This window comes from Variovorax sp. 01N429, assembly GCF_056399425.1.
In genome coordinates this window covers 562903-607491 of record NZ_JBFTRG010000002.1, presented here as the reverse complement: position 1 = coordinate 607491, position 44589 = coordinate 562903, and the positions used below count along the sequence as shown (strand labels likewise).

The 44589-nt window shown below is 64.2% G+C and carries 41 protein-coding genes (1 of these 41 only partly in view); 14 read left to right on the top strand and 27 right to left on the bottom strand.

Going from position 1 to position 44589, the window contains the following annotated elements; translation table 11 throughout:
* The 6 genes from AC1DSF_RS06080 to AC1DSF_RS06055 form a co-directional block, all read right to left on the bottom strand.
* Positions 1–569, bottom strand: a 569-nt coding sequence (locus AC1DSF_RS06080) for a UxaA family hydrolase (protein ID WP_478182455.1), incomplete at its 3' end; no start/stop codon positions are given.
* A gap of 13 nt (positions 570–582) precedes the next feature.
* Complete coding sequence (locus AC1DSF_RS06075; protein WP_478123952.1) at positions 583–1593, bottom strand: lactonase family protein; 1011 nt, start codon at positions 1591–1593, stop codon at positions 583–585.
* Positions 1594–1617: 24 nt separating this feature from the next.
* Positions 1618–2970 carry a TRAP transporter large permease gene (locus AC1DSF_RS06070; RefSeq protein ID WP_478123951.1) on the bottom strand — a complete coding sequence of 451 codons (1353 nt, stop codon included), beginning with the start codon at positions 2968–2970 and terminating at the stop codon, positions 1618–1620.
* Positions 2961–3455, bottom strand: a complete 495-nt coding sequence (locus AC1DSF_RS06065) for a TRAP transporter small permease (RefSeq protein ID WP_478123950.1) — start codon at positions 3453–3455, stop codon at positions 2961–2963. The genes AC1DSF_RS06070 and AC1DSF_RS06065 overlap by 10 nt, the downstream gene beginning before the upstream one ends.
* Positions 3456–3465: 10 nt before the next feature.
* A complete protein-coding gene (locus AC1DSF_RS06060) occupies positions 3466–4452 on the bottom strand; it encodes a TRAP transporter substrate-binding protein (RefSeq protein WP_478123949.1) in 987 nt (328 codons plus the stop codon).
* A gap of 51 nt (positions 4453–4503) precedes the next feature.
* Complete coding sequence (locus AC1DSF_RS06055; protein ID WP_478182454.1) at positions 4504–5337, bottom strand: NAD-dependent epimerase/dehydratase family protein; 834 nt, start codon at positions 5335–5337, stop codon at positions 4504–4506.
* A gap of 166 nt (positions 5338–5503) precedes the next feature.
* Here AC1DSF_RS06055 and AC1DSF_RS06050 point away from each other — a divergent pair, with 166 nt between their 5' ends.
* On the top strand, positions 5504–6355 hold the full coding sequence (locus AC1DSF_RS06050; RefSeq protein WP_478123947.1) for a FadR/GntR family transcriptional regulator: 852 nt from the start codon (positions 5504–5506) through the stop codon (positions 6353–6355).
* Positions 6356–6457: 102 nt separating this feature from the next.
* On the opposite strand, the gene AC1DSF_RS06045 is transcribed toward AC1DSF_RS06050, so the two are convergent.
* Entirely contained in the window at positions 6458–8695 is a 2238-nt protein-coding gene (locus AC1DSF_RS06045; RefSeq protein WP_478123946.1) for a glycoside hydrolase family 28 protein, read from the bottom strand.
* Positions 8696–8799: 104 nt separating this feature from the next.
* Positions 8800–10860: a glycoside hydrolase family 28 protein gene (locus tag AC1DSF_RS06040; RefSeq protein WP_478182453.1), complete on the bottom strand. Its 2061-nt coding sequence runs from the start codon at positions 10858–10860 to the stop codon at positions 8800–8802.
* 454 nt (positions 10861–11314) lie between these two features.
* Between AC1DSF_RS06040 and AC1DSF_RS06035 the strand changes: the two genes are divergently transcribed.
* Genes AC1DSF_RS06035 through AC1DSF_RS06025 form a run of 3 tightly spaced genes read left to right on the top strand, consistent with a single transcriptional unit; the run spans position 11315 to position 14714 of the window.
* Positions 11315–12286, top strand: a complete 972-nt coding sequence (locus AC1DSF_RS06035) for a Bug family tripartite tricarboxylate transporter substrate binding protein (RefSeq protein WP_478123944.1) — start codon at positions 11315–11317, stop codon at positions 12284–12286.
* Between the two features lie 32 nt (positions 12287–12318).
* Positions 12319–13230, top strand: coding sequence for a 5-dehydro-4-deoxyglucarate dehydratase (gene kdgD, locus AC1DSF_RS06030; RefSeq protein WP_478123943.1), 912 nt, complete (start codon positions 12319–12321; stop codon positions 13228–13230).
* A gap of 47 nt (positions 13231–13277) precedes the next feature.
* Positions 13278–14714, top strand: a complete 1437-nt coding sequence (locus tag AC1DSF_RS06025; RefSeq protein WP_478182452.1) for an aldehyde dehydrogenase family protein — start codon at positions 13278–13280, stop codon at positions 14712–14714.
* On the opposite strand, the gene mog is transcribed toward AC1DSF_RS06025, so the two are convergent.
* Together mog and yjgA are read right to left on the bottom strand one after the other, a co-directional pair.
* Entirely contained in the window at positions 14699–15322 is a 624-nt protein-coding gene (gene mog, locus AC1DSF_RS06020; RefSeq protein ID WP_478123941.1) for a molybdopterin adenylyltransferase, read from the bottom strand. The genes AC1DSF_RS06025 and mog overlap by 16 nt on opposite strands.
* Entirely contained in the window at positions 15319–15975 is a 657-nt protein-coding gene (gene yjgA, locus AC1DSF_RS06015) for a ribosome biogenesis factor YjgA (protein ID WP_478123940.1), read from the bottom strand. Before yjgA ends, mog begins: the two co-directional genes overlap by 4 nt.
* 58 nt (positions 15976–16033) lie before the next feature.
* On the opposite strand from yjgA, the gene pmbA reads away from it, so the two are divergent.
* Genes pmbA through AC1DSF_RS05995 form a run of 4 tightly spaced genes read left to right on the top strand, consistent with a single transcriptional unit; the run spans position 16034 to position 19361 of the window.
* Positions 16034–17404 (top strand): metalloprotease PmbA, encoded by a 1371-nt coding sequence (gene pmbA, locus AC1DSF_RS06010; RefSeq protein WP_478182451.1) that lies wholly within the window; start codon positions 16034–16036, stop codon positions 17402–17404.
* A 26-nt stretch (positions 17405–17430) separates the two neighbouring features.
* Positions 17431–18156 carry an energy-coupling factor ABC transporter ATP-binding protein gene (locus AC1DSF_RS06005; RefSeq protein ID WP_478124001.1) on the top strand — a complete coding sequence of 242 codons (726 nt, stop codon included), beginning with the start codon at positions 17431–17433 and terminating at the stop codon, positions 18154–18156.
* Positions 18149–18742 carry a CbiQ family ECF transporter T component gene (locus AC1DSF_RS06000; protein ID WP_478123938.1) on the top strand — a complete coding sequence of 198 codons (594 nt, stop codon included), beginning with the start codon at positions 18149–18151 and terminating at the stop codon, positions 18740–18742. The genes AC1DSF_RS06005 and AC1DSF_RS06000 overlap by 8 nt, the downstream gene beginning before the upstream one ends.
* A 25-nt stretch (positions 18743–18767) precedes the next feature.
* Positions 18768–19361 (top strand): biotin transporter BioY, encoded by a 594-nt coding sequence (locus tag AC1DSF_RS05995; protein WP_478123937.1) that lies wholly within the window; start codon positions 18768–18770, stop codon positions 19359–19361.
* A gap of 11 nt (positions 19362–19372) precedes the next feature.
* Here the strand turns inward: AC1DSF_RS05995 and AC1DSF_RS05990 are convergent, their stop codons facing one another.
* From AC1DSF_RS05990 to nirB, 10 genes are all read right to left on the bottom strand, one after another.
* A complete protein-coding gene (locus AC1DSF_RS05990; RefSeq protein ID WP_478123936.1) occupies positions 19373–19822 on the bottom strand; it encodes a DUF6314 family protein in 450 nt (149 codons plus the stop codon).
* A complete protein-coding gene (locus tag AC1DSF_RS05985; protein ID WP_478123935.1) occupies positions 19819–20283 on the bottom strand; it encodes an NUDIX domain-containing protein in 465 nt (154 codons plus the stop codon). Before AC1DSF_RS05985 ends, AC1DSF_RS05990 begins: the two co-directional genes overlap by 4 nt.
* Positions 20284–20285: 2 nt before the next feature.
* Positions 20286–20735, bottom strand: coding sequence for a GatB/YqeY domain-containing protein (locus AC1DSF_RS05980; protein ID WP_478123934.1), 450 nt, complete (start codon positions 20733–20735; stop codon positions 20286–20288).
* Positions 20736–20844: 109 nt separating this feature from the next.
* On the bottom strand, positions 20845–21057 hold the full coding sequence (rpsU, locus tag AC1DSF_RS05975) for a 30S ribosomal protein S21 (protein ID WP_007833691.1): 213 nt from the start codon (positions 21055–21057) through the stop codon (positions 20845–20847).
* Between the two features lie 100 nt (positions 21058–21157).
* Positions 21158–22396, bottom strand: coding sequence for a BaiN/RdsA family NAD(P)/FAD-dependent oxidoreductase (locus AC1DSF_RS05970; RefSeq protein WP_478123933.1), 1239 nt, complete (start codon positions 22394–22396; stop codon positions 21158–21160).
* A 37-nt stretch (positions 22397–22433) separates the two neighbouring features.
* Positions 22434–23222 carry a uroporphyrinogen-III C-methyltransferase gene (cobA, locus tag AC1DSF_RS05965; RefSeq protein WP_478123932.1) on the bottom strand — a complete coding sequence of 263 codons (789 nt, stop codon included), beginning with the start codon at positions 23220–23222 and terminating at the stop codon, positions 22434–22436.
* Positions 23219–24172: a DNA-binding protein YbiB gene (gene ybiB / locus AC1DSF_RS05960; protein ID WP_478123931.1), complete on the bottom strand. Its 954-nt coding sequence runs from the start codon at positions 24170–24172 to the stop codon at positions 23219–23221. The genes cobA and ybiB overlap by 4 nt, the downstream gene beginning before the upstream one ends.
* Positions 24173–24267: 95 nt before the next feature.
* Positions 24268–27066, bottom strand: coding sequence for a nitrate reductase (locus AC1DSF_RS05955; protein WP_478123930.1), 2799 nt, complete (start codon positions 27064–27066; stop codon positions 24268–24270).
* 23 nt (positions 27067–27089) lie between these two features.
* Positions 27090–27470 (bottom strand): nitrite reductase small subunit NirD, encoded by a 381-nt coding sequence (gene nirD / locus AC1DSF_RS05950; RefSeq protein WP_478123929.1) that lies wholly within the window; start codon positions 27468–27470, stop codon positions 27090–27092.
* Between the two features lie 13 nt (positions 27471–27483).
* Complete coding sequence (gene nirB / locus AC1DSF_RS05945; protein WP_478123928.1) at positions 27484–29949, bottom strand: nitrite reductase large subunit NirB; 2466 nt, start codon at positions 29947–29949, stop codon at positions 27484–27486.
* Positions 29950–30013: 64 nt separating this feature from the next.
* Between nirB and AC1DSF_RS05940 the strand changes: the two genes are divergently transcribed.
* On the top strand, positions 30014–31726 hold the full coding sequence (locus tag AC1DSF_RS05940; RefSeq protein WP_478124000.1) for a bifunctional protein-serine/threonine kinase/phosphatase: 1713 nt from the start codon (positions 30014–30016) through the stop codon (positions 31724–31726).
* Between the two features lie 122 nt (positions 31727–31848).
* Here AC1DSF_RS05940 and AC1DSF_RS05935 read toward each other — a convergent pair whose 3' ends face one another.
* Positions 31849–33126: an MFS transporter gene (locus tag AC1DSF_RS05935; RefSeq protein WP_478123927.1), complete on the bottom strand. Its 1278-nt coding sequence runs from the start codon at positions 33124–33126 to the stop codon at positions 31849–31851.
* 254 nt (positions 33127–33380) lie between these two features.
* On the opposite strand from AC1DSF_RS05935, the gene AC1DSF_RS05930 reads away from it, so the two are divergent.
* Entirely contained in the window at positions 33381–34634 is a 1254-nt protein-coding gene (locus AC1DSF_RS05930; RefSeq protein WP_478123926.1) for an ANTAR domain-containing response regulator, read from the top strand.
* Positions 34635–34666: 32 nt separating this feature from the next.
* Here the strand turns inward: AC1DSF_RS05930 and AC1DSF_RS05925 are convergent, their stop codons facing one another.
* The 4 genes from AC1DSF_RS05925 to AC1DSF_RS05910 all read right to left on the bottom strand — a co-directional run bounded on the left by AC1DSF_RS05925 (position 34667) and on the right by AC1DSF_RS05910 (position 39252).
* Positions 34667–35476, bottom strand: coding sequence for an ABC transporter ATP-binding protein (locus AC1DSF_RS05925; RefSeq protein WP_478123925.1), 810 nt, complete (start codon positions 35474–35476; stop codon positions 34667–34669).
* Entirely contained in the window at positions 35473–36384 is a 912-nt protein-coding gene (gene ntrB, locus AC1DSF_RS05920) for a nitrate ABC transporter permease (protein ID WP_478123924.1), read from the bottom strand. Before ntrB ends, AC1DSF_RS05925 begins: the two co-directional genes overlap by 4 nt.
* 10 nt (positions 36385–36394) lie before the next feature.
* The gene (locus AC1DSF_RS05915) at positions 36395–37639 is read right to left on the bottom strand and encodes a CmpA/NrtA family ABC transporter substrate-binding protein (RefSeq protein WP_478123923.1); all 1245 of its coding nucleotides are present in this window, start codon (positions 37637–37639) and stop codon (positions 36395–36397) included.
* Between the two features lie 344 nt (positions 37640–37983).
* A complete protein-coding gene (locus AC1DSF_RS05910; RefSeq protein ID WP_478123922.1) occupies positions 37984–39252 on the bottom strand; it encodes a nitrate- and nitrite sensing domain-containing protein in 1269 nt (422 codons plus the stop codon).
* A 66-nt stretch (positions 39253–39318) separates the two neighbouring features.
* On the opposite strand from AC1DSF_RS05910, the gene tsaD reads away from it, so the two are divergent.
* Positions 39319–40368: a tRNA (adenosine(37)-N6)-threonylcarbamoyltransferase complex transferase subunit TsaD gene (gene tsaD, locus AC1DSF_RS05905; RefSeq protein ID WP_478123921.1), complete on the top strand. Its 1050-nt coding sequence runs from the start codon at positions 39319–39321 to the stop codon at positions 40366–40368.
* Here the strand turns inward: tsaD and AC1DSF_RS05900 are convergent.
* Both AC1DSF_RS05900 and AC1DSF_RS05895 read right to left on the bottom strand, forming a co-directional pair.
* The gene (locus tag AC1DSF_RS05900) at positions 40316–41053 is read right to left on the bottom strand and encodes an alpha/beta hydrolase (RefSeq protein ID WP_478123920.1); all 738 of its coding nucleotides are present in this window, start codon (positions 41051–41053) and stop codon (positions 40316–40318) included. The genes tsaD and AC1DSF_RS05900 overlap by 53 nt on opposite strands.
* A gap of 265 nt (positions 41054–41318) precedes the next feature.
* Positions 41319–41690, bottom strand: a complete 372-nt coding sequence (locus AC1DSF_RS05895) for an Hsp20/alpha crystallin family protein (protein ID WP_478123919.1) — start codon at positions 41688–41690, stop codon at positions 41319–41321.
* Between the two features lie 123 nt (positions 41691–41813).
* On the opposite strand from AC1DSF_RS05895, the gene AC1DSF_RS05890 reads away from it, so the two are divergent.
* The 3 genes from AC1DSF_RS05890 to rpsO form a co-directional block, all read left to right on the top strand.
* Positions 41814–43094, top strand: a complete 1281-nt coding sequence (locus AC1DSF_RS05890; RefSeq protein WP_478123918.1) for a branched-chain amino acid ABC transporter substrate-binding protein — start codon at positions 41814–41816, stop codon at positions 43092–43094.
* Positions 43091–44278 (top strand): pyridoxal phosphate-dependent aminotransferase, encoded by a 1188-nt coding sequence (locus AC1DSF_RS05885; protein WP_478123999.1) that lies wholly within the window; start codon positions 43091–43093, stop codon positions 44276–44278. Before AC1DSF_RS05890 ends, AC1DSF_RS05885 begins: the two co-directional genes overlap by 4 nt.
* Before the next feature lie 183 nt (positions 44279–44461).
* Positions 44462–44589, top strand: the start of a protein-coding gene (rpsO, locus tag AC1DSF_RS05880; RefSeq protein ID WP_056579564.1) for a 30S ribosomal protein S15. Its footprint extends 139 nt past the window's final position; the window shows 128 of its 267 coding nt (coding positions 1–128); its start codon is at positions 44462–44464; its stop codon lies beyond the right edge, outside the window.

The window sequence follows — 44589 nt, the reverse complement described above, 5'->3', positions numbered from 1 at the left end:
GTGCGGATCGGCACGACGGCGTCCGGCGCATCGATGGCCACACCGCAGCCGTAGGTGTGCTCCAGCGCCACCACGTCATCGACGTTGGGGTATTTCGGCAGCAGCTCAGCCTTGATGCGCTGCACCGCGAAGTCGGTCACGCCCGCCACGCACTGCACGGTCTGCGTGATCGCCAGGATGTTGCGGGTGCCGACGGAGCCGTCCGGATTGCGATAGCCCTCGAAGGTGTAGCCCTCCAGCGGAGGCATCTCGGGCGGCTTGACCGTCGCGATGGGCAGGCCTGTGAGTTCTCGCGCGGCTGGCATCCTGAGCAGCCGCTCGTGCACCCAGCTGCCTGCGGGGATGTCCTTGAGCGCATAGCCGATGGTGACGTTGTAGCGGCGCACTTCGCCGCCTTCGGGGATGTCCACCAGGGCGACCTTGTGCGCCTGGGGGACCTTGTCGATCAGCGTCAGGCCCGAGGGAAACACGGTGCCGGCGGGCAGGCCGCCGTCGTTGGCCACGATCGCGACGTTGTCACGATCGTGCATGGTGATGTAGAGCGGTGAACGGTCGAGCGTGGATGACATGGAGGTACTTCGATCAACTGTCGAGCATGATGCTCTCGATCCAGTTGGGACCCTGGCCGGCGGGGCATTCGGCGAGGGCTTGCAACGAGCCGGTCTGCGTGTCGATTTCGTACAGGCGCAGCCGATGCGAACGCTGGCCGGCCGCGATCAGGAAGCGTCCATCGGGCGTGATGTTGAAGCCGCGCGGCTGCGATTCGGTGGGCACATGGCCGATGAGCGCGAGCGCACCGCTCGCCGCGTCGACACGGAAGCCGGCAATCGTGTCCGAACGCCGTTCGCTGCTGTAGAGAAAGCGACCGTCCGGCGTGAGGTGCAGGTCGGAAGCCCATGGCTCGCCGCTAAACACGGGCGGCAACGTGCTGATGGTCTGCAGCGGGCGCAGTGTGCCGGCAGCTGGATCGAACGCCAGCACGTCGATGGCCGCATCGAGCTCGTTGAGCAGGTAGACGAAGCGCGAATCCTTGCTGAAGACGAAGTGCCGGGGGCTCGCGGACGCATGCGGTTGCAGCGTCGGCGGTGTGTTGGGCGTCAGCTCTCCAGTCTCCGAATTGAAGCGGAGCTGGACCACGACACCGGCGCCCAGCGTGCTGGCGAACACAAACTGGTTCGACGGATCGGCCTGGATCGCGTGCGCATTCGGGCCGGTCGGCAGCACCTGCTGCGTCGCCCGTACGACGCCGTTCGCGTCGATGGGGTTGACCGCGATCTGATTGCCGCCGTAAGAGGCGCTGAACAGGTAGCGGCCTTCGCGATCGGTCGCGATGTACGCCATGCTGTGCGGCAGCGCCGCGGCGCCGAGCGCGGCGAGTTCGCCCGTCTTGGGATCGATAGCGAAGCTCAGTGCCTCTCGCGGCTCCGAGCGCCGCGCCGCATACAGGCGACGGCGATCGGGGCTCAATGCGAGCGGCATCACTTCGCCGCCGACCGGTACGGTCTGCACCGGAACCAGCGCCGGTTGGCCCGGATCCAGGTGCAGCACGCTGATGTCGCCGCTTTCGGCATTGGAAACGTAGACGCAGAACATCGTCAGGACACCATCCAAGCGAGGTCAGAAGACCGGATGGCCGTTGATGATCGACGGCAGCCAGGTCGAGAACGAGGGCACATACGTGACCAGCGTGATCGCAATGAAGATCGCCAGGTAGTAGGGCCACGCAGTCTTGGTGGCCTCTCCGATGGAGATCTTGCCGATCGCGCAGCCAATGAACTGCACGGTGCCCACCGGCGGATGCACGAGCCCCAGCGCGCAGTTGAGCAGCAGCATCATCCCGAACTGCACCGGACCGACACCCATCTGGATGGCCAGCGGCAGGAACAACGGCGTCGTGATCAGGATGTGCGCCGCCATGTCCAGAAAGACGCCCAGGAAGATCTGGATGATGTTGATGTACAGCAGCATCAGCCACGGCGTCGTGGTCGCGGCCAGCAGGGCGGTTTCGATCGTGTCGGGAATTTCCAGGTACGCCATCTGATAGCGCAGCATGTTCGACACGCCGATGAGCAGCAGGATCACGCCTGTCGTCTTCGACGCCTTGGCCAGCGACTTGAGCAGCTTCTGCCTGGTCATCGTTCGATAGACGATGACGGTCAGGATCAGCGAGTAGGTCACCGCGATAGCCGCCGCTTCGGTCGCCGTCGTGATGCCCTCCATCACGCAGAACAAGATGATCGCGATCACCATCAGTCCGGGAATGGCGGCGATGAAGGTGCGCAACACCGTGCCCCAGCCGGGAAAGCGCTCGACCATCGTGGTGCCGTCCGCGCGCCTTGGGTAGCCGTACTTGGCGGCTTGCCAATAGGCTGCGACCAGCATGCAGACCATGATCCAGAAGACCGGGATCAGGCCGGCGAACATCAGGTCGCCGATCGACACGCCCTTGATGACGTGACCGGCGATCTCGCCCACTGCCGCTTGCGCTGCGAAGGCATAGATGATCATGTTGTGCGAAGTCGGCATCAGCGCGCCCGAGAGCGATGCGTGCGTGGTGACGTTGACCGCGTAAGCGGCGCTATAGCCTTCCTTTTTCATGATCGGGATCAGCACCCCGCCCATGGCCGAAGTGTCGGCCACCGGCGAGCCCGAGACGCCGCCGAACATCGTGGAGGCCACCACGTTGGCAAGGCCGAGACCGCCCTTCCAATGCCCGACCAGGCTGCGCGCGAAGGCGACGATCTTGTCCGCGATGCCCCCGTGCAGCATCAGTTCGCCCGAGAAGATGAAAAAGGGAATGGCAAGGAACGAGAACACGTTCATGCCCGAGACCATCATCTGGATCGCAGTCTCGAAGGGCAGCCCTTCATAGGCAAAGGTCAGGAGACAACTCAGCCCGATCGCGAAAGCGACCGGCATTCCGAGAACCAGGAAGACCAGGAAACTGATGGACAGCAGTGTCAATGCCATGATGGAACGACCTCGTGGCCGGAAAATTGGGAAACGAGGTGCTCGATGGAAAACAGCGTGATCAGCACGCCTGCGGCGAGAACCGGCAGATAGCGAATGGCTTCGGAAAGACCGAGCGTCGGAATGGTGGTGTCACGCGTGGACACCGCCATCTCGACGCCGCCGAAGAACAGGGCCACCGAAAACGCGATGGTGAGCAGGTACACGATGAACTTGCACCAGAACTGCCCCTTGGGCGGCAGCGCCTTCACCAGTGAATCGAGGCCGATGTGTCCGGCGTCCCGCACTCCGGCGGAAGCGCCGAACATGGCGACCGACACCACCAGCAAGAGCGCTACCTGTTCTACATAAGCGGGTGCGTCGTTGAAGGCGTAGCGAAGCACCACGCCATAGACGACCACGCTCAGCAGGCCCACCAGGCAGATGCACGCGAAGTACATCGCCCAGCGCGACAGCTTCGCGTTGAGTTGGGTTAGCAAGGTCATCGCGCCGATGTCATTGGGTGTCGACGATTTCCTGCACCAGCGCCTTCAACTCGGGCGTGGTCGCGAACTTGTTCCACACCGGCTTCTCGACTTCGACAAAAGCCTTGCGGTCGATGTCGGCTGCGGGAACGATCTTGGCGCCGCCCTTGATGACGGCTGCCTTCGCGTCCTTTTCACGCGGCTCCCAGAGCTTCACGTAGTAGGGGATGGAGTCCTTGGCGGCCTTGCGGATCTGCGCTTGTTCTTCCTTGGGCAGGGTGTCCCAGATTTTCTTGGAGAACACCAGCACTTCGGGCGTCATGACGTGCATGGTTTCCGAATACACGGGAGCGGCTTCGTAGTGCTTGGCTTCTTCGTACGACGGGTAGTTGTTCTCGGCGGCATCCACCAGCCCGGTCTTGAGGCCGGTGTAGACCTCGGCGATCGGCATCGGTGTCGGCGACGCGCCGGCGGCACTCACCAGGCTCACCATCAGGTCGGAAGGCTGCACGCGGATCTTCAGGCCCTTCATGTCGGCCACGTTCTTGATCGGCTTCTTGGCATAGACCGAGCGCGCACCGCTTTCGTAGAAGGCCAGGCCGACGAACCCGGCCTTGTCGAAGGCCGCGAGGATCTTGTCGCCGGTCGGGCCGTACATCACCTTGCGGAAATGGTCGATGTCGCGGAAGAGGAAGGGCAGCGACGGAATGACCGACTCCGGCACGATACCGTGGAACGAGGCGCTGCTGACGCGCACCATGTCGAGCGCGCCGATCTTCACCTGTTCGACCGTGTCCTTCTCGGAGCCCAGCGAGCTGTCGGCAAAGATCTTGATCTTGTCCTTGCCGCCGGTTGCGGCCGACAACTGCTCGCTCATGTAGTTGACCGCCTTGTTGGTCGGGAAATCCTTCGCGTGGACTTCCGCGGAACGGAAGTCGCGTGCCTGCGCATGCATGGCGGCGAGCGAAAGAACGGCGGTGGCCATGACGCTGAGAAGCTTGCGGTTTGGAGTCTTCATGTCTCTTCCTCTGTTGTCGAAATTAAGGTCTTGAAAAAGGCGAACGGGAAATCAAAAGGGGCCTTGGGCGGTGAATGCGCCGCCCTGGTAGATGGCGTTCGGATTGGTGGGCGCGACGGGAGGCTGAGCCTCGACCTTGGCGCGGAACACCTCGGAGCTGTCCTTCGGCACAAAGCCCAGCTTTGCCGCTGCAACGCTGTTGTCCCACCACACATCGCGGTTGGCCGACACGCCATAGACGACGAGATGCCCGACGTCCGGCGTGAATAGCGACCGCTCGATGAGGTCGGTGAGGTCGGCATAGCTGAGCCAGGTGCTCATCATTCGGCGATTGGCCGGCTCCGGGAAGGACGATCCGATGCGGATGCTCACGGTCTCAATGCCCCAGCGATCGAAGTAGAACTGCGCTACGTCTTCTCCGAAGGATTTCGAGAGGCCGTAGTAGCCGTCGGGCCGGCGCATTGCGTGTGTATCGAGGTGCTCGGTCTGCTTGTAGAAGCCGATGACGTGATTCGAACTGGCGAAGATGACGCGCTTCACGCCGTGCTTCCGTGCCGCTTCGTAGATGTGAAAGACGCCCTTGATGTTGGCTTCGAGGACTTCCTCGAACGGGCGCTCGACCGAAACCCCACCCAGATGGACGATGGCATCGCAGCCGGCCACCAGTGCATCGACCGCGGACTTGTCGGCGAGGTTGCAAGGCACCGTCTCCTCGAAGCTTCCTTGCGCCGGCGCGAGCGTGGCGACGTCGGACAGGCGCAGGACGTCGGCGTACGGACGAAGGCGCTCGCGCAGTACTTTGCCCAGGCCGCCCGCAGCGCCGGTCAGCAGCAGGCGACCGAGTTTGTTGGAAGGCCTGGATTCAGGTCCGGTATTCGTTTGCATGGAAATCGTCCTCAGCGGCTTTGCGTGATTTGAAAAAACGGGAATTTGCGCGAGGTGAACGCCGCCGATGCGATTAGCGCAGGCAGTCGAATTGCGCAATGATCATGGGTTTGAGGAGATGTAACTTATATGTTGTCGTACAACGCTGTCGGATTATGATCGTGCCATGCAACCGTTGACTCCGGGTAATCCCTTGGTTCAGGCTTCGCCTGTCACATCGGTCGGCGGCGCGGCCAGCGCCTTGCCCGGCGATGCCTTCGTAGGTCGGCCACGACAGAGAGCACGTGGTCTGGCGCATACGCTCGTGGAAGACCTCACCGTGAAGATTCGCGACGGCGCGCTGCGTCCGGGCGACAAGCTTCCGACCGAGTCCGAAATCATGCAGGCCTTCGGCGTCAGCCGCACCGTGGTTCGCGAGGCGCTGTCGAAGTTGCAGGCTGCCGGGCTGGTGGAGACCCACCACGGTGTCGGTACCTTCGTGTTGCAGCCGCGGGCGGGCGGGGTGTTTCGTCTCGAGCCTGGCGACGTTGCCACATCGGTCGATGTGCTCGCGGTGCTCGAATTCCGCATCAGCCTCGAGACGGAATCCGCAGGCTTGGCAGCGACGCGGCGCACCGACGAGCAACTGCTCGCCATGCGCGAGGCGCTCGACGAGTTTCAGACCAACATGGCGCAGGCGGGCAATACCGTGCCGGCAGACTTCCGCTTCCATCTGCAGATTGCGCAGGCCACAGGCAATCCGTACTTCGCGGACATCATGGCCCACCTGGGCACCGCGATCATTCCGCGCACGCGCATCAGTGCGATCCGCAAGCACGAGCAGGGTGGCGAATACCTGAGCCGCGTGAATCGGGAGCATGAAGAGATCTACGCGGCCATTGCACGGCAGGACCCCGACTCCGCGCGCGCCGCCATGCGCATTCACCTGACCAACAGCCGCGAACGACTGCGCATCGCTCAAGAGGCAGCCAAGAGCGGTTCCGAAAGCGCGCAGGCGCAGAGTCCGGCGCCGCGCTGAGCTCCGGCGCGGGGGCAATTCCCGCAAGTTGTATGACAACACGATGCAAATGGCCGACCGGCGCGCCGGTCGGCCATTGTCATGAGCCGTTCACCTTCGCCTTCAAGGAGCCCAGTGCGTTCCGAACGGGTTCGATGCGCCGATGGCGGGGAAGTCCACGAAAGCCTGGCTGCAGTCGAGGATCTGATCCGGCTTGACCTTTTCAGTGGCTTCGCCGTTGAGCACGATGCGGTTGGCCGTCGACGCAAAGATCGGCAGGTTGACGCCGTCGAGCGTCAGGTTGGCGTCCGAAGCAATCACCGAGATTTGAGTCGGGTTGTCGGCGACCACATCCTTCAGCGACATGACGAGCGGATAGCCGGGCAGGTAGCCCGTCGGGTAGGCAGCCGTCGGAGTGAAGTAGCCGCCCGTGTTTGCCGCAAAACCTTGCAGCTTGACGTTGCCTTCGCCGAGGATGCGCACATTGCTCAACTGGATGTCGTGGAAGTTCGGCACCTTGGGGCCACCGCTCGGAAGAGCCTTGGTGCTGTAGTAGGGCGTGAACAGCAAGGCGTTCTGCGCATTCTGGATGCAGATGTTCTTGTACGAGATGTTGCTCACCTCGCCGCCGCGTGCGTAGTCCGACTTGATGCGCAGCCCTTCTTCGGAATTCACGAAAGAGTTGTCGTAGACCTGCACGTTGGTGACGCCCGCGTTGGTTTCGCTGCCGATCGAAATGCCATGGCCCCAGTAGATGTGGTTGTGCGCGATCATGATGCCGTAGGCGCGATCGCTGCGCTTGCCGCGGTTGCCGTCGATGCCGAAGCCCACGGCGTTGGGGTTGTTGCTGCCCTTCAATGCGATGTCGTCGTCGCCGGTGCTGACGTAGTTGTAGGCAAAGACGAAGTTCTTCAGATAGCCGTCGAAGGACATCTTGCTGGCGGACGTGGTCTTGCTGCCGGTCGTCATGGCGCTCGACTTGGCGCTCGACGACGAGCCCGGATCGAAAGCATCGGTGTTCTTCACGTTGTCCGCGTTGAAGGTCTGGCCCGTGTACAGCGGGTTGCCGTTGCCCGCCGGGTTGGCAAAGGCCGCCAGCGTCGGCGTCTGCACCTTCACGCCCCAGATCGTCAGGCCGTCGACCCCGCTCGGCACGACGTGGAAGTTGGCGCTGTTGTTAAGGCTCACCTTGTACAGCGTCAGGTTCTTCGCGTAGTTGAACACCATCATCCGGAAGTTCGATTGCGAGCCGGAGCCCGTGGTGCCGTTCTGAACCATGTTGCCGAGATAGGCCAGGTCCCACCAGGTCATGTTGCGGGTCGACGACTTCGAGTCGACAAAGGTGCCGCCGTTGTCGCAAGGCGTGCCGTCGGGCGCCTGGGTGCCTGCAGCAAAGGCAACGTAGGTGTTGGAGCAACTCAGGTCCACCTTGGTCAATGGGTAGCGCGCATTGGTGGTGACGATCTCCGCATAAGCGCGGCTGTCGATGCTGCCTTCGCCGACGACGGCCGAATTGACGGTGTAGTCGCCGCCGATCAGCGGCAGGCAATTGCCGGAACTGCCTGCCTTGGTGGCGCTGACTGCCGTATTCGCGCAATAGGTGGTGGGCAAGCCGGTCGTCGCGTTCTTCGGCATGTAGGCCATGACGTCACGCGTGGCGTACAGGGTCGCGCCCTTGTCGATCCACAACGTCACTCCCGACGGCAATGTCAGCGGACCTGAGATGAAGCCGTTGCCCGGGCCGCTCTTGTTGGCCACCAGGCGCACTGCGAACTGCGGCGCCTTGTACTGTGGCTTCGCCAGCTCTTCGCCGGATGCGCCTGCGATATTGATGTTGGGCAACGCCGCCTCCTTCTGGCTGGCCGTCGCCGCCGCGTCTGCGCTTGCAATGGCGGCGCCGACCGCGCTGTCGACAGCGGCGCCGCAAGCGTCCAGAGCGGCCTGGATGCGCGCTTGATCCGGATTGGCCGTGGCGGCGCTCACCGCCACACCCACGCCAGGAAGGGACGGATCAGCTTCGGGGGGCAGGGCACCGTCAGGACGACGAACGAGCGTGTTGCTCGCTTCGAGGGTCGCGCAGACCTGAGCATCGGTCGGAAGGGTGGGTTCGGCAGGCAGGTCGGGGTCGAAAGTCGTGGTGCCGACCTGGAAGACGTTGGCCTTGGCCGAGTTTGCCGACGCCGTATCCGCCGGTTGCACGGCCGTGGCTGTTGCCGCGGCCGTCGGGCTGCTCGCCGTTGCCGAGAACGCGCCGCCGCTGCTGCCTCCGCCGCAAGCTGCGAGCATGGCTGCCGCCGCAAGCGGCAACATCCAACGCGCGATCGACTGGACGCCGATCGTCTCTGATTTCTGCAATGTCATTGGGGCTACCTTTTTGAAGAAGGCTGGCTTAAGCGCGTTCGATGCCGCGTCGCTTGCGACACGGCACTTCCCGGCACGACCAGCGGGGACTGAACGCTTTGTTCTCAGCGCGGGTCGCTGACGGTCGTGTTGTAGGTCTTGCCTGCGATTGACGTGTTGACGAGCGTGATGTCGTGCACGTTGTAGGCGTAGATCGGACCGGCAACCGTGGCGCTTGCGGGTCCGGTCGCCGTGGGGCTACCGAAATCGCAGTTGACGATGTTCACGCCCTCGATGGCTGGCACCGCCGGCGCCGGTGCGGGGCCGTTGTAGTCGAAGGCGACCGGTCCCTGCGCCACGATGGCCTGGAAGCACGAACCCGTGCTGCCGCCGAGCGTCACGTTCTTTGCGACGACATTGGATATGTTGATGTTCTTCAGCAATGCCGGACGCGTGCGGATGGCATCCTTCGACGGCTGGTAGTCGCAGTCGAAAGTGATGATCCCGCCTTGCGAGGCCGAAGGATTGCTGCTGGCCGCCGTGCTCACGCCAATGGGGACGTTGCCGTTGATGGGGCTGCCCGGCAGCAGGCTGCTGCCATAGCCCGCGCCCGTCAGGCTGACGCCGTTGGGCAGCGTCACGCCATCCACGTAGAAGTCCTTCACGAAGCCGCCGCGGTTCATGTTGGTCTTGATCCGGATCGCGATGTTCAGCGAGTTCGTGTCCCAGAACTTGTTGAGCATGGCGAGGTTGCGGCAATAGATCTTCTCGACGCCACCACCCATTTCGCTGCCCAGCGTGATGCCGCCGTGGCCGCTGTTCATGGTGCAGTTCTGGATGACGTGGTTGTTGGCCGAGCCGTACTCGTTGTCGAGGTTCTTGCCGGACTTGATTGCGATGCAGTCGTCGCCGGTGTTGAACACCACGTCCTCACAGAGCACGTTGTTGCAGGCGTCCGGGTCGAAGCCGTCGTTATTCGGGCCGATGCTGTTGACGGTGACGTTGCGGATCACCACGTTCGTGCAGTCGGTGGGGTGGTGCTGCCAGAACGGCGTGTTCTGGGTCTGGTAGCCCTCCATCAGCACGTTGGTGCAGCCCAGGAATTCGACCATGCAGGGCCGCAGGTAGTGGCCCTTGCCGAAGATTCGTTTGTCGATCGGCACGCCGGCCTCGGACAGTGCCGGCAGATAGTTCTGGTCTTGCTGCCAAGGCGTGATCGGGTTGGTCAGCAGCGCATAGAGCGCATCGGAGATGCCCGGCGCGGCGGTGCGGAGGTCGACGTTGAGCGCGTTGTTGCTCGCCTGCGATGGCGTTGCGCTGGCGCTCACGAATCCATAGGCGCCGCTGTTGCCCTTGAAGGTCCACCAACACGTGCTGGTGTTGCCGGTTCCCGCGAATGGCGTCATGGCCTGACCGTTGAAGACCGACGTATCGCCTTCACCGGTGACGGCGATGTTTTTCTCGTTGCGTGCGTAGATGGGTGCGCCGAAGTTCAGGCAATCATTCGCTTGCCAGCGGCCATAGAACAACTGACCGTTGGTGCCGCAATCGACCGGGCCGTCCTTGGCATAGTCATTCGGATTCGGACTGAAGTAGATCGTGCAGTTCTGGCTCAGGTGGAAATTGACATTGCTCTTCAGCACGATCGGTCCGGCGCAATACCACGTACCCGATGGAACCACGACACGGCCACCGCCGGCGCTGTTGCACGCGGCAATCGCAGCGAGGAATGCCGGGCGCGAATCGAAGGAGTTCGGCGCATTCGTCGTGTCGGCGCCGACGCTGAGCGGCGACTTCGCCGGGTCGATGTACGGGTTGGTGGCAGGCACGGTGCTGCACACCTGCGCGCCGAAGTCCGTGACCACGAAGTCGCGGCTCGGGAACATCGAGCGATCGATGCTCTTCAGCGAATCGATGATCTTCGTGCCCAAGCCCGCTGGGCCCCAGATTGGATCGGCCGGTGGTTCGACCGGCGCGACGGTCGTCGGAGGGGTGCCTGTCGCGGGAGGCGATGCCGGCGAGATGAATGCCCCGCCGTTACCGCCGCCGCCGCACGCGCTCAGCAACGTGGCGCCTGCCGATGCGCTGGCCAAGGCGATGAACGATCGCCGTCCCGGTGATTGCACTCCGTGTGGCGCCGCCGCCAGCAAGGTGGGTTCCGTCGACTCTGTGCGAGGTTTTTTCATGGTGCTGTCTTTTCGATGTGGAGCGAAAGGGAAGGAGGGGAGAGGGAGGGGAGAGAGGGGGAGTGGAGACGTGCGGCCGGCCAGTCTTGCGACGGGGTGGCGAGAGGAAGCAACAGCCCGAGGGCGGAGCGGTGCGAACTTGCGAGATGGATTGGTTCCATCGATGCTCCGACTGTAGTTATTGGTTATCGGTTGTCCTACAAGACGCGGCGATTATTTGCAGCGCGCCAGAGCCTGTCAACGGAATTGACGACGAGCGGTCTGAGGGCAAACCCGGGGATTCTTCGGGGGACGAAGGGAGTATTCAGCGCCGGTGAGGCGAATTCATGGGCTCGCCGAGGGCTGGACATCCTTGCTGACAAGTTATACGATAACCGATGACGCGCCCGATGAGGCGCATTTGGCGCGGAGCGCGGTGTGGCTCTGCTCGCTCATCCCAACTGGAGACATACAAGTGGCCTTGACTCGACGTGATCTGATACTCGGTGCCCTCGGCAGCGGCTTGGCGGCCGCAGGTGCGCAAGCTGCCGACGCCTGGCCCGCAAAGCCCATTCGAATCGTTGTTCCGTATCCGCCCGGAGGCTCGTCGGACATCATCGCGCGCCTGCTCAGCCAACCATTGGCCGAGGCGCTCAAGCAGACCGTCATCGTCGAGAACAGAGCCGGGGCCAACGGCAATCTCGGCGCCGACCTGGTGGCGAAGGCCCCTGGCGATGGCTACACGCTGTTGTTGTGCGACGTCGGCGCGCTGGCGATCAGCCCTTCTGTCTACACGAAGCTGTCCTTCGATCCGTCGAAGGACTTGCGCGGCGTGACCATGCTGGCCTATTCGCCGCACCTGCTCGTCGTGCATCCGTCGGTGCCGGCCAACAACTTCAAGGAACTGGTCGCCCTCTCGAAGAAGACCGACCTGAATTTCGCCGTGACCGCAACCGGCAGTGCGCCGCACCTCGCCGGTGTCGCGCTCGAACGCGCAAGCGGCGCCCGCTGGCAGTACGTTCCCTACAAGGGTGGCGTGCAGGCTGTGCAGGACACGGTTGGCGGACAGACGCAGGTGCTCATGAACGGCATGCTCGCGACACTGCCTCATGTGCAAAGCGGCAAGCTGAAGGTGCTGGGCGTCTCGAAGGCAACGCGCATGCCGCTGATCGGCGATGTGCCGACCATCGCCGAGCAAGGCGTTCCCGGCTTCGAGTCAGGCACCTGGCAAGGCGTGCTCGCCCCGCGCGGCACGCCGGACGCGATCGTGCAGCGCCTCAACAAGGAACTGATCGCGATCATCCGGTCAGCCGACACCCGTTCACGCCTGGCCGGCCAGGGCGCCGAGGTTGTAACGATGACACCTGCCGAGCAGGAGCAGTTCTTCGACAAAGAGCGCTCACGCTGGGCCAAGGTCGTTTCTGCAGCCCAGATCAAGCTCGACTGATCCGGCTATTTTTCCCCTCCACCTTCACTCACATGAACCCGCAAGAACTCAAATCCATCATGGGCTCCGGCCTGCTGTCGTTTCCGCTGACCGACTTCGACGCGAACGGCGACTTCGACAAGAAGGGCTACATCAAGCGGCTCGAATGGCTGGCGCCCTACGGTGCCAGTGCCTTGTTCGCTGCCGGCGGCACGGGCGAATTCTTCTCGCTGACGGGTGACGAGTTCCCGGAGATCATCAAGACGGCCGTGGACACCTGCCGCGGCAAGGTGCCGATCATTGCGGGCGCCGGTGGCCCGACGCGCTTTGCCATCCAGTGCGCGCAGGCGGCCGAGAAGGCTGGTGCCCATGGCGTGCTGCTGCTGCCGCACTACCTGACCGAAGCGGGCCAGGAAGGCTTGGCAGCGCACGTCGAAGCCGTCTGCAAGAGCGTGAAGTTCGGCGTGATCGTCTACAACCGCGGCCAGAGCAGGCTGTACCCGGACACCCTCGAAAAGCTGGCCGAGCGCTGCCCCAATCTGGTCGGCTTCAAGGACGGCATCGGCGACATCGAACTGATGAGCTCGATTCACTTGCGCATGGGTGACCGCTTTGCTTATCTCGGTGGACTGCCGACTGCAGAGGTCTACGCGGCTGCCTACAAGGCGCTGGGCACCCCGGTGTATTCGTCGGCCGTCTTCAACTTCATCCCGAAGACGGCGATGCAGTTCTACGAGGCAGTTGCAAAGGACGACATGGCGACGCAACATCGCCTGCTCAAGGAGTTCTTCATGCCTTATCTGGATATCCGCAACAAGGGGCAGGGCTACGCAGTGAGCATCGTGAAGGCCGGCGCGAAGATCGCCGGTCATGACGCCGGCCCGGTGCGCCTGCCGTTGACGGACCTGAAGGCTGACGAATACCAAGCGCTTGCCGCGTTGATCGACAAGCTCGGCCCACAGTAAGCGTCCAAGCATCCCGACATCAAGCCCAAGCATCGAGGTACCACCGCATGCAGAATTTCGACAATCTCATCAACGGCGAATGGCTGGCAGGCGCCAGCTACAGCGCCAACACCAACCCGAGCAATCTGGCCGACGTGCTGGGCCAGTACGCACAGGGCGACGCGACCCATGTCGATGCTGCGGTGGCGGCCGCTACCGCCGCTTTCCCCGCCTGGTCCACAGGGGGAGTGCAGGCGCGCTCCGAGGCGCTTGACAAGATCGGCAACGAAATCATCGCGCGCAAGGAAGAGCTTGGCACGCTGCTCGCCCGTGAGGAAGGCAAGACCAAGGCAGAAGGCATCGGCGAAGCAACACGTGCCGGCCAGATCTTCAAGTTCTTCGCCGGCGAGTGCCTGCGCCTGTCGGGCGAGATCATTCCGTCGGTGCGTCCCGGCATCGGCATCGAAATCACGCGCGAGCCTGTGGGCGTGGTCGGGCTCATCACGCCCTGGAACTTCCCCATCGCGATCCCCGCGTGGAAGATCGCGCCCGCCTTGGCCTTCGGAAATTGCGTCGTGCTCAAGCCGGCCGACCTCGTGCCCGGCTGCGCCTGGGCGCTGGCTGAAATCATCAGCCGCTCGGGTATTCCAGCCGGCGTGTTCAACCTCGTGATGGGCCGAGGCAGCGTCATCGGCAACGCCTTGGTCGACCATCCGGGCATCCATGCGATCAGCTTTACCGGCTCGGTCGGCGTCGGCCGCGGCATCGCCGTGCAATGCGCGACGAAGCATAAGAAGGTTCAGCTCGAAATGGGCGGCAAGAATCCGCAAGTCGTGCTGGACGACGCCGATCTGAACCAGGCGGTAGAGCTCAGCGTGCAGAGCGCCTTCTATTCGACGGGCCAGCGCTGCACGGCGTCCAGCCGGCTGATCGTCACCGAAGGCATCTATCCCAAGTTCATCGAGGCGATGAAGGCCCGCATGGCGAAGATCAAGGTGGGCGACGCGCTGGCGCAAGGCACCGACGTCGGTCCGGTCTCGAGCGAAAGCCAGCTCCGCCAGGATCTGGACTACATCGAAATCGGTCAATCCGAAGGCGCCACCCTTGCCGCAGGCGGTGAGCGGCTGAAACTCGACACTGACGGCTTCTACATGAGTCCGGCGTTGTTCAGCGAATCGATTGCATCGATGCGCATCAACAAGGAAGAGATCTTCGGGCCGGTGGCGAGTGTGATCCGCGTGAAGAACTACGAAGAGGCTCTGGCGACGGCGAACGACACCGAGTTTGGTCTTTCAGCCGGCATTGCGACCACCAGCCTGAAATACGCGACGCACTTCAAGCGCCATAGTCAGGCCGGCATGGTGATGGTAAACCTGCCGACGGCGGGCGTGGACTATCACGTGCCGTTTGGCGGCCGCAAGGGCTCGAGCTACGGCCCGCGCGAGCAGGGCCGCTACGCTCAGGAGTTCTTCACGACCGTGAAGACCGCCTACACGCTGCCCTGAGAGGGCGGACGAGAGATCGGACGGATGGCGGTCTTGGGGCGGAACGCCTTGCAGACCGTGTCGTTCGTTTCAAGATAAGGGCCGCCGATCAGGTCGATGCAATAGGGCACGGCTGCGAAGATGCCCGGCACGGCCTGCGATCCGTCGGCGTTCTTCAGGCCTTCGAGCGTCTCGGCAATCGACTTCGGCTGGCCGGGCAGGTTGATGATCAGGCTCTGGTCGCGAACCACGGCGACCTGGCGCGAAAGAATCGCCGTGGGCACGAAGCGAAGGCTGATCTGCCGCATCTGCTCGCCAAAACCCGGCATTTCCTTGTGCGCCACCGCGAGCGTCGCTTCCGGCGTGACGTCGCGCAAGGCCGGGCCCGTGCCGCCGGTCGTCAGGACCAGCGAACAGCCCGCATCGACCAGTTCGATCAGCGCTGCGCTGATGCCGGCCTGATCGTCGGGAATCAAGCGTGACTCGAACGTGATCGGGTTGCGCAGCGCACGCTCGAGCCAATCCTTCAGCGCAGGAAGCCCCTTGTCTTCGTAGGCGCCGCTCGATGCGCGATCGCTGACCGAGACGATCCCGATACGCACTTGGTCGAGGGCGGTGAGCTCGGTCATGCGTCCTCTTCGCGCGCTTGCTCGGCGGCTTCGGCGGCGTGGTCGGCGGTGCCGTGCACGCGCAACTGGTCGCGAACGATCTGGAAGATTTCTCGGTACGCCTTGCCTTGGCGGGGCGCTTCGCCAGGCGGACCTGCCTTGATGTCCTTGCGTGCCTGACGCACGAGCGCGCGCAACTGCTGCGCATCGGTGCCCGGATGGGTTTCAATCCAGCCGCCCAGCGCGTCGTCATCGGCGATGAGGCGATCTCGCCAGCGTTCGGCCTCGTGCAGTGCGGCGGTTTCCTGGGCGGGCGCGCGGTTCTGTTCGTCGAGCGCTGCGCGGATCGCCTCGATCGCGGTCGGATCCAGCCCGCGCATCAGCTTGCCGATGAACTGCATCTGGCGACGCTTGCCTTCGAAATTCGTGATGCGCTTGGCATCCTCGACCGCGTCCTTGAGCTTGTCGCTCAGGTCCAGCTTGTCGAACAGGCCGGCGCGCAGCGACAGCAGTTCTTCGCCCAGCGCCTGGAGTTCGGAGCTCTCGCGTTTGAGTTCGGTCTTGCTCGCCGCGTCGGTGCCTTTGAGCTCGCGCTTGAGCTCGAGGTCGAGTTCGCTGCCTTCGGCCACGAACTGGCCGCGGACGAAGTAGCCTTTTTTGGGTTTGCGGGACATAGAAGCAATCGTTGGCCGCTCCATGGAGAACGGAGGGCGCAAGTATCATAGCCAACACATGACCACACCATCCTCGCGCGCCGATTCCGGCTTCGCCTACAGCCGTTCATTCTTCGAAAACCTGGTCGACTCGGCCTTGGCGCAGGCCAAGAAGCTCGGGGCCACCGACGCCGGCGCGGAGGCGTCCGAGGGCTGCGGCCTGAGCGTTTCGGTGCGCAAGGGCGAGCTCGAAAACGTGGAGCGCAACCGCGACAAATCGCTGGGCGTCACTGTCTACGTCGGCCATCGCCGCGGAAACGCCAGCACGTCTGATTTTTCCGACGCCGCCGTCGCGCAGACCGTGCAGGCGGCCTACGACATTGCCCGCTTCACGGCGGAAGACCCTGTCAGCGGACTGCCTGATGAAGCCGACATCGCCAAGGAATACCCTGATCTTGACCTGTTCCACCCCTGGGATGTCACCAGCGAGCAGGCGGCGGCGCTTGCGCTCGAATGCGAAGCCGCCGCAATGACGACGGACAAGCGCATCACCAACAGCGAAGGGGCGGGCGTCTCGGCGCAGCAGAGCCACTTCTTCAGTGCCCATACGCGGGGCTTTCGCGGCGGTTATGCCAGTTCGCGCCATTCGATCTCGGTGGCACCGATCGCCGGCAAGGGCGACGAGATGCAGCGCGACGCGTGGTACAGCTCGATGCGTTCGGCCGACGAACTCGCGAGTCCGCAGGCCGTTGGCCGCTATGCCGCCGAGCGCGCATTGAGCCGACTCAAGTCGCGCAAGATCAAGACGACCCAATGCCCGGTGTTGTTCGAGTCGCCACTCGCCGCCGGCTTGCTGGGTGGCCTCGTGCAGGCGACCAGCGGTGGCGCGCTGTACCGCAAAAGCACGTTCCTGCTCGACTCGTTGGGCAAGACCGTGTTGCCGTCGCACATCGACGTGCTTGAAGATCCTTACGTCCTCCGCGGCAAGGGAAGCTCGCCGTTCGACGACGAAGGCGTGGTCACGCACAAGCGCAAGCTGGTGGACGCCGGCCGCCTGGAGGGCTATTTCCTGAGCACCTACTCGGCTCGGAAGCTCGGCATGAAGACCACCGGCAATGCGGGTGGCTCACACAACCTGACATTGACTTCGCGCCTCACGAAAGAGGGCGACGATCTCGATGCGATGCTTGCCAAACTCGGCACGGGGCTGTTCGTGATCGAGCTCATGGGCCAGGGCGTGAACTACGTGACGGGCGACTACTCGCGTGGAGCGAGCGGCTTCTGGGTCGAGAAGGGCAAGATCGCATTCCCGGTGCAGGAAATCACCATCGCGGGCAACCTGAAGGACATGTTGCTGGGCATCGAGGCGGTCGGCGCGGATGCCTACAACTATGGCGCCAAGACGACCGGATCGCTGCTCGTCAACCGCATGAAGGTGGCGGGGAGCTGAGCTTGGCGGCTGGCGATGGTTGCCCGGTGGGGCAGCCGATCCGGTCTGAGGGGCGCGCGAGCGTCGGCATCCGCATCGAGGATGTCACGCTGGTGCGCGGCCATCAGCGGGTGTTCAAAGGGCTGACGCTCCATCTTCAGGAGTCAAGGATTGGGCTGATCGGTGACAACGGCGCGGGGAAGAGCAGTCTTTTTCGCCTCATCTGCGGGCTGGACCAGCCACAGCGAGGCCGCGTCTTCGTCCCCGAGCGCACGTCGCCTGGGTGTGTCGGGCTCATGTTTCAGAACCCTGACGATCAGATCATCTTTCCAACGGTGGCCGAGGAGTTGGCCTTCAGTCTGACCGCGCTTGGCGAAACGCGACAGGTGGCCCGGCGGCGGGTGCTGGACTTCCTGGCCAGCCGAGGGTTGTCCGCCTGGGCGGGACGGGCCGTGGGCGAACTGAGCCAGGGGCAGCGTCAGCAGGTATGCCTTCTGGCGCTGCAGATCAGCGAGCCCGCGACGCTGCTCCTGGACGAGCCTTTCGCCAGCCTCGATCTGCCGAGCCAGGCGAGGCTGGCCGCGCAGCTGGAAGCCTCTCCCCAGCAGATCATCGTGTCGACCCATCTCCTGGAGCACGTGCACGGGTTCGAGCGCGTGCTGTGGCTGGAGGAGGGACGCGTGCGCGCCGATGGGCCGGGGCGCGAGATCTGCCAGGCGTATGCCAGCTACGTGCGCGAGCGCGCCGGGACAGGCGAGGGCGGCCATGCGTAGCCTTTACTCGGCTCAGCTCACATGGATGCATGCGGTGCCTGCGTGGATCAAGCTTGCGGTGCTGTCGGTCTGCGGCACGGCGCTCGTGTGGGTCGGCCGGCCTTCGTTTCTGCTGGCGGGTTGCGCATTGACGCTGCTCGTCTTCGCCTCGCTCGGCGCGCCTGCATGGCGCCGCGTGCGCATGCTGGGGGGCATTGCCGTTGCCTGCGCACTGATCGTCATCTTTCACTGGGCGCTGGGCACGACCGGCCAGGGGCTGGCGAGCGCCTTGCGGCTCGCGAGTGCGGCAACGCTCGCGCTGATGCTGACGCTGACCACGCGCTTCGAAGACTTGCTGGCGGTGCTGGAGGCAGTCCTCCGCCCTTTGCGGCATGTCGGCGTTCCGACTGAGCGCGTCGCCCTCGCGCTGGGCCTGATGCTTCGGTTTGCCGAGAACTTCTATGTCCAGTGGCGTCGGCTCGACGACGCGCACCGCGCCCGCACGGGCCGCGGCGGCGGTCTGCGACTGCTGGCGCCGTTGACGATCCGCACGCTCCAAACCGCGGACCGCGTCGCTGATGCCTTGGCTGTACGGCAGGGCAAATGACCTTTCATCCATCCTTCCTAATTTCATGACCTCAAACGCTCCTGCCAACTCGTCCTCTCGTTCAATTGCCTACATCGCCCTGTTCGCGGCACTAATGGCCGTGCTGGGCATGATCCCGAAGATCGATCTGCCTTTCGGGGTGCCCATCACGCTGCAGTCACTTGGCGTCATGCTGGCGGGCTGCCTCCTTGGGCCACGGCGCGCATTTCTGGCCATTGCCCTGTTCCTGCTCGCCGTTGCGTTGGGCCTGCCTCTGCTGCCAGGCGGGCGAGGCGGATTCAGCGTGTTCGTCGGAGCGACCTCTGGCTTCTTGTTCGGCTGGATGTTCGGCGCTTTCGCCTGTGGTCTGCTGATGCGCCTGCTGGTGCCTCGACTGGGCACTACCACGGGCAAGGGTGTGCTCGCCGCCAGCTTCGCTTCTTCTGTGGTCGGCGGCATTGCCGTGGTCTACGCGTTCGGGATCCTCGGGCTGTCGCTGGTCGCCCATATGTCGCTGACGCAGGCGGCCCTGGCCATGCTGATCTTCATTCCCGGTGACCTGGTCAAGGCCGGAATCTGCGCCGTGGTCGTGCAGACGGTGATGCGCGGCATGCCAAGCTGGCAACTCGGCGGCGACTGACGCGAGCCGGCTTATGGCGTGGTGGGGCGTCGGAAGACGGTGACTGAAACGTAGTTCTTGCGCGGCCCGCGCACCGAGTGGCGGATGACGAAGGTCCCGTCGGCCATGAAGCGGTAGTCACTGTCGTAGACGTCCGGAGCGCACAGGTGGGTGGCCGAGCCTGCGAGCACGTCGCCTTCGCGCGCGAGTTGGATCTGGTGGAAGAGTCGGGGCGGCACTTCGGCAAAGAACACCAGAAAGCCAAGTCGCGAGCGCTCGAAACGGTATTCGCGATGCGCGTCGAACGCTTGCCCGCCTGCCAAAGTGACCCTGCCTTCTTCGCGGTAGCCGAGGGCATCGCGGCCCAGTTGGCTGAACCAGGCGATGCCGGTCATCGCTGCCTGGTTCTCGATGGTCCGGGCGAGGTCCCAGGTGCCTTCCAGCCGATCGAAGACGCCATCCGCGTCGGCCCAGCAGGTCATGCCGGCAATGTTCCGGCGAGGCGCTGCCGGACCTTGGTGATGACCCGCACGTAGGGCTCCGCGAACGCGCCGAGAGGCGCGTCGTGCGTCAGCCAGCTGAAGCTGAAGACGAGGCCGTCTTCCTCGGGGCTCCCCGAGGCCACGTGATCGAAGGTCTCCGGCAGCAGCCCCGTTGAACGCATCAGGAACACGTGCCAGAGCTGCGGATGCCGGCGCTTGTTGCCTTCGACACCGGCCTCGCAATGCCGGTCGATGGTGCCCAGCGAAAGCAGATCGCCCGTGTAGTGGATCCCGGACTCTTCCAGCAATTCGCGACGGACGGCCGCTTCGGGCGCCTCGCCAGGCTCGATGGTGCCCTTGGGCAACTGCATGCTCCGGTCCTCGGGATGGTGAAAGACCAGCAGACGGCCCCGATCGTCCACCAGACAGGCACAGGCCTTGAGAACGGGATGCGCCGTCACGTTCAGGCGCCTGAGAGAGCGGCCTTCACCGCTGCGCTGACTTGTCCCATATCGGCCTTGCCCGCGAGACGGGTCTTGACTGCGCCCATGACCTTCCCCATGTCGCCCGGCCCCTTGGCGCCGAGTTCGGCAACGATGGCTTTCACTTCGACGGCCACCTCTTCGGCGCTCATGCGCTGGGGTAGATAGACCTCCAGCACCTTGATCTCGGCGGCTTCCTTGTCGGCCAGGTCGGGGCGGTTGCCTTGCGTGAACGCCGCGACCGAATCCTTGCGCTGCTTCACCAGCTTGTCGACGATGGCCACCACTGCGGCATCGTCCAGTTCGATGCGTTCGTCGACCTCTTTCTGCTTCATCGCTGCGAGCAGCAGGCGAATGGTGCCCAGGCGTTCCGAGTCCTTGGCGCGCATCGCGGTCTTCATGTCTTCGGTGATCTGTTCCTTGAGGCTCATGGCTGGCTTTCTATGACGGTCGAAAAACAAAAAAGCCGCGGCAGGTAGTCCTGGCGCGGCTTGGAAGCGGCTGAACCGGGCGTTGGCGTCGCGCCAGCGCCTCGGGTGATCAGTACAGCTTCTTGGGGAGTTGCATGCTCCGCACGCGCTTGTAGTGGCGCTTGACGGCGGCTGCCTTCTTGCGCTTGCGCTCGGCGGTCGGCTTTTCGTAGAACTCGCGGGCACGCAGATCGGTCAGCAGGCCGAGCTTTTCGATAGTGCGCTTGAAGCGGCGCAGCGCGACGTCGAACGGCTCGTTTTCTTTTACGCGGATGGTGGTCATTTAAAAAATTGGGTCTGTTGAATTTGGCCTGGGGAAGATCGGGCCCCGGGCCGGGGTTCCTCAACTGAAAAGGGATTAGGCCGTTGAGGGAAGGCCAAAGTTAGCCGGGCATTATAGCGTCAGCTTTGCCGTCCAACGCCAGTGCCCGCGCGCATGCATGGGCGCTGGCCCAGGCCCATTGAAAGTTGTAACCGCCGAGCCAGCCGGTCACGTCGACCACCTCGCCGATGAAGTACAGCCCGGGCTGTTTCGACTCCAAGGTTTGCGACGAGAGATCGCGCGTGTCGACGCCGCCTGCCGTGACTTCCGCCTTTTTGTAACCCTCCGTGCCGCTGGGCGTGATCTGCCAGCGCGCGATCCGGTCGGCCAGCGCCGAAATCGCCCGATCGCCCGCTTCATTGATCGGGCGCTGCAAGGATGAGTCCTGGTCGACCCATGCGTCGGCGAGGCGCGAGGGCACCAGGGCGGCCAGTTCGTTGTTGATGCGTTTGCGCGAGCGCTGCTTGGCTTCGGCGAGCGCGGTGGCGACACCGATGCCGGGTGCAAAGTCGATCGTGAGCGGCGCGCCTGGTCGCCAATAGCTTGAAATCTGCAGTACCGCGGGGCCCGACAGCCCGCGATGTGTGAACAGCAAGTCTTCGAGGAAGCTCATGCGTTCCTTCTTGCTACCGGTTTCGATTCGAACAGGCAGCGCGAGGCCCGCCAGTGCCGAATAGGGCTCCCATCCCTCGCCGCCGAAAGTGAGCGGAACCAGAGCCGGCCGCGGCGGGACAACGCGCAAGCCGAACTGCGTTGCAAGCCGATAGCCGAAGTCGCTGGCGCCGATCTGCGGGATGGAAAGACCGCCCGTGGCAACCACGAGGCGCGGTGCGCGCACCGCGCCGCGGCTTGTTTCGACCTGATAGCCGCCGCCGTTCGTGTGGGCTATGGCGCCCACCCTGCAGGGTTGCCAATGCGAGACGGCGCCGGCGCTGCACTCGGCGAGCAGCATGTCGATGATCTGCTGCGAAGGACCGTCGCAAAAGAGTTGGCCCTTGTGCTTTTCGTGGAACGCGATTCCGTGCTTCTGGACGAGATCAATGAATTGCTGCGGCGCATAGCGCGACAGAGCAGAGCGACAGAAATTGGGGTTGTCGCCGATGAAATGCCGTTGCGGCGCGCGCACGTCCAGGTCGCGGTTGGTGAAGTTGGCACGCCCGCCGCCTGAAATGCGGATCTTCTCGGCAATGCGTTCGCTATGGTCGAGAAGGAGCACGCGCAGCCCCTGCTGGCCGGCCAAGGCGGCGCAGTACAACCCGGCAGCGCCCGCGCCGATGACGATGGTGTCGTAGGAACTCAACGCTCGCCGCCCGCAGCCTTGAAGGGTTCGCCGCTCATCAGGTGCCGAATCGAGAGGCGGCGGTTCCGACTGCGGCCATTCCGCGCAAGACGTCGCCGACGACGATGATCGAGGGGCTGGCGAGGCCCGCGTCAGCCAAGTCCGCGCGAAGCTTGGCAAGCGTGGTTGCGATATGCCTTTGCTGCGGCAGGCTCGCGTGCTGGATCACCGCCACCGGCGTGTCGGCCGAAAGACCATGAAGCAGTTCGTTCTGGATGTGCGCCACGCCGGTGACGCCCATGTAGATCACCAGCGTCAGGCGTGCATCGCGTGCAGTGGCGGCGAGCTGGCGCCAATCCGTCGGGTGCTCATCGGCAGCGTGCCCGGTCTTGGCATGTCCGGTGACGAACACCACTCCTTGGGCGTGATCGCGATGGGTAAGCGGCACGCCAAGCGCGGTGACTGCGGCCAGCCCTGCCGTGATGCCGTTGACGACCTGCGCCTCGATGCCGGCTTCGCGCAGGTGTTCGACTTCCTCGCCGCCACGGCCGAAGATGAAAGGATCGCCACCCTTGAGACGCACGACGGTCTCTCCTTCATGGGCGGCGGTGATCATGAGCCGCTCGATGAACGCTTGGGGCGTGCTTCGGCAGCCGCCTCGCTTCCCGACATGAACGATGCGCGCACCGGGTCTCGCATAAGCCAGGATTTCTTCGCTGACGAGGTCGTCGACCAAGAGCACCGTCGCGGCCTGGATGGCCTTGACGGCTTTGATTGTGAGCAGTTCGGGGTCGCCGGGGCCGGCGCCGACCAGCGTGCAACTGCCGTGGTGGGATGACTTGCTCATGGAGTTTCCGTGGTCTCTTTCGCTTTCCGCACCGCTGGGGTTACCTGCGCCAGCTTCGCCAATTGGACGATGTGCCCCACCTGTTGCGCGATGGCGTTTGGCACCGACGCTTCGCCCGCCAAGACGCGACGGGTGTAGGCCGCTGTCGTCGCGATGTCGATTTCGGTGGGCAGGCCAGGCACTTCACTTTGCGTGCCCGGCTGCTGCGCCTGCAATGCAACGTGGCGCCCGTGAACGAACCCGTCGATTTGCGCGGTGCGGCGCGGGTCGGCGGCGCTTTCGCCTTCCAGGCCGCGCGAGAGCAGGGCGGTCATCCCCATCAATTCGAAAGTCGCCGCCATCGACTGCGCATATTCGGGATGCGTATAGCTGCCGACGACCAGGCATTCACCTTCGCTCGGCTGCATCAGCTTGACCACGCTGTGTCCAGGATTGCGCAGGCCCACGACACGTCGCACATCGAGCAGGCGCTTCAGGCCCGGGGACAGCAGTTCGGTGGGCGCGAAGACGATCTCGCCATCGGCAATGGGACGAATGCTTTGCAGCGTCGGCACGTCCAGCGCCGAGAGCACGCTGGATGCCAGGACGCGCGTCGATTCCGTGGCGGCACCATGCACCAGCACAGGCAGGCCTTCGCGCGCCAGCAGCAGGGCGAGCAGCGGTGTCAGAACCGGAAGGCGTCGCGCGCCGTTGTAGCTCGGCAGCACCACGAGTGGGCGTTCCGTCGCTGGAAAGCGATGGAGCCGGACATGCGTCGCATCGAGGAAGCCTGCCAGTTCTTCTGGCGTCTCGCCCTTGATGCGCATCGCGAGGCAGAAGGCGCCGATTTCCAGATCTGTCACCGTGCCGTCGAGCACCTGGCCGAAGAGATCGCACGCTTGCTCGCGGTCCAGCGGCTTTGCACCGCGCGCGCCGCGACCGATTTCCTTGATGTATTGGCTGATTCCCATGGGTGCCCGGATTGTCCCGCATGACTTATGCCGCAAATGGGGCGCGCTTATGCCCCGTCGCCCAGGCGGGTTTATCGCGGTCGCCCCGTCAAGGCTCATGGCGACTCCGCCAGAACCGGCCCGGAGGACAAGCGCACCATCCGTTTCAGCTCGGTGATGCAAGACCCGCAATTGGTGCCGCATTTCAGCGCGCCCTGCAATGCGGCGAGTCGCTCCACGTCCGAGCCCGCGGAGGACGCGAGATGCTCGCCGATGGCGGTTTGCGTGACACCGAAGCAACTGCAGACGATTTTGCGTGCCGCGACACCGATGGGCGCCACCGAGGCGGGCCGCAGCAGTTGCCGGCCAAAGGCCTGCGCCGGCAGCCGGTCTTGCAGCAACGCCTTGATCCAGACTTCCGAGCGAGTGTCTCCGCCCAGCAGGAAGCCTTCGAGGTACGCGTTCGCGCCATTGCGTGTCAAACGGACCGCGCGACGCTGCCCGCGTTTTGCATCCGCGTAGCGCAGTGTGTCGGTGCCTGCGAGCGCAAGCAAGCCTTCTATCTGCGAGAGGACGGCGTCGGGTGGTGCCTCATGCGCGGCAGCCCGGAACAGCACGCCGGTGCGATCGGGACTCGCATCTTCGAGTGCAGCGCCTGCGGCAAAGGGCACGCAGCTGGCGAACGGAAACGCCGACATCAGGTTTCGCAACTCGCCGGCGACAGTCAGCGCGGCCTCCTGCGGGAGCCATGCGGCGGCGAGGAGTGTCCAGGGCATCTCGGCCTTGAGGACTTTCACTGCTGCGTGCTTGAGCTCGGGTTGCTTCGAATCGGGGCAGAAGCTGGAGGTCGTGAGGGCATTCACGCCCGCAAGCCGCGTGCCGGTGCTGGACGAGCCGCTCAGGTATTCGCCACCCCAATGCATTGCAATGAAGACTTGGCTCAAGCCGACATCGGCGCTGCCCGCGACGGGCACCACGATCGAGCCTCGGCGCGAGGTGACGTGCACGAGATCGCCCTCGGCCAATTGGCGCCTGGCCATGTCCTGCGGATGCATCTGAGCCACAGGCTCGGCGGCGTGGCCGAAGAGCCTGCCCAGTGTGCCGGTGCGGCTCATGCCGTGCCACTGGTCGCGCAGCCGGCCAGTGTTGAGAGAGAAGGGATAGCGCGCGTCACGGGGCTCGGTTACCGGCTTGTAGGGCGTATCGACGAACTGCGCGCGGCCATCGGGCGTTGGGAAGATGCCGTCCTCATAGAGCCGAGCGCGGCCTTCTGTCTCGCCTTCACGCAGTGGCCATTGCTGCGGCGCCGATTCGAGCATCGCGTAGCTCATTCCAGTGATGTCGAGGTCGCGCCCGCGCGTGGATTCGCGGTGTTCATTCCAGACCGACTCGGCATCCACGTAGGGAAAGAGCGTGGCTGTGCGGCCCAGGCGCTCCTCGAGCCGCCGCGCGAAACCCACGCCGATAGACCAGTCATTGCGAGCCTCGCCAGGCGGCGGCACAGCTCGCCGCACTCGAGAGATGCGGCGTTCGCTGTTGGTGACGGTGCCTTCCTTCTCGCCCCATGTGGTGGCTGGCAGCAGCAGGTCGGCGAACTCGCAGGTTGCCGTTTTCGCGAATGCCTCCTGCACCACGACGAACTCGCAGCGCTCGAGCGCGCGGCGCACCGTCGCCTGGTCGGGCATCGATTGCGCTGGGTTGGTGCAGGCGATCCAGAGCGCGCGGATTTCGCCGTCCGCCGCGGCCTGGAACATTTCGACCGCAGTCTTGCCCGGTCGAGCCGGCACATCGTCGATGCCCCACAGCGCCGCCACTTCGGCGCGATGCCGCGGATTGGCGAGATCGCGATGAGCGGAAAGAAGATTGGCCAACCCACCCACTTCGCGGCCGCCCATGGCGTTGGGCTGACCGGTGAGCGAGAAGGGCCCCGCGCCGAGTTTGCCGATCTGCGCCGTCGCCAGATGGAGGTTGATCAGGGCCGCGTTCTTCGCCGTTCCGGAAGAGGATTGGTTCAGGCCTTGGCAATACAGGCTCAGCGTCGCTGCAGAAGTCGCAAAGAGGCGCGCCGCCTCCAGGAGGTCGTCCTTGGAGATGCCGCAGACCTGTGCGACGCGGTCGGGTGTGCAGTCGCGCACCGTCGCTTTCAAGGCGTCGAAGCCGTTGGTGTGCTCGGCGATGTAGCGCGAATCCGCCCAGCCTTCCCACAGCATCAGGTGCAGCATGCCGTTGAAGAGCATCACGTCGGTACCCGGCTGGATCGGCAAGAACAGGTCAGCAATCTCGGCGGTGTCCGTGCGGCGAGGATCCGCCACGACGATCTTCATGGTTGGATTGGCCGCCTTCGCATCCTCGATGCGCCGGAACAAAATGGGATGCGCCCACGCAGTGTTGCTGCCGACGATGAAAAGGCACTGTGCGTGCTTCAGGTCGTCGTAGCAGGCTGGTGGTGCATCGGCGCCCAGCGTCTTCTTGTAGCCGGCCACCGCGCTGCTCATGCAAAGGCGCGAATTGGTGTCGATGTTGTTGGTGCCGACGAGCCCTTTGGCCAGCTTGTTGAAGACGTAATAGTCCTCTGTCAGCAGTTGTCCGGATACGTAGAAGCCGACGGCATCGGGGCCGCTTTCCTCGATGACCTGCGCGAATCGTTGCGCCGCGAGCCCCAGTGCGCCGTCCCATGTGATGGGCTCGGGGACGGAGTCACGAGTGGCACGCTGCAATGGCTGCAAAAGACGAGTCTGCATGGTGACGGCAGCGCTGGCGGTCAGGTGCAGCGTAGACCCTTTCGTGCACAGCCGACCGAAGTTGGCGGGGTGCGCCGGGTCCCCGCGCACGCCGGTGATCTGCGCGCCGTCGGACTCGATGATGACGCCACAGCCCACGCCGCAGTAGGGGCAGGTGGAGCGTGTTTCGTTCATGGTGCTGGCTCGGGTGAAGATAGTCAGTCTGCGACGACTGGCTGAGGCCCCGCCACAGGCCGCGAGAGATCGGTGGCGTGCAATTGGAGCTCGCCCGCATCGAGGTGCACCACACCGTTGGCGACTTTCACTGCAAAGCGCGGTGTGCAGCCTTCGTCGGGCGATTTCGCGCAACCATCGTCGAGTCCGATCGCCCAGTTGTGCAGCGGACAGGCCACGCTGGTGCCGAAGACGATGCCCTGGCTCAACGGTCCGCCCTTGTGCGGGCAGCGGTCGAGCAATGCAAAAACCTCGTCCTCTGAATTGCGGAACACCGCAACATCGATGCCCTGGGCGCGCGCCACTCGACGGGCACCAAGCACGGGAATGTCTTCGACCCGGCAGATCACTTTCCATTCGCTCATGATTCGCTCTCCTTCAGACCGTCTGCGCATCAGCAGGGATGCTCTCGACTACGGCAATCGGCTTGAACTGCCGCACGTCGACAGAAGCCTGGCTGGACTCGAACCACGGATCGGGTTCGCCATCGAGTGCGAACTGGAGCCGCTCCCACAGCGTCTTGCGGCCTTCCGCGTCCTCGAGGACCTTCTTCTTCACGTAGTCGAGGCCGACACGTCCGATGTAGTGCACGGTGCGCTCCAGATACCAGCCTTCCTCACGGTAGAGCTGAAGAAACGCGCCCGCGTACTCCATCACTTCATCGGATGTCTTCACCTTGACCAGGAACTGTGCGACTTCGGTCTTGATGCCGCCGTTGCCGCCCACGTAGATTTCCCAGCCCGAATCGACGCCGATCACGCCCACGTCCTTGATGCCCGACTCGGCGCAGTTTCGCGGGCAGCCCGAGACTGCGAGCTTGACCTTGTGCGGCGAATACATCGCCCAAAGCGCGCGCTCCAGGTCCTTGCCCATCTGCGTCGAGTCCTGGGTGCCGAAGCGGCACCATTCGCTGCCTACGCACGTCTTCACCGTGCGCAGCGACTTGGCGTAGGCAAAGCCCGAGGGCATGCCGATGTCCTTCCAGACGTTCTCCAGGTCTTCCTTCTTCACGCCGAGCAGGTCGATGCGCTGGCCGCCCGTCACCTTGACGGTCGGGATCTTGTACTTGTCGGCCGCGTCGGCGATGCGGCGCAATTCGTCGGGCGTCGTGTGGCCGCCCCACATGCGCGGTATCACCGAATAGGTGCCGTCCCGCTGGATATTGGCGTGGCTGCGCTCGTTGACGAAGCGACTCTGCGGATCGTCCTTTGCCTCTTTCGGCCAGGTCGAGATCAGGTAGTAGTTGATTGCAGGCCGGCAGGTCGCGCATCCGTTTGGCGTCCGCCAGCCGAGATTGCGATACACCTCGTCGTGTGTGAGGTAGTGCCCTTTTCGGATCGCCTCACGCACGTCCTGGTGGCTGACATCGGTGCAGGCGCACACAGCTTTCTTCTTCGGCGTGGCGGAGTAGTCGCCGCCGGCCGTGAACATCAGGATCTGCTCGACCAGCCCGGTGCATGAGCCGCACGATGCGCTGGCCTTGGTGTGCTTCTTGACCTCTTCAAGCGTGAAGAGTCCCTTGTCCTTGATCGCCTTGCAGATGGTGCCCTTGTTGACGCCATTGCAGCCGCAAACCTCGGCGTCGTCCGGCATCGAAGCGGCCTTGCTGTGGCCTTCGTGGCCGGTGTCGCCGATGTTGGATTCGCCGAACATCAGCTTGTCGCGGATGTCGTGCACGCTGCGTCCGTCACGCAGCAGCTTGAAGTACCAGCTGCCGTCGACCGTGTCGCCGTAGAGGCAGGCGCCGACCAGCTTGTCGTCCTTGATCACCAGCTTCTTGTAGACGCCGCCGAAGGGGTCGCTCATCACGATTTCCTCCGTGCCTTCGCCGCCCATGAATTCGCCGGCGGAGAAGAGGTCGATACCCGTGACCTTGAGCTTCGTCGAGGTCAGCGAGCCCATGTAGCGGCCAATGCCGAACTGTGCCAGGTGATTCGCCGCCACCTTCGCCTGTTCGAACAGCGGTGCGACCAGGCCGTAGGCGATGCCCCGATGTGCAGCGCATTCGCCGACCGAGTAGATGCGCGCATCGGTCACGGTCTGCATGGTGTCGGTGACGACGATGCCGCGGTTGATGTGCAGCCGCATCTTCTCTGCCAGCTCCGTGTTGGGACGAATGCCGACGGCCATGACCACCAGGTCGGCGGCGACTTCGGTGCCGTCCTTGAAGCGGATGGCCGAGACCCTTCCTTGTTCGTTGCCCACGAGTTCCTGGGTTTGCGCACCAATGAGGAACTTCAGGCCGCGGTCTTCGAGCGACTTCTGCAGCAGCTTGCCGGCCACGTCGTCCAACTGCCGCTCCATCAGCCACGGCATGACGTGCACCACGGTGACGTTCATGCCGCGGAGCATCAGGCCATTGGCCGCTTCGAGGCCCAGCAGTCCACCGCCGATGACGACCGCGTTCTTGTGCGTGCGTGCGGTCTCGATCATGTAGTCGGTGTCGGCGATGTCGCGATAGGCGATCACGCCCCGCAAGTCCTTGCCGGGAACAGGCAGCATGAAGGGGTTGGAGCCGGTGCACATCAGAAGCCGGTCGTAGGGCGCTTCGGTGCCGTCTTCCGCGCGCACGATTCGCTTGACCCGATCGACGTCCACCACCTTCTTGCCTGCGTGCAGGGTGATGTTGTTCTCGGCGTACCACTCCCAGCTGTTCAGCACGATCTCGTCGACCGTTTGCTCGCCGGCGAGCACGGGCGACAGAAGGATGCGGTTGTAGTTCGGGTGCGGCTCGGCGCCGAAGACGGTGATGTCGTAGAGATCGGGCTCGATCTTGAGCAGCTCCTCGATCGTGCGCACGCCGGCCATGCCGTTGCCGACCATCACGAGTTTCATTTTCTTCATGGCGTTGGACCTTTCCTGGATTCAATCAAGCGAGGTGCCCGGGGCGCGCGTGGAGAATCGCGCCATGAGCTTTGAAGTGGACATCGGCTACAGCAGCCTGCGCGGGCCCCGCGAGGTCAACGAGGATTTCGCCGGCGCGGTGCATGCGCCGCAGGGCGAGGAAGCGCGCGGACTGATTGCGGCCATCGCCGACGGCGTGTCCGCCGGTGGACGCGGTCTGGAGGCCGCGCAGACCACCGTGATGTGCCTGCTTGGCGATTACTTCGCGACGCCCGACACCTGGGAGCCGACGGCGGCGCTGGACCGGCTGATCGGCGCGCAGAACGCATGGCTTGCCGATCACAACCGCCGCCGCCAGGGTGGCGGCACCGCGCTCACCACGTTGACGGCGCTGGTGCTGCATGGACAGAGCTACACGCTCGCGCACGTCGGCGACACGCGCGCGTGGCGAGTGCGCCAGGGTGGCGAGCCTGCCATGCAGCTGACCCATGACCATGCCTTCGAGCACCCCGATCTGCGAAGCCGGCTGACGCGCGCAATCGGTCTCGACGATCAGGTGCGGGTCGACTATGTGCAGGGCGACGTGCGGGTCGGCGACTGCTTCGTGCTCAGCTCCGACGGCGTTCACGGTGTGCTCAAGGCACAGCATTTGGCGGCCCTTGCGCTGCAGGGCAACGCGGGCGAGGCCAGCGATGCACTGGTGCAGGCCGCGCTGGCGGCAGGATCCCGCGACAACGCCACCGCGCTGGTGATCCGCGTCATGGGACTGGATGCCCGCCAACTGGACGATGAGATGGGCGACGTGCGCCGGCTGGCTCCGCCGCCGCAGCTGAAGGTCGGCGATGTGCTCGACGGCTACGTCATCACCGCGCGGGTGGCCGACACCGGCGTGCATGTGCTCTACCAGGCACGTCGACCCGAGACGCGAGCACTGGTGACCCTCAAGACCTTGCATCCGTCCCGGGCCGGCGATCCGCAGGAGCGCGCGATGCTCGCTCACGAAGCCTGGCTGGGCCTGCGCGTCAGCGCTCGCGCCGACAGCGGCTTCGTGCGCGTTCACGAACGCGCGGAGGATGCCAGCGCGCTCTACACCGTGTTCGATTGGCACGGCGGACGAACGCTCGAGCAGATGCAGAAGGACGGTCGGCGTGGTGCGGTGGCGGAGGTCGTGGCCGCGGCCATCGAAGTGACCCGCGCGCTGGGAAGGCTGCACCGCCACGGCGTGGTGCATCGCGACATCAAGCCGGGCAACCTGCACCTTGGCGACGATGGGCGCTGGCGCATCCTCGACCTGGGTGTCGCGCTGTCCGGGCGCGAGGGCGCGGCGCAGCGCGAGCTGCACGCCGGCACGCCCAGCTACATCAACCCCGAACAGTGGGAAGGCGAGGGCGCCGACGCAGGCAGCGATCTGTTCGCGCTGGGGGTCACGCTCTACCAGTGGCTCGCCGGGCGCCTGCCCTATGGCGAGATCGAGCCCTACCAGGCAGCGCGCTACCGGCGCGATCCGGCCGCGTTGTCGCGCATCCGGCCCGATGTGCCCGTATGGCTCGACCACCTGGTGCGCAAGGCCGTGGCGCGCGATCCCCGGCAACGTTTCGAGACGGCCGAGGAACTTCTGCTCGCGCTGGAGCGCGGTGCGTCCCGTCCCGTCGGCGCGCCGAGCGCCACGCCGCTGGCCCGCCGCGATCCGGCGGCGCTCTACAAGATCGCGCTCGCTGTGTCGCTGCTGTTCAATGTGCTGCTGGTGGTGTGGCTGCTCTTCCTGCCCCGGACTTGAGAGGCGTGCTGCTCGCCCCCAGGTTGGCTCACTTCGCGTAGCCGCCCACCCCCATCCGGGGGCAATACCGGCGACCCGGTGAAGCCGGTTCCGCGGTATTTTTGGAATGAGGGTGTGCGGGGTCATGCGTTGCGCGCCTTGGGGGCCTTGGAGCTCTTGGGGCGGTGGGTCGTGACTGGTGGCTGTGCGGCTTCGCGGGCGCGGCCGCCTTTTTCGGCCCAGGTGCGGGTCCAGCGGATTTGCATCACGCGCATGACGGCCAGCATGACGAGCGACAGTGCGGCGAAGAAGACGAAGCCCCAGGCGTAGCTGCCGAGGTATTGCTTGGACAAGCCCATCGCGTTGGGCACCAGGCCTCCGCCGAGCGCACCGATCTCGCCGATCATGGAGCCGGCCACCGCTGTGCTTGCGGGCCAGCGCAGCGGCACGAGCTGGAAGAGTGCGCCGTTGCCCGCACCCAGTGCGGCGAAACAGGCGATCAGCAGCAGCGTGGTGAGCGTCAACGATGCCGACGATGCGCCGACAAGGACCAGGCTGATCGCCACCACGAGCAGGACCAATGTCAGCGTGTTGACGCCGCCCCAGCGGTCGGAGATCCAGCCGCCGATCACGCGCACGGCCGCACCCATGAAGGCGGCCAACATAGTCAGCTGGCCGGCCTGCACCTTGCTGACGCCGAATTGGTCGTAGTAGTAGGAGGGCAGGAAGGTCGTGAGGCCGATGAAGCCGCCGAAGGTCACGCCGTAGATGAGGCTGAACACCCATCCGTCCTTCTCGAACAGGCAGGCGATGTGCTCGCGGAAGCTGGCGTGGCTGTCGATGTCGGGTGGCTCCTTGGCGAGCATGATCATCACGATCATCGGCACCAGGATCGCGACAGCCGCCACGCCGTACACACTTTGCCAGCCCAGCCATTGGGCGAGCGGCGGAGCCACCAGCACCGACACCGCGGTACCGACGTTGCCCGCACCCACCAACCCCATGGCGAGGCCCTTGTGCTGCGGCGGGAACCAGCCCGAACCCAGCGAAAGCGCGACCCCGAAGCTTGCGCCCGCGATGCCCAGGAGCACGCCCATCGCGAGCAGATCGTTGAAGCTGTGCACCATGAAGAAGCCGAACAGCATCGCCACGGCAATCAGGCCCATCTCGACCAGCGTCGCACTCTTGCGGCCGATGTATTGCGACAGGATGCCCAGCGGAAAACGCATCAGCGCACCGGCGATGATCGGCACCGACAGCATCAGGCCTTTCTGCGCCGGCGAGAGGTTGAAGGTCTCGCCGATGAACGGTGCCATTGCACCGTTGAGCACCCAGATGCAGCACGAGAAGGCGAAGTACAGGAAGGCCGCGAACAACGTCGGGCCGTGGCCTGAGCGAAGGAAGGACTTGAAGCTGGACATGGCTTTCAATGCGAAATGCCGCGGCGCGGCCGTTGGCGGGCCGTGTCGTCGGACGGGGTTGGGGCGGTGTGCCGGCAGCGGACGCTGACGGCGTGAGGGGTGTGCCCGATGGTTGCGCTACCGGGCGGCATGCAGGTGTCTGCCGCTTCACCAAAGCGGTGCTTCGTTACACCGCGAGCCATATCACGCAAAACATGTGCCAACGCATCGCGGCGCATCTGCCCTATGCTTTCGGTCACAGCTTGAAACGCGCCGTGAACCCTCTTTTTGTTGTCTTTCCCTCCGAAGCCACCGACCTTGTCCAGGGTCTCGACGCTTCGGCGTTCGTGCGTGCGACTTGCCGCACGATGGTGTCGCAGGCCCAGTCGCTTGCGCCCCGAGAAATCCTGATCTGCATGCCCACGCTGACGCAGGATCTTCTCGATGCATTGCAAGCCTGGTCGGGCACGCCGCCATGTGCAGTGAGCCTCGCCTGTGCCCCGCTGGATCGTGAGTCGCACGAGAAGTTGGCGGCGCTCGGCGTGCACGCGTGGGAATCGATCGAGGCGCTGAACGCGCAATCCCTCGAGGCCTTGCTGGGCCGCGCGCAGGCGCGCTGGCAGCGGGAGAACGGGCTGCGCACCGAACTCGTCGCGCTGCGCACCCGCCTGGACGAGCGCAAGTGGATCGATCGCGCCAAGGGCCTGCTGATGTCCGCACGCGGCATCGAGGAGGACGAGGCCTTTGGCCTGCTGCGCGGCGCGGCCATGCATGCCAACCTGCGCCTCGGCGAAGTCTCGCGGTCCGTGGTCGAGGCTTCGCGATGGGCCGATGCGATCAATCGCGCGGGGCAGTTGCGCATGCTGTCCCAGCGGCTGGTCCGCGTAGCGGCGCAGGCGCTGGCCGGTGTCGATGCGCGACGCGCGCGCGTCCTGCGAACGCAGTCGGCTGAGCGCGTGCAGGACAACCTCGATCATCTGGCTGCCCTCGAACTGAATGAGGCCGGTGGGCGGGCCCTATCGGATGTGCGCGTGGCCTGGCAAGGGCTGGAGGCGGCACTTGACGCGCGCCTCGCACCGGGAGCGTTGATAGATATCGATGCGCGTGCCGATGCGCTGCTGTCTGCCGCCGAGACTCTGACGGGTGCACTGGAGGCACACGGCGCGCGACGGGCGCTGCGTATCGTCAACATCTGCGGGCGCGAGCGCATGCGCGCACAGCGGCTTGCAAAGGACGCGCTGCTGGCGTCGATCTTGTCGCAAGATGCCATGCGCGACCGCTTGGCGCCGACCATGGAGGCGTTCGAGTCCGCGCTGCTCGAGCTCGAGCGCGCGCCCTTGAGCTCACCCGAAATCCGGACCGCGCTGGCGGCCGCGCGCGACGAGTGGCTGCGACTGGTGCACGGCGTGCGCGACGTCGCGAGCGCAGAAGGGCGCGCCGCGCTGGTTCGTTCCAGCGATGCGCTGGTCGACACCTTCGACCAACTCACCGCCTCGTACGAGCACAGCTTGCAGGTCATCATGTCCTGACTCCCGCGTGAGTGGTCCGCCGCCGTGGCGACTCAGGCGGCGACCTTCTCCACGTGCGCCTGGCGCGTGTAGAGAAAGTCGATGACGGCCTTGCGCGCATGTACGTAGACCGGGTCTTCGGCCAGCTCGACGCGATTGCGCGGACGTGGGATGTCGACTGCCAGCACTTCGCCGATGGTCGCCGCGGGCCCGTTGGTCAACATCACGATGCGGTCGGACAGCAGCACAGCCTCGTCCACGTCGTGCGTGACCATGACGACCGTGCTGTGCGTCTTCTGCACGATGGCGAGCAACTCGTCCTGCAGCTTGGCGCGCGTGAGCGCGTCGAGTGCACCGAAGGGCTCGTCCATGAGCAGTACCTTGGGTTCCATCGAGAGCGCGCGGGCGATGCCCACGCGTTGCTTCATGCCGCCGGAGATCTCACCGGGGCGCTTCTGCGCCGCCGCGCTCAGACCGACCAGCGCGAGCGCCGCTTCGGTGCGCGCCTTGAGTTGCGCCTTCGCTTCGGTCGACGCGAACACGCGCTCGACACCGAGGTACACGTTCTCGTAGCAGGTCAGCCAGGGCAGCAGCGAATGGTTCTGGAACACCACCGCGCGCTCTGGCCCCGGGCCCTTGATCTCGCGATTGGCGCAGAGCAGCGCGCCTTGCGTGGGCGTGGTGAGACCGGCGATGAGGTTCAGCAGCGTCGACTTGCCGCAGCCCGAGTGCCCGATCAGTGTGATGAACTCACCCTTGGCCACGCACAGGTTGATGTCGCGCAATGCGAGGAAGCTGCCCTTGGCCGTCTTGAACCGCTGCTCGACGCCCTGGATCTCGATGTACTTCTTGTCATCATTCATGACTTCACCTCTTCGAACGTGAATGCCGTGGCGATCTTGATGAGCGCGAACTCGAGCACGAGGCCGACGATGCCGATGACGAAGATCGCGATGATGATGTTGGCGACGTTGAGGTTGTTCCACTCGTCCCACACCCAGAAGCCGATGCCGACACCGCCAGTGAGCATCTCCGCCGCGACGATCACGAGCCACGCGGTCCCGACGGCGAGCCGCACGCCGGTCAACATGTAGGGCAGCACCGCTGGGAAGAGGATCTTGGTGAAGATCTTCCATTCGCTGAGGTTCAGCACTTTCGCGACGTTCATGTAGTCGCTCGGCACGCGCTGCACGCCCACCGCGGTGTTGATGATCATCGGCCAGATCGAGCAGATGAAGATCGTCCAGATCGCCGCCGGATTGGCGCCCTTGAACACCAGCAGCCCGATCGGCAACCAAGCCAGCGGAGAGACCGGGCGCAGCAGGCTGATCAGGGGATTGAACATGCGCGAGAGGAAATCGAAGCGGCCGATCGCGAAGCCCGCAGGGATACCCACCGCGGCCGCGAGACCGAAGCCAAGCGCGACGCGCTGCAGCGACGAGAGCACGTTCCAGCCCACGCCTTGGTCGTTGGGGCCCTTGCTGTAGAACGGATCGCTGAACACCGTCAGGGCCTGCTGCCAGGTCGCGAGCGGCGAGGGAAAGCCGGTGGTGCTCTTCATCGCGACCAGTTCCCAGATCAGGATCAGCAGCGCGACGCCGAGCACCGGCGGCAGCACGCGCAGCCACAGCGCGCTGAAGTCGCGCGGCGTTCGCGGCTCGGGTTCGGCCCGGCGGGCCAGGGCCACGGGCTTGGTCGCGACAAAGCTCTTTGCAGAGGCCGGCAGAGCGGGACGGGTATCGAGAGGGGAATGAAAGACAGCGCTCACCATGACGGGCTCCTCAGGCATGGACCTTGAACGAATCGGCGTACTGCTTGGGGTTCTTGCCGTCCCACACGACGCCGTCGAACAGCTTGCTGGTGCGCATCGTTTCCTTGGGAAGCGGCGTGTTCGTAGCTGCCGCGGCCTGCTTGTAGACGTCGATGCGGTTGATCTGCGTGGCGACCTGCAGATAGTCGGGATGCTCCTTGAGGAGGCCCCAGCGCTTGTGCTGCGTGAGGAACCACATGCCGTCCGACAGATACGGGAAGTTCACCGAGCCGTCGTTGAAGAACTTCATGTAGTTCGGGTCGTCCCAACTCTTGCCGAGCCCGTTGGTGTATCGGCCCAGGATGCGCTGGTTGATGGCATCCACACTGGTGTTGACGTAGCTCTTGTCCGCGATGGTCTCCGCCATCTTGTTCTTGTTCTGCAGGCCGGTGTCGATCCACTTGCTGGCCTCCAGGATGGCTGCCGTCACGGCGCGCGCGGTGTTGGGGTACTTCTTGACGAAGTCACCCGTCGTGCCGAGCACCTTTTCGGGGTGGTCCTTCCAGATGTCCTGCGTGGTCACAGCCGTGATGCCGATGCCGTCCATGATGGCGCGCTGACCCCACGGCTCGCCGACGCAATAGCCGTCCATGTTGCCCACGCGCATGTTCGCAACCATCTGCGGCGGAGGCACGGTGATGACCTTGGCGTCCTTCAGCGGATCGATGCCGTTGGCGGCCATCCAGTAATAGAGCCACATCGCGTGGGTGCCCGTGGGAAAGGTCTGCGCAAAGGTGTAGTCGACCTTGTTGGCCGCCATCACCTTCGCGAGCGAGGCGCCATCGACGGCACCCTTGTCGGCGAGCTTTTTCGACAGCGTGATCGCCTGGCCGTTGTTGTTGAGCGTCATCAGAACGGCCATGTCTTTCTTCGGCCCACCAATGCCTACGTGCACGCCATAAACCAGCCCATAGAGCACATGGGCAAAGTCCAATTCGCCGTTGACCAACTTGTCGCGCACGCCGGCCCAACTGGCTTCCTTGCTGGGCACGATCTTCACGCCGTACTTCTTGTCGATGCCCAGCACCGAGGCCATCACCACGCTGGCGCAGTCGGTCAGCGGAATGAAGCCGATCCTGACTTCTTCCTTCTCCGGCTTGTCGGATCCTTGGGCCCACACGGCCGCTCGCAACGCGGGGTCCAGCCCGACGACACCGGCAGCGGCGGCCTGCAGCACGCGTCTGCGACTCAGTTTGGAGGCAAGCGAATCGGTCATGGGGCGAACTCCGAAGGAAAGGGAAAAGGCAAAAACACAAAAAGCAAAAGCAAAAAAGGCGTCCTCACCGCGCAGGGGCTGCTCGAAAACGAGCCCTTGCGGGTGGGGACGCCTTTGTCCAGTTCGGTAGACCGTATCCGCCGTTGGATGCTGTCTATCTGTAGACCTTCATCGATCTGTGTTCTACGTATTGCAAACCCCGTGCCAATCTTTGCGGATGTGGTGCTGCTATCAAGAACATAGCAAACAATCCAATGATGGCGCAGTCCACCGACTGCTTTGGCGCGGACCTGCCCGGCGGCACGATCGTTGTGCGTCGCACCATTTCAGATCAGCGGCCGCTTTCAGGAAGCCACATCCCGGGGCAGAAATTCCGCCAGCGAGAGCACGGATTCGGCCACTTCGATCAGGCGCCGGCTTTGGTTCATCGCGGTCTGGCGCAGCATCTTGTGCGCTTCCTGTTCGCTGATGCCGCGGCGGGCCATCAGGAGGCCCTTGGCGCGTTCGACAAGCTTTCGTTCGTTGAGGGCAGCGCGCACGGTTTCCAACTCGTCGCTCATGGCCTGCAGACGGTGTGATTGCTCCTGGACCATGTCCAGAATGGAGCGCTCGAGCTGCCTGCCGTAGAGCGGTGCGCTTCCGGGCGACTGTGACCATACGGGCTCCTCGAAAAACGCCGCGGCCATCGGGTCAGCCGATTCGGTCATTCTTGGCAGCAGCGCCTCATGGGCCTGCAGTTCCGAATGTGCCTTCGCTGTTTTGTCCATGCAGATTCGCTGCAGATCGGCGGCGAGCCGCTCTTCGACCCACTGCATCGCATCGATGCGTTGTGTGCAGCAGTCGAACCACGTCCGGCTCAGGTCCGGGTCGAGCATCACGCCCGGGGGTGCGGCGCAGGCGATTCGGCGCAGGCGTTCCTGTTCGGCGATTTGCTCCGGCAATTGGGTCGTGCGCCAGAGGTCGGCCACCGACTCCGCAGAGAACTCGATGAAGAGCTGAAAACAACGCTCCTGCGAGTCGATCAGGTGCAGCCATTGCTGCTGCCGGCTGCTGTCGTTGCGCCCTGAAGCGAATGCAGCCGCGCCGCAGGCACGTTCCTGCCCGGCAAATTCCTTGCCCTGCATGAAATTGAAGAGCGCAACCAAGACGCGCGAGACCTCGGGGTCGGTGGCGCCGTCCGCTGCCTCGAATACCACCGCGAGCAGTCCGGACAGCAGCTTGGTATACGCAGTTGTCGATGCCGCCGCATCCAGTTCCAGGCATCCGATACGGCGGCGCAGTTCAGGAAGCCCGTCCAAGCCGGGCAGGACCCATGCGATGCGACTGAAGAGCCGCGCGCCGTTGCCGATGCGGGCGCTGTCGGTCTGCAGCAGGTCGAAGCTTTCGCGCGCTGCCGTCTCCATGTTCATGCTCTCGGCAATCTGCTCACTGCGCTGCGCAGCGAAGCGCTGTCCGCCAGAGGCCAGCCATACGTTGGAAATGCCGCGTTCGCGCTGCAATGCATGCACCAGTCTTCCGATGCTTCCGACCAGTTGGCCGGTGCGGGTCAGTTGCTCCAACCCTTCGATTTCGCAACGGAGGGCGGCGATCAGGAAACTCAGGCCGGATTTCATCAAAGGACTTGCAGCAACATCCGTGCCCCGCTATCGGGCGGCACCTACACTCGCGGCATGTCTGGCATGTTTGTATTGGGAATCGAGTCGTCCTGCGACGAAACCGGCGTGGCCTTGGTCGAGAGCGGCGCGAGCGGGCTGCCGCGCCTTGCGGCGCATGCGCTGCACAGCCAGATCGCGATGCACCAGGCCTATGGCGGTGTCGTGCCCGAACTCGCGAGCCGCGATCACATCCGGCGGGTGCTTCCTTTGGCCGAAACCGTCTTCGAGGATGCCGGCCGGCAACTGGCAAATGTCGACGTGGTGGCCTATACGCGAGGGCCTGGCTTGGCCGGCGCGCTCCTCGTGGGCGCTGGAGTGGCGTGCGCCCTCGGCGCGGCACTGGGCAAACCTGTCCTGGGCGTGCATCACCTGGAAGGGCATCTGCTTTCGCCTTTCCTCAGTGCCGATCCGCCGGAATTTCCCTTCGTCGCGCTTCTTGTGTCGGGCGGTCACACGCAGCTGATGCGGGTCGACGGGGTGGGCCGCTACGAACTACTGGGCGAGACGATCGATGACGCGGCGGGGGAGGCATTCGACAAGAGCGCCAAGCTGATGGGCTTGCCCTATCCGGGTGGTCCATGGCTTGCCAAGCTGGCGGAGCAGGGCCAAGCCACTGCTTTCAAGCTTCCTCGCCCTTTGCTGCACAGCGGCGACCTGGACTTCTCGTTTGCGGGGCTGAAGACCGCGGTGCTCACCCAAGCCAAGAAGCTCGGCGACGAGCTTGAATCACGAAAGGCCGACCTCGCAGCGTCCACGCAAGCGGCCATCGTCGAAGTTCTCCTGAAAAAGTCGATCGCCGCTATCGAGCAAACGGGGCTCGATCGCTTGGTGGTGGCAGGCGGAGTTGGCGCGAACCGGGTGCTGCGCGAGCAACTGAATGCCGCATGCGCCAAGCGCGGGGTGCGGGTTCACTACCCCGAGTTGCACTTGTGCACCGACAACGGCGCAATGATTGCAATGGCCGCCGCGATGCGCCTCCAGGCCGGCATCCAGAAGCCGACCGAACGCTATGCCTTCGATGTCAAGCCGCGATGGCCGCTGGCGTCGCTGGATGCAGGGACGGAACCAGCCTAGGCGCTTTCCTGGACTGCTGCGGCAGGGGCAGCACGTCGAGCATCTTTCGCCAGAGTTGAGACCACTGTGGCCAGTCATGGCCGCCTTCGGTGGTGAAGACGTGGTCGGTGGGGAGTGCATCAGCCAGCAGCCGATGATTGGCCGCAAACCGGTCGCTGAGGCCGAATCCGAGATAGAGCGGCGGGAGCTTCGCCGGCTGAGCGGGCGAAGCGTACTGCTGGAGCCACGGCCAGAGCTTGCGGTCCACCTCTTCGTCCGGCGCCGGGCCTTCGGGGGCCTTCCACGCGCGCAGGCCTCCTGCCTTTTGGATCTCCGCACCGACCGGTCGGCGACCGAGATAAGGGGCCAAGGTCACGATGCCATCGACGGTGCCCGGCTTTGCCAATTCATGAATCAGGGCACCAAAGCCGCCGATGGAGATTCCGACCAGCCAGATCTTCCGGTAGCCCGCCGCGCGTTGCGGCTCTATCACGTCCTGCTGCAGCCGCTCGATGAAAGTCTGGTCGTAGTAGTACGACACGTCGGCGTCCACCAGCAAGGAATCGGCAGCGAGATCACGTTCCTGGATGGCGCTCACGAAGCCCTCGCGCTCGAACTCTTCGGGCTTCAGGAATGCGCCCGGAAGAAAGACCAGGAGGGTGTCCGATCGAGCATCGATTTCTGCAAGCTTCAGGTGCGTTTTCATGGTGCTTCTGTGAGCGACTTGCGCGGGATCTAGGGCAAACCCCACGTCTTAAGGGCGCGAATTAATACAAAGGCCTTGAAAAATACGTCACAGAACGTGACGTACTGCGCACGGATTGTGGTTCATAAATGCGTCAGGCCGGCAACCAAAAGTTACCGGCCCGTGCATTCAGTTTTTTTTGAGCTTGCCTGCCCGAACCCGCGGCTCAGATCCTAGTGACCCAGCACGGGCGGCCAAGCGACGCCGAAGAGGCGCGCTCGCTGGCTCAGTTGATGGCCAATTGGGCGACGTTGCTCACTGGAATCAGCTTGCCCAGCTTGAGGCTCAGGACGCCATTTTCGAGCTTCGCTTCGCTCGCAGCAACGTCGATGTCCTGCGGCAACTCGTAGGCGGCCTTGATCTGGCGCTTGGCTTCGGGCTTGCTTTCGATGCGAACCACAGCGCCTTCGATTCCGATCGTGAGGTCGTCGCGCGACAGGCCGGGGACATCGAGTGTCAAGGTCCAGGTCTTCTCGTCTTGCTCGACATTGAGCGAGCGTTGAGCGCCAGAGAAGGCGTCGTTGACGAAGCGTTCCAGACTGCGGTCATATGAACGCGGCACAAAGCGGGCGGTGCGGATAGCGGGTGCGAAAAACATGAGGAAGACTCCTGAGCAAAACGACAAGGACAAGAATGTGTGTCCCTTACACTGCGCGGCGTTTCAACAAGACAAGTGCCGCATGCCACCTCATCTAGGCATCGTGATGAGGCTTTCAAGACAATGAACTCAAGCTTTATTTGGCGTCGCAGGGCCTTGAAATTCGTCGCGGCGGCGCTAGGCGCGAGCGCGCTTTCGTCGCTCAATGCAAAGACGCAGGAGCCCATCCGGCTGGCGTTGATCGAGAGCATGAGCGGGCCTTTCGCCAACACAGGCGAGGCTGTGTTTCGCAATTTGCTGTGGGCTGTCGAGCGCGTCAATGCGCGTGGTGGCGTCAAGCTTCCCGGTGGCGCACGGCTCCTGCAGCTGGATCGCTATGACAGCAAAGGACAAAACGAAGAAGCGCTGTCCGCGTTGCGTGCTGCGATGGACGACGGCGCCCGCATCGTGCTGCAGGGCAACTCGTCCGCGACCGCCGCTGCGCTCATCGATGCGATCGACAAGAACAACGAGCGCAACCCTTCGAAGCGCGTGCTCTTCCTCAACTATTCGGCAGTCGATCCGATCCTTACCAACGAGCGCTGCAGCTTCTGGCATTTCCGATTCGACGCACACGCGGACATGCGTGTCACCGCGTTGATGCAGGTGCTCAGGGAGGACAAAGGGCTGCAGCGTGTGTACCTGATCGGGCAGGACTACAGCTTCGGCCAGTCGGTGCTCCGCGAATCGCGGCGCCAGCTTGCTCAGTTGCGACCGGATGTGCAGATCGTGGGCGACGAATTGCATCCGATGGGGCGCGTGAAGGACTTCGCGCCCTATGCGGCCAAGATCCTTGCCAGCGGCGCGCAAGCCGTCATCACTGGCAATTGGGGAAACGACCTCACATTGCTGGTGAAGGCCGCGCGGGAGGCGGGTTTCAACGGCACCTTCTATACCTTCTATGGCAACGCGCTTGGCGCTCCCGCGGCAATAGGCGACGCGGGCGTCGGCCGTGTCGTTGCGGTCGCGGATTGGCTGCCGAACGTGCAGACACCTCAGTCGGAAGCCTTCTATAAGTCCTTCCGTGAGCGCTTTCCCAGCCCCTCCGACGACTACGTGCACATGCGCATGCAGCTGATGATCGAAGCTTTGGCGCAGGCGATGGAGCGTGCCGGAACCACGGACACCGTGGCAGTCGCCCGTGCACTCGAAAAGACCCACGTCACTTTCGCGGGCCAGAGCGGGCACATGCGCGCCGAGGACCACCAGTTCCAGCAGACACTGGTCGTCGGCGTGATGGACAGGCAGGGCGCGCCCGGCGTCAAGTTCGACGTGGAAGGGTCTGGTTATGGTTTCCGCGTCGTCAAGACAATTTCGGCCAGCAACGCCGAGATGCCCACCAGCTGCAAGATGCAACGCCCCTGAATTCAAGGAAAAAGCCAGTGCGCCAAGCCATCCACAACCTCGAAGCCTCCAAGATCCGCGAAGTCGCGAATGCGGGCCTGGGCCGCAGCGACGTGCTCGCATTCTGGTTCGGCGAAAGCGACGAAGTCACTCCCGATGTGATTCGTCAGGCAGCCATCGAATCGCTGCAGCGCGGCGAGACTTTCTATGCTCACAACCTCGGCCTGCCTGAGCTGCGGGAGGCCGTCGCTCACTACATGAGCGGTCTGCATCCCAGGATCGAATCATCGCGAATCGCCATCACCTCGGGCGGGGTCAATGCACTGATGCTTGCGGTGCAGGCGCTCGTCGATGCGGGCGACGAGGTGGTGGCCATCACCCCCGTCTGGCCGAATCTCACAGCGCAGCCCGCGATCCTCGGGGCGCGCGTCCGATGCGTTTCGTTGGTGCCCAAGGGAGGGCAATGGACCCTCGACTTGGACGCGCTACGCGCCGCGATCACGCCGGCCACCAAGCTTCTCATCGTCAACGCGCCGAACAATCCGACCGGATGGACTCTCAGCCGCCCGGAACAGGAGGCAATCCTCAAGCATTGCCGCTCGACGGGGACGTGGATCCTCTCGGATGAGGTCTACGAGCGCCTCTACTACGAAGAGGCCCCAAATCGGTGCGCGCCCAGCTTTCTCGACGTCGCCGCGCCCGACGACCGCCTGATCGTCGCCCACAGCTTCTCCAAGAGCTTCCTGATGACCGGCTGGAGGCTCGGCTGGTTGGTCTTGCCGCCCGTGCTCATGGAGGGGATGGGCAAGTTAATCGAATTCAACACCTCGTGCGCCAGCGTCTTCACGCAGCGTGCAGCGATCGCGGCGTTGGCCCACACCGACGAAATCACTCCACGAGTTGTCGCGCACCTGAAATCCTGCCGAGACACCCTGGTGCCATTGCTGGCCGCATTGCCGGGCGTCGAGGTCGCCCCCGCGCGCGGCGGCATGTACGCGTTCTTCAAGCTGGAAGGCTTCGACGACTCCCTGGCAGTCGCCAAGCGCCTTGTCGCCGAGGCCGGCCTTGGCCTTGCCCCCGGCAACGCCTTCGCCCCCGAAGCCCAAGGCTGGCTCCGCTGGTGCTTCGCCTCCAAGGACAAGCACCGCCTGGTCGAGGGCGTAGACCGCCTGAAAAGTTGGCTGGCTAACCAACGAAAGTCGTGAAATAACGCGGAACCGGCTTGGCCGGGCCGCTGGTATTGCCCCCGGGTAGGGGGTGGAGAGCGACACGAAGTGCGCGAGCCTGGGGGCGAGCTATAATCCCCCCGCTTTGCATACCGCAAGGCGCACGGTATGGGCAGTTCCAGCGCGTACCGCAAGTCAAACATCCCGGAACAGGAAAATCAAATGATCGCAGCCTCCATCAAGGCCGAAGTTGTCAAGGACAATGCCCGCGCCGCCAACGACACCGGTAGCCCGGAAGTGCAGGTCGCACTGCTGACCGCCCGTATCAACGAACTCACCCCACACTTCAA

Bases quoted from the DNA above. Each gene is read 5' to 3' on its own strand.
- AC1DSF_RS06075 (WP_478123952.1), bottom strand. From the start codon at position 1,593: ATGTTCTGCGTCTACGTTTCCAATGCCGAAAGCGGCGACATCAGCGTG.
- AC1DSF_RS06070 (WP_478123951.1), bottom strand. From the start codon at position 2,970: ATGGCATTGACACTGCTGTCCATCAGTTTCCTGGTCTTCCTGGTTCTC.
- AC1DSF_RS06065 (WP_478123950.1), bottom strand. From the start codon at position 3,455: ATGACCTTGCTAACCCAACTCAACGCGAAGCTGTCGCGCTGGGCGATG.
- AC1DSF_RS06060 (WP_478123949.1), bottom strand. From the start codon at position 4,452: ATGAAGACTCCAAACCGCAAGCTTCTCAGCGTCATGGCCACCGCCGTT.
- AC1DSF_RS06055 (WP_478182454.1), bottom strand. From the start codon at position 5,337: ATGCAAACGAATACCGGACCTGAATCCAGGCCTTCCAACAAACTCGGT.
- AC1DSF_RS06050 (WP_478123947.1), top strand. From the start codon at position 5,504: ATGCAACCGTTGACTCCGGGTAATCCCTTGGTTCAGGCTTCGCCTGTC.
- AC1DSF_RS06045 (WP_478123946.1), bottom strand. From the start codon at position 8,695: ATGACATTGCAGAAATCAGAGACGATCGGCGTCCAGTCGATCGCGCGT.
- AC1DSF_RS06040 (WP_478182453.1), bottom strand. From the start codon at position 10,860: ATGAAAAAACCTCGCACAGAGTCGACGGAACCCACCTTGCTGGCGGCG.
- kdgD (WP_478123943.1), top strand. From the start codon at position 12,319: ATGAACCCGCAAGAACTCAAATCCATCATGGGCTCCGGCCTGCTGTCG.
- AC1DSF_RS06025 (WP_478182452.1), top strand. From the start codon at position 13,278: ATGCAGAATTTCGACAATCTCATCAACGGCGAATGGCTGGCAGGCGCC.
- mog (WP_478123941.1), bottom strand. From the start codon at position 15,322: ATGACCGAGCTCACCGCCCTCGACCAAGTGCGTATCGGGATCGTCTCG.
- yjgA (WP_478123940.1), bottom strand. From the start codon at position 15,975: ATGTCCCGCAAACCCAAAAAAGGCTACTTCGTCCGCGGCCAGTTCGTG.
- pmbA (WP_478182451.1), top strand. From the start codon at position 16,034: ATGACCACACCATCCTCGCGCGCCGATTCCGGCTTCGCCTACAGCCGT.
- AC1DSF_RS06000 (WP_478123938.1), top strand. From the start codon at position 18,149: ATGCGTAGCCTTTACTCGGCTCAGCTCACATGGATGCATGCGGTGCCT.
- AC1DSF_RS05995 (WP_478123937.1), top strand. From the start codon at position 18,768: ATGACCTCAAACGCTCCTGCCAACTCGTCCTCTCGTTCAATTGCCTAC.
- AC1DSF_RS05990 (WP_478123936.1), bottom strand. From the start codon at position 19,822: ATGACCTGCTGGGCCGACGCGGATGGCGTCTTCGATCGGCTGGAAGGC.
- AC1DSF_RS05980 (WP_478123934.1), bottom strand. From the start codon at position 20,735: ATGAGCCTCAAGGAACAGATCACCGAAGACATGAAGACCGCGATGCGC.
- rpsU (WP_007833691.1), bottom strand. From the start codon at position 21,057: ATGACCACCATCCGCGTAAAAGAAAACGAGCCGTTCGACGTCGCGCTG.
- cobA (WP_478123932.1), bottom strand. From the start codon at position 23,222: ATGAGCAAGTCATCCCACCACGGCAGTTGCACGCTGGTCGGCGCCGGC.
- ybiB (WP_478123931.1), bottom strand. From the start codon at position 24,172: ATGGGAATCAGCCAATACATCAAGGAAATCGGTCGCGGCGCGCGCGGT.
- AC1DSF_RS05955 (WP_478123930.1), bottom strand. From the start codon at position 27,066: ATGAACGAAACACGCTCCACCTGCCCCTACTGCGGCGTGGGCTGTGGC.
- nirD (WP_478123929.1), bottom strand. From the start codon at position 27,470: ATGAGCGAATGGAAAGTGATCTGCCGGGTCGAAGACATTCCCGTGCTT.
- nirB (WP_478123928.1), bottom strand. From the start codon at position 29,949: ATGAAGAAAATGAAACTCGTGATGGTCGGCAACGGCATGGCCGGCGTG.
- AC1DSF_RS05940 (WP_478124000.1), top strand. From the start codon at position 30,014: ATGAGCTTTGAAGTGGACATCGGCTACAGCAGCCTGCGCGGGCCCCGC.
- AC1DSF_RS05935 (WP_478123927.1), bottom strand. From the start codon at position 33,126: ATGTCCAGCTTCAAGTCCTTCCTTCGCTCAGGCCACGGCCCGACGTTG.
- AC1DSF_RS05925 (WP_478123925.1), bottom strand. From the start codon at position 35,476: ATGAATGATGACAAGAAGTACATCGAGATCCAGGGCGTCGAGCAGCGG.
- ntrB (WP_478123924.1), bottom strand. From the start codon at position 36,384: ATGGTGAGCGCTGTCTTTCATTCCCCTCTCGATACCCGTCCCGCTCTG.
- AC1DSF_RS05915 (WP_478123923.1), bottom strand. From the start codon at position 37,639: ATGACCGATTCGCTTGCCTCCAAACTGAGTCGCAGACGCGTGCTGCAG.
- AC1DSF_RS05910 (WP_478123922.1), bottom strand. From the start codon at position 39,252: ATGAAATCCGGCCTGAGTTTCCTGATCGCCGCCCTCCGTTGCGAAATC.
- tsaD (WP_478123921.1), top strand. From the start codon at position 39,319: ATGTTTGTATTGGGAATCGAGTCGTCCTGCGACGAAACCGGCGTGGCC.
- AC1DSF_RS05900 (WP_478123920.1), bottom strand. From the start codon at position 41,053: ATGAAAACGCACCTGAAGCTTGCAGAAATCGATGCTCGATCGGACACC.
- AC1DSF_RS05895 (WP_478123919.1), bottom strand. From the start codon at position 41,690: ATGTTTTTCGCACCCGCTATCCGCACCGCCCGCTTTGTGCCGCGTTCA.
- AC1DSF_RS05890 (WP_478123918.1), top strand. From the start codon at position 41,814: ATGAACTCAAGCTTTATTTGGCGTCGCAGGGCCTTGAAATTCGTCGCG.